Here is a 54,809-nt window from a genome sequence, read left to right on the forward strand (position 1 = left end):
GGACGGGGACGGGGACGGGGGCGGCGGCGGTGGCGGCGAAGCGGCGACGGCAGGTTCCGCTTCCTCCCGCGTCGGCTGGGCATATGCGGCAACCGGGGGCACCGGCGACGGAACCGGACGCGATGGTGGAGGTGGCGCGGGCGGTGTCGCTGCAGGAGCGGCAGACGCCGCCCTGTCGTCCGTCGCCTGTACCGGCGCCGCTTCGACCGGCTCCCTCGGCGTGATCGTGGCGCCTTCCTGGAACCAGCTATGTTTGCAGGATGCGCAGCGAACCTGGCGACCGTTCGCGCCGACGGCGCTGTCCGGGACAATATAGCGCGTGGCGCAATTGGGACACACCAGGATCATGACGCTTCATAGCCATGGCTTGGACTCAAGGGCAAGCGGCATCGACAGGGGGGTAGCGGCATGCCGCGACTCGCCGGTCCATGCGGCTTGGGGTTTACGGCTCCCTGCCCACTGTGCCATGGCTGCGACCTAAGGGGCAGCAGGGAGCGCGCAGGCGCATTCATTGAATCATGTCGGCAATCGTCCAGTTCGAAAATGTCGGCCTGCGCTATGGTCTGGACAGCGAAACCCTGTCCGATGTCAGCTTTTCTCTGCATGCTGGCGGATTTTATTTTCTGACCGGCGCATCCGGCGCGGGCAAGACGTCGCTGCTGAAACTGCTTTATCTGGCGCAACGGCCCAGCCGGGGCGTGATCCGCCTGTTTGGCGAAGATGTGGTGACCTTGCCCCGCAACCGCCTGCCCGGCTTTCGCCGCCGCATCGGCGTGGTCTTTCAGGATTTCCGGCTGGTCCCGCATTTGTCGGCCTATGACAATATCGCCCTTCCCCTGCGGGTCGCGGGCATGGCGGAGGCGGAAACCCACGCATCGGTGTCGGAAATGCTGAACTGGGTGGGCTTGGGCGACCGGGCGGATGCGCGTCCGGCGACCCTGTCGGGCGGTGAGCAACAGCGCGTCGCCATCGCCCGCGCGGTCATCGCCCGACCGGAAATATTGGTGGCTGACGAACCGACCGGCAACGTCGATGCTGACATGGCGCGACGCCTGCTGACCTTGTTCGAAGCGCTCAACGGCTTGGGCACCACCATCGTGGTCGCCACCCACGACCTGCCGCTGATCGGCCAGGTCGAAGGGGCGCAGATGATGCGGCTGGACAAGGGGCGGCTGTCCGACCCGACCGGATCGCTGCGTTATCCGCCGCGCAGCCCAGCGGCGGTCGCGCCATGACCGGGGCGGATCGCCGCGCCGCCGCCGCCGCGCGGCATCGGCTACTGCCCGAAGGCCGGGTCGCTGGCCCCATGCCATGGGTCATTGCGATCATGATGTTTCTGACCGTTTTGGCGGCGGCTGCCGGACTTGGGCTGGGAACGGCGGTTCGATCGGTCGGCTCTCAACTGGCGGGACGGGTGACTGTGCAGATCGTGGAAGCGAACGCCGACCGTCGTGAGGAATTTAGTGGCCGCGCCGTGCGCCTGCTCCGCAAAAGCCCGGACGTGCGCGCGCTTCATCCGGTCGATCCGGCTGCCCTTGCGGACCAGATCAGGCCCTGGCTGGGGGAAGAAGCGGTCAGTGGCGACCTGCCGATTCCCGCGCTGATCGACGTTGAACTGACAGCCGGATCGACGCAGGCCAAGGTCGCCCGCCTGCGCGCCACCATGGCGGCCCTTTCCCCCAGCATCAGGATAGAGCCGCACGCGACCTTTCTTCAGCCGCTTGGGCAATTGCTCGCCGCACTGGGCGGGCTGGCGGCGGGGATCGTCCTGCTGATGGCGGTCGCCACCGCCGCCATCGTCGTGCTGGCCGCGCGCGCCGCACATGACAGCCATCGCGGTACGATTGACGTCCTCCATCTGATGGGGGCTACCGATGTCCAGATTGCACGGCTGTTCCAGCGCCGTATCGGGCTGGACGCGTTATTTGGCGGTTTTCTGGGCTTCACCGTGGCCCTGTTGGTGATCCTTTTGCTCGGCGCGCGCCTGTCGGCGACGGGATCGGACCTCGTCGGCGCAATCAGCCTGTCCTGGGCCGGCTGGCTGGTGCTGGCCGCGCTGCCGCTGGGCGGCGTGCTGCTGGCGACACTGGCTGCGCGCTGGACGGTGCTGCGATCATTGGGGCGGTTGCTATGATCGTCCGGCTTTTCGCGCTGTCGGCGCTTGGATGGATGCTGGGTTTTGCCTGGTTCGCCATCTTCCTGCCGCAACCGCTGGACGGACGGGCGACCGATGCCATCGTCGTCCTGACCGGCGGCGCGGGGCGGATCGACCGGGGACTAGCCTTGCTTCAGGACGGCGCGTCGAAGCGGATGCTGATTTCCGGGGTCGACCGTTCGGTGCGCCCGGCTGAACTCGCCGCGCAATATGACGCGCCCGAACGGCTGTTCGCCTGCTGCATAACGCTGGGGCGGGAAGCGATTGACACCCGGTCAAACGCCATCGAAACCGCGCATTGGCTGGAACGGCGCGACTTCGAAACGGTGCGGCTGATCACGACCGATTGGCACATGCGCCGGTCCGCGCTGGAACTGCGACAGGCGCTGCCCAGCCGCGTGACGATCGTCTACGATGCAGTGCCCAGCCGCCCCAGCCTGACCATGCTGGCGCGTGAATATAATAAATATCTCCTGCGGCGCGCCGCCGCGCTGATCGGTATATGAAGGTGACGTCATGATCACGGGCCTGCGGTCGCTCGCCTATATGCTGGTCTTTTACAGCATGTCCCTGTTTCTGGTGCTGACGGCGCTGCTGGTCGCGTTCGTCGCGCCGGGGGCTGTTCAGCGGGTTGCGACCGTCTGGGCGCGGTTTCACCGCTTCTGCGCGCACTGGCTGTTGGGGCAGAAGGTGCGGGTCGAAGGCGACCTGCCGGACGGGGCCTATCTCTATATTCTGAAGCATGAATCGATGTTCGAAACCATCGACATCCTCTGCCTGTTTGACCGGCCCGCCATCGCTGCCAAGCGGGAATTGTTCGACATTCCGCTGTGGGGCCGTGTGGCGCGCCAATATGGCCTGATCCCGATAGAGCGCACCGCCGGGGCCAGCGCGATGCGTACGCTGCGAACCGCTGCCCGCGCCGTCGTGGCAAAAGGTCGCCCGCTCTGCCTTTTTCCCGAAGGCACGCGCGTGCCGCATGGGGAAGCGCCCGCGTTAAGGGCGGGCTTTGCCGGGCTTTACGTGCTGCTGGGCCTGCCCGTGGTGCCGATCGCGATCGACAGTGGCCGCGTCTCCCCGCGCGGCAGCTTCCTGAAGCGCCCAGGCTTCATCACCTACAAGGTGGGACAGGTCGTGCCCGCGGGCCTCGACCGTCACGAAGCCGAAGCGCGCGTCCACGCCGCCATCAACGCGCTGAACCACCCCGTCTGAAAATCAGTGACTCCGATCAGTGACTCCGGCCGAAATCCGGCTTGGGGTCGTCCTGTCCCTGTTCGATGATAGACCGCCGGATCGCCCGCGTCCGTGTGAACAGGTTGAACAATGCGTCGCCGTCATTCCATCGGATCGCGCGCTGTAGCGCCGACAGGTCTTCGGAAAAGCGCTGGAGCATTTCCAGCACCGCATCCTTGTTCGCCAGGAACACGTCGCGCCACATCGTCGGGTCGGACGCGGCGATGCGCGTGAAGTCCCGAAAACCGCCAGCGGAATATTTGATGACCTCCGACTGGGTCACATCCTCCAGATCGCTGGCCGTCCCCACGATCGTATAGGCGATCAGATGCGGCAGGTGGCTCGTCACCGCCAGCACCAGGTCATGATGCTGGGGGTCCATCATCTCGACCTCTGCGCCGACGCGCCGCCACAGTTCGGCGACCCGCTCGACCGCCGCCGGATCGGCATCGGCGGGCGGGGTGACAATGCACCAGCGCCCATGGAACAGCGACGCAAAGCCCGCTTCCGGGCCGCTATTTTCGGTTCCGGCGACGGGGTGGGCCGGGATGATGCACCGACCAGGCAGGGCAGCGCTCAACTGCGCCAGCACGTCCGCCTTGCACGATCCCACGTCGCTGACGATGGCGTCGGCAGGCAAATCCTGCGCGATTTCCGCCGCCGCCGCGCCCATCGCCCGCACAGGCACGCACAGGACGACCAGATCGGCGTCGGTCACTGAAGCACCGGCGGTATCGGTCACGTCGTCCGCCAGGTCGATGGCGCGCGCAATCTGCCGCACCTGCGGATCGGCGTCGTAGCCTGTGACCCTGACCGTTGGCATATGGTCACGGATCGCGCGGGCCAGCGATGACCCGATCAGCCCCAGGCCGATGATCGTGACGCGGGAAAATGGCAGCATGTCTACGCGCCCTCCGCCATGGCGCGCAGCTTGGCCGCGACGGCGCGGACCTGCTCTGCCGTGCCGATGGTGATGCGCAGGCCGTTGGGCAGCCCCTGACCAGGCAGCCAGCGCGTGGCATAGCCTTCGTCCCACAGCCCTTTCATCGCCCCCTCGGCGGTCAGCTTTCCTTCGAACAGGATCAGCAGGAAATTGGCCTTGCTGGGCACCGCGCGCAGGCCATGGTTGGATAGCGACGCTATCTCCCCGGCCAGCCATTCGCGCCACTGCCGGTTATGGGTCCGGCTTGCATCCACCCAGCCGCTGTCCCCGATCGCCGCGATGGCGGCGGCTTGCCCCGCCGTCGTGACGTTGAAGGGCGCGCGAATACGGTGCAGCGCGTCGATGATCTCCGCGCTGGCATAGCCCCAGCCGATGCGTTCGGCGGCCAGCCCATGGATCTTGGAAAAGGTGCGCGTCACCAGCACGTTGGGCGCGCTCTTCGCCAGTGCGATGCCGCCATCATCCTCATCCGCGTCCAGATATTCGGCATAGGCCTGGTCCAGCACGAACAATATGTCGGGCCGCAACGCCGCATGCAGCCGGGCGATGTCTTGCCGTGGCGTCATGGTGCCGGTCGGGTTGTTCGGATTGGCCAGGAACACGACCCTGGTCTTGTCCGTCACGCAGGCCAGCAGGGCGTCCACATCGGTGGCATAGTCCGTGTCCGGCGCGATGACCGGCGTCGCCCCGACGCGCCGGGCGGCGATGTCGTAGACCGAAAAGCCATATTTGACGTAGAGTATCTCATCCCCCGGCCCGGCATAGGCGCTGGCGGCGATGTGCAGCAGTTCGTCCGATCCGGTGCCGTAGATCACCCGCGCCGGGTCCAGCCCATGCGCGGCCGCAATCGCCTCGCGCATCTTTGCCGCGCCGGGATCGGGATAGGTCGCCAGATCCGCAGTCGCCGCGATCAAAGCCGCGCGCGCAGCCTGCCCGGTGCCCAGCGGGTTTTCATTGGCGCTCAGCTTGATCAGCGGGCGACCGTCATCCGCCGCCGCCTTGCCCGGCACATAGGGCGAAATGCCCAGAATCCATTCCTTGGGAGCAGGTTTCGTCATGGCCGGGCTTTAGCGCCATCGGCGGCAAAGGCAAAGCGCTGCTGGATGCTATGCCTTCAGCCTCGTTCCCAGCCGATTGACAGCACCGCGCCACGGTCCTAGCCCGCTTGGACCATGGCCAGCGCCCCGATAACCGATGATGCCCGTTTCGGCCTGCGCCGCCAGGCCCGCCTGCCCGGCCCGTTGCGGCTGGACGGTGGCGCCGCGCTGGCGCCCGTCGACATCGCCTATGAAACCTATGGCGCGATGAATGCGGACAAATCCAACGTCATCCTCATCTGCCATGCGCTGACCGGCGACCAATATGTCGCGTCCGACCATCCCGTCACCGGCAAGCCCGGCTGGTGGTGGCGCATGGTGGGGGAGGGCAAGCCCGTCGATCCGGCCCGTCACTTCATCATCTGCTCCAACGTCATCGGCAGCTGCATGGGGTCCAGCGGCCCGGCCAGTGTCGATCCCGCCGCCAACGCCCCTTACGCCATGCGCTTTCCGGTGCTGACCATCGCTGACATGGTGCGCGCCCAGGCGATGCTGCTCGATCATCTGGGCGTCGAACGCCTTGCCGCCGTTATCGGCGGGTCGATGGGGGGCATGCAGGCGTTAAGCTGGCCGACATTGTTCCCCGACCGCGTCGAAGCCTGCATCGTCATCGCGTCCACCGCGCGCCACAGCGCCCAGAATATCGCGTTCCACGAAGTAGGGCGGCAGGCGATCATGGCCGATCCCAACTGGCGCGGCGGCGACTATTATGCCGACGCGCAGGTGCCAAGCGCTGGTCTGGCCGTCGCGCGCATGGCCGCGCACATCACCTATCTGTCCGAAGCGGGCCTCACCGAAAAATTCGGCCGCCGCCTGCAGGGGCGCGATGCCAAGACGTTCGGCTTCGACGCCGATTTCCAGGTGGAAAGCTACCTGCGCCATCAGGGGCTTAGCTTCGTCGAACGGTTCGACGCCAACTCCTATCTCTACATTACCCGCGCCATGGATTATTACGACATTGCGGACGATCATGGCGGCAGCCTGGCCTCTGCCTTTACCGCGTCGCGCGCGCGCTTCTGCCTGGTCAGCTTCGATACCGATTGGCTGTATCCGACCGCCGAATCCCGCATCATCGTTCACGCGCTGAACGCCAGCGGCGCGCAGGCCAGTTTCGTGGAACTGTCCAGCCCCTTCGGCCACGACGCGTTTCTGCTGGAATGCCCGGAACTCAATCGCGTGGTCGATGGGTTCCTGAAGGGCGGGCGCGCATGATCGAAAGCCTGCGGCCGGACCTGGCCCTGATCGCGCGCATGGTAAAGCCCGGCGCGCGCGTTCTCGATGTGGGTTGTGGGGAGGGCGGCCTGATGGCGGCGCTCAGGGATACCAAGAAGGTCGACGCGCGCGGGCTGGAAATTGACGCGGGCAATGTCGCCGCTGCTGTCGGTCGGGGCCTGTCGGTGGTGCAGGGCGACGCCGACATCGACCTGGCCTATTATCCCGACGCCAGTTTCGACTATGCGATCCTCAGCCAGACGTTGCAGACGACGCGCCGCCCCGACCGGGTCGTTGACGAACTGCTGCGCATTGGTCGGCAGGCCTTCGTATCCTTCCCCAATTTCGCCCATTGGCGCGGCCGGTTGTCGCTGATGTGGGGGGGGCGCATGCCGGTGACGCGGCTATTGCCCGACACATGGTATGACACGCTCAACATCCATCATGTCACGGTCGATGATTTTCGGGCGCTGGTGAAGGAACGCGGCTGGACCATCGATGGCCAGTGGTTTTTGAAGGGCGACAAGGAAACGACCCACGCGAACGCCAACCTGTTCGCCGAACACGCCGTCTTCCTGCTGCGGCGTTAGAGCGATTTCCAGGCGATCGGAAACGATCGTCGCTCTAAGCCCCCCATGTTCATTTTCGTCACCCCGGATCAGGTCCGGGATGACGGCGTCATATTTGCGCGATTGCGGACTCAGCGTTCCTTGGTCGCGCTGAACTTCACCTTGGGGTGCCGTTCCTGCTGATAGCCGATATCCCAGGCGCTCTTCGCCATGAAGACCAAATTGCCGTCGCGGTCCTTGGCCATGTTCGCGCCGTTGAACGATACCAGATCCTTGATCGCTATGTCGTCGCCACTGATCCAGCGCGCAGTGTCGAACGGTGACTGCTCCAGTCCCGCCGCGACCTTATATTCCGCTTCCAACCGGGAAATCAGCACGTCCAGCTGTAGCTGCCCGACCACCCCGACGATCCAGTTCGACCCGATTTCGGGATAAAATACCTGGATCACGCCTTCTTCGGACAGATCGTCCAGCGCCTTGCGCAGCTGCTTCGTCTTGGTCGGGTCCTTCAGCACGACCCGCCGCAATATTTCCGGCGCAAAGTTCGGCAGGCCGGTAAAGCGCACCCCGGCCTTCTCGCTCAGCGTATCGCCGACCCGCAACGTGCCATGGTTGGGAATGCCGATGATGTCGCCGGGAAACGCTTCGTCGGCAATTTCGCGGTCCTGCGCAAAGAACAGGATGGGGGAATGCACCGCGATCGGCTTGCCCGACCCGCTCGGCGTCAGCTTCATGCCGCGCCGGAACTTGCCCGAACATAGGCGCATGAACGCGATGCGGTCGCGATGCTGCGGGTCCATATTTGCCTGAACCTTGAATATGAAGCCGGTGACTTCGCCATTTTCCGGTTCCACCGGCGCGGGTTCGGCGGGCTGCGCGCGCGGCGGCGGGGCGTGGGCGGCCAGCGCTTCGATCAGCTCGGTCACCCCGAACAGCTTGAGCGCCGATCCGAAATAGACCGGCGTCAGGTCGCCATGCCGATACGCGGCCAGATCGAAATCGGCATAGCCGCCGACGGCCAGCTCCGCCTCCTCGCGCAGCCGCGCCAGCGCCTGTTCGGACAGATGTTCCGTCAGCGCGTCGTCATCGATGCCCGATACATAGGTTTCCTTGCCCTCAAATTCCTTGCTGGGGCCGCTGGGCTGGCGCAGGCGATTCTTCGCGAAATCGTAAATGCCTTCAAACTCGCCGCCCATGCCAACAGGCCAGCTCATCGGGCACACGTCCAGCGCCAGCGCGTCCGCCACCTCGTCCAGCAGGGCAAAGGCGTCGCGCCCCTCCCGGTCCACCTTGTTGACGAAGGTGATGATCGGCACGTTGCGCAGGCGGCACACCTCGAACAGCTTGCGCGTCTGCGGCTCGATGCCCTTTGCGGCGTCGATCACCATGACCGCCGAATCCACCGCGGTCAGCGTGCGATAGGTATCTTCGGAAAAATCCTCGTGCCCCGGCGTATCCAGCAGGTTGAAGGTCACGACCGACCCGTCCGCGTTGGTCCGTTCGAATGTCATGACCGACGACGTCACCGAAATGCCGCGCTGCTGCTCGATCTTCATCCAGTCCGACCGCGCGCGCCGGTTCGCCCCGCGCGCCTTCACCTCTCCGGCCAGATGGATCGCGCCGCCTTCCAGCAGCAGCTTTTCGGTCAGCGTGGTCTTGCCCGCGTCAGGATGGGAAATGATCGCGAAGGTGCGGCGAGATGGGATGGTCATGGCGCGCCATATAGCGATCTTCCGGGGATTCGCCAGCTACGCTTCCCTAACCCCTTCAAACCTTCAATCCAATCCCGCGCGCCAGTTCGCCCACTGCGCCTGACCTTTGCGGCAAGCTGGATCGCACCCACCTCCAACGTGCTCCTGCGCAGGCAGGAGCCCAGTTCAGGGCGAGGAACTAGGCTCTGCCTACGTAGGAGTACGTCAACTAACCAACCCCTCAACCCTCAACCCCCTCAACCCTCAACCACGGTCACACTCATGCGGAACCGCCGCTCTGCGCCCGGCGCCAGCCGCATGACGCCCTGCTTGTCCCACACGTCGCCATCAAAGCCGACCAGGTCAGCCATTCCCGCCCATGGTTCGACGCACAGATAGCGCGCGCCCGGTTTCTGCCACAGCCCCAACCATGGCGTATCGGGGAAATCGATCCGCAAACGCGCGCGCCCCGGCACCCCCCAGTGCAGGCTGCGACTGTTCAGATCGTCCCAGATCAGCGCGTCGCCCTCGAACATCGCGTGGGTCGGGGCCAGCAACCTGCCTTCGACCGGGGATGGCACAGCATCCCGCGCGATCAGGCCCGGCTCGTCGCCGACCGCGCGCAGGGGCGCGGGTTCAGGCTTTTCGAACTCGATGCGATGGTCGTCCACGGAACCGCCAAAGGGCAGGGGCCAGGCAAAGGCCGGATGATAGCCAAAGGCGAAGGGCATGTCCGACGCGCCCCGGTTCGTCACCGTGGCCGTCATCATCAGCGTGGCGCCGACCAGGCCGAACCGCATGTCCAGCCGAAAATCGAAAGGATAGACGGCTCGCGTTTCCGCATCCGCTTCCAGCCGAAAGGTCGCCGCTTCGGGCAGATGCTCTATTTGGCTAAAGGCCATGCGGCGCGCAAAGCCATGCTGGGGCATCGGATAGTCGCGCCCGTCCAGTCGATAGGCGTCTCCCCGCGACCGGCCCACAAATGGGAACAGCAGCGGCGCATGCCCCGTCCACCATCGCGGATCGGCGTCGGTCATCAGCTCGCGTCCCTGCGCGTCCTTCAACGACCATAGCTCCGCGCCCATCGGATTGACGCTGGCGGTCAAGCCGTCCGACGCGATCGAAACCAGCTCCCCCACTCAAACCTCCGTCCGCTTTATAGCGCAGTTGAAAAACGTCGGGGCATGGACCGCCCCGACCGGCATCGTGACGCTTACCCTCGCAGCACGCCGCCCAGCTTTTCCGCCGCTTTCACTATGCTGGCGCTGATGGCGTCCAGCTCTTCTTGGGAAAAGCTCTTTTCCCCCGGCTGCAGGGTTACTTCGATGGCCAGGCTCTTTCTGCCTTCGTCGACCCCCGGCCCGGCAAACACGTCAAACACCCGCGCATCGACGATGCTCTTCTTGTCCGCGCCTTTGACGGCGCGCACCAGCGCATCCGCCTCCACCGCATCGTCCACGACAAAGGCGAAATCGCGCTTCACCGCCTGTAACGCGGGCGGCGCATAGGGTGGGCGCATGAACCCGGTCTTCCGTTTGGCAGGAATTGCGTCCAGGAATATCTCCCCAGCGACCACGGTGCCCGCCAAACCAAATTGCTTAGCTAACGAAGGATGCAAAACCCCGAACTCGGCCAGCACTGTCTTGGGACCCAGCCGCAACGTGCCCGACTGCCCCGGATGATACGCCGCGGACGCCCCGCCAAAGCTCTGCAGGTTCCCAACCGGCGCCCCCGCCGCACTCAATAAGTTCAATACTTCATTCTTGGCTTCAAACGCCGTGAACGCCTGCGCCTTGCCCGTCTGCCACCCGCGCGACAGCTTTTCCCCCGCCAGCACAAAGCCGACGGTGGCTCTTTCCCTGTCGGAAAAATACCGACGCCCCAACTCAAACAGCCGCACCGAAGAAGCGCCCCGATCCATATTCCGCCGCGCGGCCGACAACAGGCCGGGCAACAAGGACGGACGCATGACTTTCAGTTCTTCCGAAATCGGATTAGCCAGCGTCCAGTCGCCGCCGCCGACGCTTGCCGCTTCCTTTTCGGAAATGAACGACCAGTTGATCGCTTCGGAAAGCCCGCGCGCCGCCGCCGTCCGCCGCACCCGCCGTTCCACCAGCTGTTCGGCGGTCGCCGTCGCCCTGGCAACGCCCGGTGTGCGAGGCAGTGGCGTGGAAGGGACCTGGTCCAGCCCGACGATTCGCACGACTTCCTCGACCAGATCAGGCCAGCCATCGATGTCGCGCCGCCAGCTGGGCACGCTGACGGTCCAGTGCGCCGCCGACGTCACCGGCACGCCATCCTGATAGTCGAAGGTGGCGTCATGTTCCTCCACGCCAAAGCCCAGGCTTTCCAGGATGTGCTTCTGTTCCTGATCCCCCACATAAACGCCCGCCAATGACAGGCATTGCGACGGCTCGTAACGAACGACCTTCACCTCTGCAGGCGGCGTGCCCGCGCGTGTTGCATCGCTGGCGGTCCCGCCGCACAGCTTCACCACCAGATCGGTCGCAATCGACAGGCCGTCGTCCAGGAAGGCCGGATCGACCCCACGCTCGAACCGCCCGCGCGCGTCGGATGTAAGTGCCAACTTCTGCCCCGTCATCGCGATCCGTTCGGGCGTGAAATAGGCGCATTCGATCAGCACTCCCGTGGTGCTGTCCTGCGCGCCCGAATGTTCGCCGCCCATGATGCCGCCAATGTCGTGCACCGCTACATCGTCGGCGATGACGGTCATCGTTTCATCGACCGTGTAAGTCTTGCCGTTGAGCGCCAGCACCTCTTCGCCCGCGCGTCCCTTGCGCGCGACCAGAGGTCCCTTCAACATGTCCAGATCATAGACATGCAGCGGTCGCCCCAGGTCGATCATCAGATAGTTGGTGATATCGACCAGCGTGCTGATCGGCTTCTGCCCGACCGCTTTCAGCCGCCGCGCCATCCACTCTGGCGACTGCCCATTGGTGACGCCCTTCACCGTCCGCGCGAAGAAAGCGGGACAGCCGTCTGTGTCATCGGTCCGCACGTTGGGGCCTGGCTCGACGCCATCGATCACAGGCACGATGATAGCATTCAACGTGCCCAGACCCGCTGCCGCCAGGTCCCGCGCGATACCACGCACGCCCATGCAGTCCTGCCGGTTGGGGGTGATCGACACGTCGATGACGGGATCGTCCAGCCCTGCCCATTGTGCATAAACCTGCCCGACCGGGGCCTGAGGATCGAGATCGATGATGCCATCATGATCCTCGCCCAGTTCCAGTTCCCGGAACGAACACATCATGCCGTTGGATTCGACCCCGCGAATGGCGGTCTTTTTCAAAACCATGCCATTGACCGGCACCACCGCGCCTTCGGAGCCGAACACGCCGATCAAGCCCGCGCGGGCATTGGGCGCGCCGCACACGACCTGCAATGGGCCATCCCCCGCATCGACGGTCAGGACCTGCAGCTTGTCGGCCTGCGGATGGGGATCGGCGGTCAGAACGCGGGCAATGCGGAAGGCTCCCAGCTTTTCCGCCGGGCTTTCGACACCTTCGACTTCCAGCCCGATATTGGTCAGGCCCTTCAGGATGGCGCTCAGGTCGGCGTCGGTGTTGAGGTGCGTCTTGAGCCAGCTCAGGGTGAACTTCATGCGCCCACTCCTCCGCTCAGCGTGGGCACATCCAGCGCCGAAAAGCCATAATGTCGCAGCCAGCGCAGATCGCCGTCGAAGAAAGCGCGCAAGTCGTTCATCCCATATTTCAGCATCGCCAGCCGGTCGACACCCGTGCCGAAGGCAAAGCCTTGCCACTCATCCGGGTCGAGCCCGCAGGCCTCGATCACCCGGCGGTTCACCATGCCGCTGCCTAGCACTTCCAGCCAGCCGCCACCCGGTGCGTCGCCGTCGCCACCGATCACGCGCTGCCCGTTCGTCAGCGTATAGCCCACATCGACTTCCACTGACGGTTCGGTGAAGGGGAAGTAGCTCGGTCGCAGCCGCAGCACGATGTCATCCCGTTCAAAGAAAGCTTTGAGGAAAGTTTCCAGCGTCCACTTGAGGTGGCCCAGCGTGATGCCCTTGTCGATCACCAGACCTTCGATCTGGTGGAACATCGGCGTATGTGTCGCGTCACTGTCTGATCGATAGACCCGTCCTGGCGCGATGATGCGGATCGGCGGTTCCTGGTTCATCATCGTGCGGATTTGCACGGGCGAAGTGTGGGTGCGCAGCACTTTGGGCTCCTCGCCCTCGGCGGCGTTGAGGTAAAAAGTGTCATGCATTGCGCGCGCCGGATGCGTTTCGGGCATGTTGAGCGCTGTGAAATTATGCCACTGGTCCTCGATCTCCGGCCCGGTCGCCACCGAAAAGCCGAGGTCAGCGAAGATTTCCGCCAGTTCGTCCATGACCTGGGATACAGGATGCACCGATCCTTGTGGGCCCGTGTCGGCGGGCAGCGTCATGTCGATCTTTTCGGCGGCCAGTTGACCGTCCAGCGCCGCTTGCTCCAGCGCCGCCTTGCGGGAAGCAAGCGCAGCAGCGACGCTTTCACGCAAATCCTGGATTGGCGGACCCTTTTCCAGCCGCTCATCCGGGCTCATCGGCCCCAGCGTCTTGAGCAGTCCAGTGATCACGCCATTCTTGCCCATCGCGCCCACGCGCAGGGCTTCCAGCGCCTCCAACGTATCGGCGGCGGCAATGTCGGTGATCAAACCGGCTTTAAGATTGGCTATTTCACTCATAAGGCTTCGTCGTTCCCGATCGGCGGAAAATTTGGTTGGGCCTTAGCCGGACGCGCCGCCCAAGGAAAGGCTCGCGCATATACCCGTCTCGCGGGGATCCGGGCAAAGGGACAGCCTATATCCCGCTCCTCACCGCGAAGTCGGCGAGCGCAGCCCGGAAAAACAAAAAGGGCGCCGGAAGCATCTGCCCCGGCGCCCTTTTGTACGGTCCTGCGACCGTTCCGGCTCAAGCTGCGGGCAGCGCAGCCTTCGCCTGGGCGATGATGGCGCTGAACGCCTCGCCTTCGTGCATCGCAATGTCGGCCAGAACCTTGCGGTCCAGCTGCACACCGGCCAGCTTCAGGCCGTGCATGAACTGCGAATAGGTCAGACCTTCGGCGCGAACGCCAGCATTGATGCGCTGGATCCACAGGCCGCGGAAGGACCGCTTCTTAACCTTACGGTCGCGATAGGCATATTGCCCGGCCTTTTCGACGGCCTGACGAGCGATGCGGATCGTGTTCTTGCGACGGCCATAATAGCCCTTCGCCTGATCCAGAATCCTCTTATGCTTCGCCTTGGTGGTCGTACCACGTTTTACGCGTGCCATGTGCCTCTACTCCTTACTTCAGGCCGTAGGGCGCCCAGAGGCGCACGTGCGAAACATCGGCGTCGGACAATACCGACGTGCCGCGGTTCTGGCGGATATATTTTGCGTTATGGCTGATCAGGCGGTGACGCTTGCCAGCGACGCCGTGCTTGACCTTGCCGGAAGCGGTGAACTTGAAGCGCTTCTTCACACCGCTCTTGGTCTTGAGCTTGGGCATTTTCGTCTCCTTCTTCAGCGCGACGATTATGGACAGCCCCGGCAGCCCTAGTTAGCCGGGCGGTCCTTCCAAATATCGCGAAGGGCGGCGCATAGTCGGCTGAGCGCAGGAAAGCAAGCGATTCGGAGCCGAAAACCGCCGCCACCATTCTTCGTTGGAAGAACGGCCTGTTGCGCCGTCAATGGTGATGATGTCCTTCGGCCAGCGCTTCCAGCACGTCGTCCAGCCGGGCCGGATCGCCAATTGCGATGACCCGACCGTCACCCTCTGTTGTCACTGGTTCGCCCGTCCAGTCACACATGCGCCCGCCGGCACCCTCCACCACGGGGACCAGCGCGGCGATGTCGTGCAGTTTCAGGCCCGCTTCGATGACGATGTCGACATGCCCCGACGCCACCAATCCGTAATTATAACAGTCGCCGCCCCACACCGTATCGCGGCATTGACCTGCCAGCCGGGAAAAATGCTCACCCGTGCAGCCGGGGAAATATTGGGGGCCGGTGCTGGCGAGGATCGCGTCTTCCAGCGACCGGCAGGCGCGCGTCCTTACCGGCTGTCCGTTGAAGGTTGTCGGTTGCCCAACCATCCCGGCCCAGCGTTCCTTCGCGATGGGCTGGTCGATGATGCCGATCGTGGGCCAGCCTGCCTGGGTCAAGGCTATCAAGGTGCCAAAAATCGGTCGCCCCGCAATGAAACTGCGGGTGCCGTCAATCGGGTCGAGGACCCAGATCCGCTCCGCATCTTCGCGGGTGGCGCCATATTCCTCGCCGATGATGCCGTCCTGCGGTCGTTCCTTTTCCAATATCGCACGAATCGCCCCTTCGGCGGCCCGGTCGGCTTCGGTCACCGGGGATTGGTCGGACTTGAATTCCGTATCGTAACCTGCGCGGAAAAAAGGGCGGATCGCCGCCGCAGCGGCGTCGGCAAGGCGGTTGGCAAGGTTCAGGTCGTCGCGAGTGGTCATGCGGTTCGCCCTAGCGGCAAAGGGCTGCTCGCGCTAGGCTGGGGCCTGTTTGACGATGAAGAAGCGAACAATGCCCGGCTCACCCGTCATCCCCGGCCTGCGTTACGCCGACGCACCCGCCGCCATTGCCTTCCTCTGTTCGGCGTTCGGCTTTGAAGTGCACGCTTCTTATGAGGATCGGGATGATCCTACCATGGTCCATCATGCCGAACTGGTGCTGGGCGATGGCATGATCATGCTGGGCAGCGCGCGCGCCGGGCAGGGCGAATCCTTGTACAGCTGGACGGTCCCGCGAGAATTAGGGGGCGTTACCAGCTGCATCTATGTCGTGGTGCCCGACGCCGACGCCCATTGCCTTCATGCGCGGAACGAGGGCGCGGTTGTCGTTTCCGAACCTCATGACAATGTCGGCTACCCAGGGCGTGGCTATGAAGCGCTCGATCCAGAGGGCAATCTCTGGAGCTTTGGCACCTACGACCCTTGGGCAAAATCGGTTTAAGCCTTCGGCAACGTCACTGCGTTAGACCTTGGTCAGCAGGCAAGGAGTTGCGCGTGGCGTTGATCGGCTGGTCTTTGAGTTTCGCTGCCCTGCTGGGCGCGCTCGCGCTGCGGCAGGACATGCCGGTGGGCGGTTCTTTCAGCCTGTCGAACATGCTGTTCCTGCTGGCGCTGCTCGCCTGTCCGATGCTGTGGCAGAAAAAGCCGCTGGGAATTTCCCGCGCCCAGCGGATCGTTACCGCGCTGATCCTGCTTTTCAGCCTGCCGCTGGTGTTGATGCCCGCGGCCTGACAAGTCCCCCACTGCGCTGGCGCAAAGTCGCGCGGCGCAACTTCGATCAATCAAACAGGCTGGATACCGAGCTTTCGTCGGCGATGCGCTTGATCGCTTCACCCAGCAACGGGGCGATGGGCAGGTGACGGACGCTCTTGGAATGACACACCGCATCCACGCCCTGAATCGAATCGGTGATGATCAGTTCCTTCAGCTCGGACGCTTCAACCCGCGCTACCGCGCCACCCGACAGCACGCCATGGCTGACATAGGCAACGACATCCTCGGCTCCTGCCGCCTTCAGCGCCGCAGCGGCATTGCACAGCGTTCCCGCGGAATCGACGATGTCGTCGATCAGGATGCAGAAGCGGCCCTTAACATCGCCGATGATGTTCATGACTTCCGATTCGCCCGCCCGCTCGCGCCGCTTGTCGACGATGGCGAGGGGGGCGTTGTCCAGCCGCTTGGCCAATGCGCGGGCGCGCACGACGCCGCCGACGTCGGGCGACACGACCATCAGGTTGCGGTCGCCGAAACGTGCCTGAATGTCCGCCGACATGACGGGCGCACCGAACAGGTTATCGGTCGGAATGTCGAAAAAGCCCTGGATCTGTCCGGCATGCAGGTCGACTGACAGAACACGGTTCGCGCCTGCAGTGGTGATGAGGTTGGCGACCAGCTTGGCCGAAATCGGCGTGCGGGGTCCTGGCTTCCGATCCTGCCGGGCATAGCCGAAATAAGGGATGACCGCCGTGATTCGCTTGGCCGACGCGCGTTTCAACGCATCGATCATGATCAGCAATTCCATCAGATTGTCGTTGGTCGGATAGCTGGTCGACTGGATCACGAACACGTCTTCGCCGCGGACATTCTCATGAATTTCCACGAAAACCTCTTCATCGGCGAAGCGGCGGACGCTCGCGTCGGTCAGGGGAATTTCGATATAGTCCGCAATAGCGGCCGCTAGCGGCTTATTGGAATTGCCGGTCATGAGTTTCATGGCCTGGACCCCCGTGACGAATTGATGACGCTGAGAAACGCGGCCCCTTTAGCGGGCGTTGTCGCGACTGGAAAGGCGCTTTTGCGCCTTGCAGGAAAATGGATTAGGGCGCTGACCTATGACCGACAAACTTGTGATCGCCCTGGCCCAGATGACTCAGTCAGTGGGGGATCTTGCCGCCAATGCCGATGCGATGCTGCAATGGCGCGAGCGTGCGAGGGAAGCCGACCTCATCGTCTTCCCCGAACTTCAACTGATCGGCTATCCGCCGGAGGATTTGGTGTTAAAGCCTGCGCTGGTCGAACGGGCCAACCAGGAACTTGACCGCTTGGCGCAGGCGACCGCTGACGGCGGTCCCGCCATGCTGGTGGGCACGGTCGTGGCGTCCCAGGGCGTGCTGTTCAACGTTGTTGCGCTGCTGGAAAACGGCGCGGTGACCGCGATCCGGCAGAAGCGTGAACTTCCCAACTATGGCACCTTCGACGAAAAGCGCCTGTTTGCGCCCGGCCCTCTGCCAGCGCCCATCGATTTCAAGGGCGTAAAAATCGGCGTCCCGGTCTGCGAAGACATCTGGTTTCCCTTTGTGACCGCCCATCTGCGTGCCGAGGGAGCGGAACTGCTGATCAGCCCCAATGGCAGCCCGTTTGAGATCGATAAGGACGACCGCCGCATCAATGCAGTCGCCGGGACCCGCGTGCGCGAAACCGGCCTGCCGTTGATCTACGTCAACCGGGTTGGCGGACAGGACGAACTGGCCTTCGATGGCGCGTCCTTTGTCATGGGGGCGGACCTTTCCATCGCGCATCAACTGCCCGACTGGGAAGAGGCGCTGGTCCTGACGCAGTGGGAAAAATGGGATGGTCAGTGGCTGTGCATGCCTGGTGAGCGTCACGCGCTCGATGAACGCCCCGCCGATATTTACAATGCGATGGTCATTGCCTTGCGCGACTATGTCGACCGCAACCGCTTCCCCGGCGTGGTGCTGGGCCTGTCGGGCGGTATCGATTCCGCGCTGTCCGCCGCCGTTGCCGTCGATGCGCTGGGCGCGGACAGGGTATGGTGCGTGATGATGCCATCGCGCTTCACCAGCCAGGGCAGCCTGGACGATGCGGTGGAATGCTCCCGCTTGCTGGGGGTGCGCTATGACATCATCCCGATCGAAGCTGGCGCTACGGCGTTCGATGCGATGTTGGGCGACGTTTTCGCAGAACGGCAGCGTGACCTTACCGAAGAAAATATCCAGTCACGCATTCGTGGCGTCTTGCTCATGGCCCTTTCCAACAAGTTCGGCCACATGCTGCTGACTACTGGCAACAAGAGCGAAATGTCGGTTGGCTATGCCACCATTTATGGGGACATGGCGGGCGGCTATTCCGTGCTGAAGGACGCCTACAAGACGACCGTGTTCGACCTTAGCCGCTGGCGGAATGCCAATGTGCCATCCCTGGGCGAAGGCAGGGGCCCCGCTGGCCCCGTCATGCCCGAACGCGTCATCACCAAGCCGCCAAGCGCTGAACTGCGTGAGGATCAGAAGGATGAAGACAGCCTGCCGCCCTATGACATTCTCGATCCCATACTCTATGGATTGGTGGAAGAGGAATTGTCGGTCGAACAGCTGGTCGCGCGCGGTTTCGACCGGGATTTGGTGGCGCGGATCGAACGCCTGCTCTACGTCGCTGAATATAAGCGCCGCCAGTCGCCCCCCGGCGTGAAGCTGGGCATCCGCAATTTCGGGCGGGATCGCCGCTATCCGATCACCAACGCCTTTCGGACGCTGTAGCCCATGACGGTCATTACTCGCTTTGCCCCTTCGCCGACGGGGAATCTCCATGTCGGCAACATCCGCGCTGCGCTGCACAACTGGCTGTGGGCGCGCAAAAGCGGGGGCAAGTTCCTGTTGCGCCTGGACGATACCGATCAGGAACGGTCGCGCCCGGAATATGCCGACGCGATCCGCGCCGACCTTCGCTGGTTGGGCTTCGATTGGGATGATGAACAGCGCCAATCCGACCGGTTCGCCCTTTATGAAGAAAGGTTCGAAGCCCTGAAGGCGACGGGCCATGTCTATCCGGCTTACGAAACGCAGCAGGAACTGGAATTGCGCCGCAAGGTGTTGTTGGGACGTGGCCTGCCGCCGGTCTATGACCGTGCCGCGCTGACGCTGACCCCCGACCAGATCGCTGCTCATGAGGCTGACGGGCGCCAGCCGCACTGGCGCTTCCGGCTCGATCATGACCAGCCGATTGCCTGGACCGACCTGATCCGTGGGGATCAGCGCTTCGACCCCAGGCTGCTGTCAGACCCGGTCATCCGGCGCGCGGACGGAAGCTGGCTCTACATGCTGCCTTCCGTGATCGACGATATCGACATGGGCGTCACTCATGTTCTGCGCGGTGAAGATCATGTCACCAACACTGCGGCGCAAATACAGATGTTCGCTGCCCTTGGTGCGCCCATGCCGCAATTCGCGCATGAAGCGTTGCTGACCGGAAGCGAAGGAAAATTGTCCAAGCGGCTGGGGTCGCTGGGCGTAGCGCATTTCCGGGAAATCGGCCTTGAACCCATGGCCATCGTCGCGATGCTCGCCCGACTGGGCACCAGCATGGCGATAGAGCCAATGGCCCAGCCGCAGCCGTTGATCGACAGTTTCGACTTCGCCCGGTTCGGTCGCGCTCCGGCACGTTTCGATGAGGGCGAACTGGCCCACCTTAATCAAAAGATTGTGCATATGCTGCCCTATGCGGCGGTGGCGGACCGGCTTCCGTCCGGCATGGATGCCAAGGCGTGGGATGTGATCCGGCCCAATCTGGAAACCGTGGCGCAGGCAGACGATTGGTGGCGGATCGTCACCGGGCCGATCGAAGCACCCGCGCCCGCGCCGGAAGATGGCGAATTCCTGATGCTCGCAGCCAGCGCGCTGTCACAGGCAAATTTCGATGCGGACATCTGGCGGACGCTGACGGACAAGCTGAAGGAAGAAACGGGCCGCAAGGGCAAGTCCCTGTTCCTGCCGTTGCGGCGTGCGCTCACCGCGATGGATCATGGCCCGGACATTGGGCAGTTGCTGCCGCTGATCGGCAGGGATGAAGCCGTCCGACGGCTCAGCCGCGCATAGTTTCCAGCGCGTGACCCACCGCCAATATGCCTTCGGGCGCGACGGCAAAGCCCATATGGGTGCAATCGACCTCTATCGCATGATCCCGCTCGCCACTTCGGCCTCTGGCGCAATCGGGCATTATCACCCCGTCGCGCCTTGACCACAGGGCGGCGGTAGGCACGGATGGCTTTTCTTCCCTGCGGCAGGTGAAGGGAGGGCGGTCTACAGGAAAACCGGAAACCAGCTGGTAGATGCGCCACGCATGGTTGGCGCGCGGATCGCCGGAAAAGGGCGTGCCCATGGTCACGACGCCGCCGACCTTGGCGCGCGCAAATTTGGCATATTCCCGCGCGAACAGACCGCCCAGACTCCATCCGATCAGGGTCACGGCACCGCCGCTGCTGCGCCGGATTTCATCGACGCGCCGGTCGATCTGTTCCAGCGTGTCGGCGCGGGGGCCGAAATTACGTCCCATGCCCCAGCCATGTGCGCGATAGCCTGCCGCTTCGAGAATGGCGCGCATCGGCTCCATCCTGTGTTCTGACGCGAGCAGGCCGGGAAGCAGCAGCAACTGGCGGCCGTCGCCCCTTATCTGTGCGGCCAGCGATGCTGCCTGCGTCCGAGTGCGCCCTAGATCGAGAGGCATGGAGGCGTTACGAAGCAGATGCGAGATCGCAGGCCGTTCAACCGCGCCAGATCCACCGGCGAGACGCCCTTTCCAGAAGCTTGCAATGGCGTCGGCATAGGGCGGCACGAAAAGCTGATCCTCCGGCTCTCAGGCGAAAGATGACATATTCGTGACTAATGCGCCGCGCGTCCAGAGGTTTCACCGGCGCGGCTACACCGTTGGTCGATTGTGACACATGATCGGGGGCGGGTCAGGGGGGTGGCGGCGACGCCTGCGCTACTGGCGGGCCATCGGCTGCGCGCAGCTGGCGCGGCTCCAGGATGGCAGCCGTTTCGATCAGGTCGAGCGCGCGGTGCGCCTCCAGATAGCGGCGGGCAAGCTGCATCCAACGATCGGCGACAGCACGGCCGGGCATATGTTCGATTTCGGCCAGAGCTGGTCCTACCCGTCCTGCATCCATGAACCGGATCGCACGGTCCATGGCTGCCTGCGGACGTGGCGAAGGCGTCGATGCCCGGCGGATGGTGACCAGTTCGCGCACTTCATTTTCCAGTGCCTCCCACCAGCTGGTGTTCGGTCCAGCCATCGTCAGCCGATCCGTGATGCCCATCAGGCCTCCACGCAGGTCGGACAGGGTCACAGGTTCCCGCGCTGCATTGATGATCGTCGCCACCGCGCGCGGCTGGGCCTGGCCGAACCGAAGCCGCAACTGCCCTTCGACATAGCCCAGCGGCGTCCCGCTATCGAGAGCGCGCCGGGCAGCAAAGGCGATCAGCAGCCCTTCGGCGCGGGCCGCATTGCTGGACGCGGCCTGCGCTTCGACGGTGATGCGGTTAAGCCGCTGTTCCAACTGCACCACTCGCCCATCGAGCATCTGCGCTGCGTCATTCGACAGCGCGCGCGGGGCAATGCCGGGAGCCGTGGTCCCGCGAAGATAGGGGTCTGGCACAGAAGCGATCGGCTGCGCACCGCCCCAGCGCCCTTGCAGGTGGGGCATGGCCAGCAAAGTGAGGACGACACCGATTATGAAGGCCAGCAGCAGCGCCAGCATCAGCCACCTGGCGCGCGGGCGCGCAGGCGGCGGATTTGTCCGGGCGTTCGCCGCCCCGCCTTCATCGCTCATCGACAGAGTTTCTTCCATGGTGCGGGATCATTCGCACAATCGGGCGGCGAGGGCCAGCATCCTGTCGTCATCCGGGCGATCGGGGGCCAGCGCGCTTGCCCAACCATCGCCACATGCCGACAGGGCGGCTGGGCTGATCGCAACGATATGAATCTGATCACGCTGGTTTAGCGGGACCAGATCAGCGACTTTCTGCCCTGCGCGCGGCGAATGGATCATCAGCACCGCGCCCGGTTGCAGCCACTTACTCAAATCCGCGTTGGCGCGTCCAACCATCTCATAGATGACCATGCGCTGGATGGAGAGCGGCCCCTTAGCGATGGGAGCCACGGTTCGCCCCCCCAGATGCAGCACCCGGCGATGACCATCGGCGGCGATGCGGGCGGCGATGGCATTACCATCCTGATCGCCCGAAACGACCTGTTCAAATCCCTGCGCTGCCAACGCGCGCGCCGTCGCGTCGCCGACCGCATAGGCTGGAAGTCCGTGATAAGTTGCCAGTTGCGGCCCCGCGAGCCGTGCGGCCTGTGCGCTGGTCAGCAACAGCGCGTCGAACTGCGCTGCGGCAGGCGCGTCCCACGAGACCGCGCGGGCTTCGAACAGGGGGCAGAGACAGACGGCAAGCCCAAGCCTTTCGGCGCGGGCGGCGGTTTCTCCAGCGCCCGGTTCGGGCCGCAGGATGATGACCGGCGTCATGTTTCGAACAGGGCGCGAAGCTCCGGGCTGGCGCGTTGCAGCAGCGACCGGCCAAGATCTTCCGCATCGTCCAGCGCGCCGCGCGCCAGCACGCAGCCGTCGCTGACCACTTCGCGCCCGTCCGCGCTCAGTATCTCGGCGCGCAATGCGATTTCACTGCCTTGCATGTGCGCCAGCGCCGCAATTGGCGAATGACAGGTCCCGCCCAGTCCTTTCAGCACCGACCGTTCCGCCATCACGCAGTCGTAGGTGTCGGCATCATTGATCGCAGCCAGCAGCGCCAGCATTTGTTCGTTGTCGCTCAGCGTCTCAATGCCCACCGCGCCTTGGGATGGCGCGGGCAGCATGACGTCCAGCGATATGGTCGTGCCCACATCGGATCGTCCCAGACGGTCCAGCCCCGCCGCCGCCAATAGCGTCGCATGCACCTCCCCCGATGCCAGCTTGGCCAGACGCGTGGCGACATTGCCGCGAAACAGGATCACATTCGCATCGGGGCGCAGCCGCTTGACCTGCGCGGCGCGGCGGGGCGAACTGCTGCCCACCACCGGATTATTGGGCAGCGTCTCGAAACTCGCGGCACCCACCAGCCGGTCGCGCACGTCGGCGCGGGGCAGCATGGCGGCGATACGGATGGCTGGCGGACGCAGCGTCTCCACATCCTTCATCGAATGGACGGCAAAATCGATCTCGCCCGCCATCAGCGCTCGGTCCAGCTCCTTGGTCCACAGAGCCTTGCCGCCAATTTCGGCTAGCGCGCGGTCCTGAATGCGGTCGCCGCTGGTCTGCACCACGACCGTTTCGATCATGTCGGGCGCCAACCCGTGGCGAGCGCACAATGCTCCTGCGGTCATCCGCGCCTGAACCAGGGCAAGGGGCGATCCTCTGGTGCCAAGGCGCAGGGGGCGGTCGGAAAGGAAAGAAGGCAGCGTCATATCCTGCTTGCTCTAATGACCGTGGCCATTAGATGGAAGCTGCAATGACGATCATCCTGGGCCTGGAATCAAGCTGCGACGAAACGGCGGCGGCGTTGGTGACGGCGGATGGCAGGATATTGGCCCACCGCCTCGCGACGCAGGAAGAGGCGCATCGTCCCTATGGAGGGGTGGTTCCCGAAATAGCTGCACGCGCTCATGTGGAGGCGCTAAGCCCGCTGATCGCTGCCGTTCTGGCCGACGCGGATATGGCGCTGGCGGACGTCGATGTGATCGCCGCGACAGCCGGGCCGGGCCTGATCGGCGGGGTTATGGTCGGTCTGGTCACTGGCAAGGCGCTGGCTCATGCGGCGGGCAAGCCGCTGATTGCCGTCAATCATCTGGAAGGCCATGCGCTGTCGCCGCGGCTGGCCGATCCATCGCTGCAATTCCCCTATCTGCTGCTGCTGGTGTCGGGCGGCCATTGCCAGTTGCTTCACGTTCGTGGCCCCGGCGACTACGCCCGCCTTGCCACGACCATCGACGATGCGTCGGGGGAGGCTTTTGACAAGACCGCAAAGCTGCTGGGCCTTGGCTATCCCGGCGGACCGGCCGTTGAACAGGCCGCGGCCAAGGGCGACCCAAGGGCCGTGCCGCTGCCCCGTCCGTTGGTGGGGACGGCGGAACCGCATTTCTCCTTCGCAGGGTTGAAAAGCGCGGTGATGCGGGCAGCGCAATCGGGTCAATATTCCACCGAAGACATCGCGGCGAGCTTTCAGCAGGCGGTGATCGACTGCCTGGTCGACCGCACCGAAAAGCAACTGGGCTGTCATGGCGGCATCACGGCGCTGGTCGTGGCGGGCGGGGTCGCCGCCAACCAGTCGATTCGCAGCGCGCTGGAAACGCTGGCCAGTAAACATGGCCTGCCTTTCGTCGCGCCGCCGCTGTGGCTGTGTACCGACAATGCGGCGATGATCGCCTGGGCGGGGGCGGAACGCTATGCGGCGGGGCTGGTGGATGATCTGACGGTGCCCGCGCGACCGCGCTGGCCACTGGATCCAGGAGCGGAAAAGGCGCGTGGCGCGGGGGTGAAGGCATGAAGGCTGGCGTTATCGGCGCAGGGGCATGGGGAACGGCGCTTGCCCAGACATTGTCGGCGGACGGACAGGATGTCCGGCTCTGGGCATTCGAAACGGACGTGGTGGACGCGATCAATCGCGACCGGGTCAACCCGCTCTACCTTCCCGGCGTCACGCTCAACCCGTCTCTGCGCGCCAGCGGCGACATGGCGGACATGGCGGACAGGGACATGCTGCTGATTGTCTGCCCTGCCCAGCATCTGCGCGGCATCGTTAGCGGCGCTCCAGCCGGAGTGCCGCTGATCCTGTGTTCCAAGGGGATCGAGGCGGGCACCGGCCTGTTGATGTCGGAAGTGGCGGAACAGGCGCAGCCCGCATCCCCGATCGCGGTCCTGTCAGGCCCGACCTTCGCGCATGAGGTTGCCAAGGGCCTGCCCACCGCGATCACGCTGGCCTGCGCCGACGCCGGGCTTGCCGCACGGATCGCCACGCGCATCGCCCGCCCAGCCTTCCGTCCCTATATTTCTGACGATGTCGTCGGCGCGGAAATTGGCGGAGCGGTCAAGAATGTGCTCGCCATCGCATGCGGCGTGGCGGATGGCGCGGGGCTTGGCCTCAATGCGCGCGCCGCTCTTATCAGTCGTGGTTTTGCCGAAATGACGCGCTTTGGCCTCGCGCGGGGGGCGCGCGCTGAAACCTTGGGCGGGCTATCGGGCCTGGGCGACCTCGTCCTCACCTGCTCTTCAACCAACTCGCGCAATTTTTCGCTCGGCAAGGGGCTGGGTGAAGGACGCGCAGCGGCGGAACTCCTAAGCAATCGGCGGACCGTGGCGGAGGGCGCATTCACCGCGCCCGTGCTGCGCGATGCGGCGCGATCCGCCGGGGTCGACATGCCCGTGGTTGAAGCGGTATGCGCCCTGCTCGAAGATGCTGCGCCGCTCGCTCAGGTCATCGATGCACTGCTCACGCGTCCGTTGCGGCCCGAATAATCTCGTCGCCCCATATTCGATTATCGTTTACCATAACTGCAATAGACATGAAGCGACGAGGGGATCCTTATTCTTTGCCGGTAATGGATTCTCCTTCTGCGCAACAGGATGACATTGCAGCTCTGGCAAGGGGCGGCCGGACCAACCTATTCGGGTTCCTGCTGCGTTTGGCGGCGCGGCTGCCTTTCCTGTTCATCGCCGGACGCTGGTATGGCGCTGAATCGCTGGGCCGGTTCGCCTATGCGGTGCTGGTCGTCGAATTTGCGGCACAGCTTGCGACGCTGGGGCTGAAACGTGGGCTGGCGGGCGCATTGTCGCAAACGGAACGACCGCACAGCCATGTCGTGACCGACGCCATGGTCGTGACATTGGGCGCCTCGCTGATCGCCGCTTGCCTGCTGGTCGCCTTTCCCACCGCCATGTTCCCCAACAGTTCGATCAACGGGCTGGACCGGCTGTTGGCGCTGATCGTGATCGCGGTGGCCGGTTCGGATGTGGCCTTGGCGGCCTGCGCCTATCGTTTTGACGTCGGCGCGACGGTGCGCGCGCGGTCGATCATAGAACCCTGGGCGATCAGCATCGGTGCGTTCGCCTTCGCCTTTTATTCGACCCGCGACGGCCTCATTCTCTCCTACGTGCTGTCGATGTTCGCCGCGCTTGTCGCATCCATCATTCCCATGACCCGCCATTATGGCATCCCCTATGGCTGGCGTCCCGACTTTGGCCGTCTTTGGCGGCTTGCCCGGCGCAACCTGCCGCTGGCGGCGGCGGACGGGATTGAATGGGGATCGCGCCGACTGGATCTGGCGATATTGGGCCTCTTCGTCAGCCCCGCCGCGGTCGGCGTCTATTATGTCGCGCAGCAGGTCGCGTCCCTGCCGCAAAAGCTCAAGACCAGTTTCGACCCGATATTGGGTCCCGTGATCACCCGCAATCTGGCGGAAGGCAATCTGACGGCCATCGCCCGGCAGGTGAGCCAGGTCGGCTTCTGGATCATTGCTGCGCAAGCGGGGATTGCTTTGGCGCTGGGCATCCCCGGCGAAGCGGTGATGGGTCTGGTCGGTCCGCATTTTGTCGGCGGAACGGGCGCGCTCGCCTTCCTGCTGCTGGCCGAAGTCGTCGCCGCCACCGCCGTCGTCAGCGAATCCGCGCTGGTCTATATCGCGCGGCACCGCAACCTGATGATATCGCTGATAATGATCGGCCTGCAGGCTTTGCTCAGCTTCGCCCTGATCCTTGCGGCGCGGGACATGGGGCTGTCGCAGGTGGCGATCGCCGCCGCGCCTGCGCTGGCATTGTGCATCGCGCTCGGCGTCGGGGCCGTGGTGAAGGCGCGCTTGCTCGCCCGGCTCTTGGGCGCGCGGGTCAATGCCTGGCGCTGGCCGCTGCTGGGCGCATCGGCGGCTGCCTGTGCCGCTGGTGGGGCCTTCGTCGCGCTGCCCCCCAGATTCGAATGGATGGAGCTGGTCTTTGGCATCGCGACGATATTGGGCGTCTATGGCCTGGTCATCTGGCGCTGGGGCTTCGGCTCGGACGACCGCGCCCTGTTCCGCAGCCAGAAAGCGTAAACCAGGCCCCCCGACGCCGGTTTGGCGATTCCCAAGCGATCTGGCTCTGTCAGATCGAAAACCGCTCTAACCCAGTGTCTTCGCCCGGATCGCCTGCAAATCCTGTTCCGGGCGCGCGCCCCAGTGCGAAATGACCTCGGCTGCCGCCGCAGCGCCCAGCTTCAGGCATTTTTCGATGTCCAGCCCTTCCAGATGACCGGCCAGGAAACCGGCGGCGAACAGGTCTCCTGCGCCGGTCGTATCGACAACGGCGTCGACCGAAGCGGCCAGGGTTTCATAACGCATGCCATCGACCACCGCGATCGCGCCCTTTTCGCTGCGGGTGGATACCAGCACCGGCACGCGCGCCGCGATGGCTGCAACCGCGCCTTCGAAATCATCGATCTGCGCCAGCGACTGGATTTCGCCTTCATTGGAAAAGAGAATGTCGATCAGCCCCTGGTCGATCAGGTCGATGAAATCATCGCGATGGCGAGAGATCACGAAATTGTCCGACAGTGTGAAGGCGACTTTCCGACCTGCTCCACGCGCGGCGTCGATGGCGGCCCGCATGGCAGCGCGCGGCTGTTCGGGATCCCACAGATAGCCTTCCAGATACAGGATCGACGCCGACCGGATCAGGTCCATGTCAACCGCCGATTGCGGCAGGAATTGAGACGCACCCAGAAATGTGTTCATCGTCCGCTGGGCATCGGGCGTCACCAGGATCAGGCATCGGGCGGTCGGCACGTCGCCGCTCACCGCAGGCGTGTCGTAGCGGATACCCAGCGCGCGCACGTCATGGGCGAAAACCGCCCCCAGCTGGTCGTCGCATACCTGCCCGATGAAGGCACATTTTTTGCCCAGCGCCGCCAGCCCGGCCAGCGTGTTGGCGGCTGACCCGCCGCTGATTTCCTTGCCAGCGGCCATGTCCGCATACAGGCTTTCCGCCGTCGCAGCGTCGATCAGCTGCATGCCACCCTTGGTCAGGGCGTGTTCGGCCAGAAATGCGTCATCGCTCGGGGCGAGCACGTCGACAATGGCGTTGCCGATGGCGACAACATCAAGCGTGGGAGCAGCAGTCACGCGACATCCTTATGATCGAGAAAAGAGGAAATGATTTGGCCGCAGTCTCTATCGAGAGGCGCAGCCCCGCGCAACGGCGCTGATTGACGCGGTCGCGACGAAGCGGGATAGGTCGGCCATGGTTATCATTGCCGCATTGCGCGCCTTCCGGACGATCTTTCATCGCGCCGCCCTACGCCTGCTTGGCAAGACCCTGCTGATCACGCTGATGCTGTTCGCCATGGCGGCGCTGGGATTGTGGAGCGCGGTGCACGCGGTCCGCGTCTATTTCGGTTGGGGTGGCGGCGGTCTGGCAGAGGCAGCGGCGACGGCGCTGGGGGCGGTCGCGCTTGGCTGGCTGTTGTTCCGCACCGCCGCCATGGCGGTCATGGGCTTTTTCGCAGATGATATTGTCGTGACGGTGGAGCGGGAAAGCTACCCGACCGCCGCTGCCACGGCCAGGCCGGTGGGCTTCGCGCGCAGTCTGCGCTTCGCCCTCATGTCAGTTGCCCGGACGATCGGCTGGAACCTGCTTGCACTCCCGGCCTATATCGTCCTGCTTGCGACGGGCGTCGGCACGGTGGGATTGTTCCTGCTGCTCAACGCCTATCTGCTGGGCCGCGATCTGGCCGACATGGTAGAGCCGCGCCATCCCGATCTGCCACCCATTCCGTCCGTCAGCCGGTGGCTCATGGGCCTCGTTTCGGCGCTTCTCTTCCTCATTCCACTGGTCAACCTGCTTGCGCCGATCTGGAGTGCGGCTATGGCGGTGCACATGCTGCACGGCGTCAGAAGGAAAGCCGCATGACTCTCGCCCGGCTCGCCCTGGCCGCCACCATCTCGTTATCGCTTGCCGCCTGTAGCGGAGGACTCGTCCCGCCCGGACCCGCTCGTCCTTCACCCGCAGGCCCGCCCGCCAGCGCTTTCGCCAAGTCGGGGCCGTTGATGGGCATGGACGCGCGCCGTCTGACGCAGATGTTGGGAACGCCGCGTCTTGATATCCGGGAAAGTGCGATGCGCAAGTTGCAGTTTGCCAACGGTCGTTGCGTGCTAGACGCCTATCTCTACGCCCCGGCGCGAGGCAGGGAGCCGGTCGTCACCCATGTCGATGCGCGAACCCCGGTCGGGGCGGATGTCGACCCCGCTGGTTGCGCCGCCGCGCTGCAAAAGCGCTGACCCTTCAGGGCAGGATGGCGGCCAGCCGGTCGATCGCCCAGGCCGCTGCTTCGGCTACGACCGGATCGGCATCGTTCGTCAGCGGCTGGAGCTGGTTCAACAACGCCTTGTCCTGGCTGTTTCCTGCGGCGATGGCGGCATTGCGCACCATGCGGTCGCGTCCGATCCGCTTGATCGGGGAGCCTGAAAAAATCTCGCGAAATGCGGCATCGTCCAGGGTCAGCAGGTCTGCCAATGCCGGAGCCGCCAGTTCGGCGCGGCCAACAAATGCCTTGTTCGCGGCGGCAGTGTCGGCGAACTTGTTCCACGGGCAGACGGCCAGACAGTCATCGCAACCATAGATGCGGTTCCCGATTCCGCTGCGCAATTCGACCGGGATCGGCCCCTTATGTTCGATGGTCAGATAGGAAATGCACCGGCGCGCATCGACGATATAGGGCGCTGGGAAGGCGTCCGTCGGACATGCGGTCTGGCAGGCGGAACAACTGCCGCAATGATCCCCTTCTGCCTCGTCCGGTTGCAGCGCGATCTCGCTATAGATCGCGCCCAGGAACAGCCAGCTGCCATGGGCGCGGCTGACCAGATTGCTGTGCTTGCCCTGCCAGCCAAGGCCCGCCGCCTGCGCCAGCGGCTTTTCCATCACCGGCGCTGTATCGACGAAGACCTTGAGCGCGCCGCTCTGTTGTTCCACCAGCCAGCGGGCCAGCGCCTTCAGCCCTTTTTTGACGACGTCATGATAGTCGCGACCCTGCGCATAGACGGAAATACGCCCCCGATCGCCCATGTCGGCCAGCGCCAGCGGGTCGCGGCCAGGCGCATAGCTCATCCCCAGCATGATGACGCTGCGCACGTCGGGCCATAATCCGGCAGGCGATGCGCGTTGTTCGGCCCGATCCTCCATCCACAGCATGTCGCCATGCCGCCCTGCATCCAGCCATTCGCGCAACCTTTGCCCGGCTTGCGGCGCGGCGTCGGCGCGCGCGATGGCGCAGGCCGCAAAGCCCAGCTGCCGCGCTTGCGCTTTCAGGCGTTGTTCCAAGGTTTCCATTTGCGTTGGCATGGCGTGCGACTATCAGGATCGGATGATCGGCGACACCCCGGCTCCGTCCCTCACCTATGCTGTCGAAGGCCACGGTCTTGTCAAGGCATTCGGCGATTTCCGCGCGGTCGATGGCATCGACATAGCGGTGCCCGCTGGATCCATATACGGCGTTCTTGGCCCCAATGGCGCGGGCAAGACGACGTTATTGCGCACCCTGCTGGGCATCATCGACCCGGACGAAGGTCGCCGGACGTTGCTGGGCGATCCAATCCCGCTCCGTCAGGCGCGCGCCATCGGTTACCTGCCGGAAGAACGCGGCCTCTATCCTTCCATGAAGGCGGCCGAAGCGATCGCCTTCATGGGCGCGCTGCGCGGCCTGCCTTTGAAGGTCGGGCGGGAACGCGCCCGCGCCTTGCTGACGGATCATGGCATGGGTGCTTCGATCGACAAGCCGATCAGGCAATTGTCCAAGGGCATGGCCCAAACCGTCCAGCTGTTCGGCACCATCGTGCACGAACCGCGCCTTATCGTGCTGGACGAACCCTTTTCCGGTCTCGACGCCATCAACCAGGGCAAGCTGGAGGCGCTGATCCGCGAACAGGCGCGACGCGGCGTCACCGTGCTGTTTTCGACCCATGTCATCGCGCATGCCGAACGATTGTGCGAACGGATCGCGATTGTGGCTGGCGGGCGCATCCGGTTCGAAGGATCGGTCGCCGATGCGCGCGACCAGTTGCGTCCGCAAGTGCGGCTGCGCACGCGGGCAAGCGACGGCGCGTGGCGCCGCGCTCTTCCGTCCGAAGCCCTGGCGCATGACGGAGCCTGGCATTTCGACCTGCCGGACGAGGGCATAGAACCGCTGCTGCATGCCCTGCTCGACGGGCAGGCGGGTATTGAAAGCCTGTCGATCGAACGGCCCGGCCTGCACGATGCCTTCGTATCCATCGCCGGAGCCGCCGCCGCTCGCGAGATGGACGACGGCAAGGCGGAGGAGGTGGCGCCATGACCGAGATTCTTCGCGCAGCGCTGGTCATCGCCCGCCGCGATTTTTCGGCGGTCATCCTGTCGAAAACCTTCATCCTGTTCCTGCTGGGGCCACTATTTCCCGTCGTCATCGGCATGGCCTTTGGCGGTTTGGGGGAAAAGATCACGACAGAGGGCCTTCGCCCGACGGTCGGGGTGGCCATGCCCGCCGCCGATGCCGTGCGTCTGGAAAAGGCGCGCGGCCTGCTGGCCGACCGACTGGGCGACGACAATCTTCCCCGTTTGCGCCGCGCCCCCGCTGGCGATCCTGGCGCTTTGCTGGCGCAGCGGGACGCCCGCTTTATCGCCGTGGTTTCAGGCACGATCGAACGTCCGGTGCTGACCGGCAAGGCGAGCGACCTCGCCTGGCTGGAAGGCGACATCGGCCTGATCGCCAGCGTCGCGCTGGCGGGGGAGCAGCTTCCCCACGTCCGGGTCGAAAAACGGCCCGTTGCCGCCAGCGCCGGGGCGGATGCGCAATCCCGCCTCCTCACCGGGCGGGCGGCGCAGATATTGATATTCCTGCTCACCATGTTGCTGGCGGGCATGGTCCTGTCCAATCTGGTCGAGGAAAAAACCAACAAGATCATCGAAATCCTCGCCGCCGCCGTGCCGATCGATGCCGTTTTCCTTGGCAAGCTGATGGCGATGCTGGCGATGAGCTTTGTCGGCATCTGCTTTTGGGGATCGGGCGTATTCGTCGCGCTGATGGCATTTGCCGGGCCGAACATGATGCCGCCGACCCCCGCTGTGGGCTGGCCCGTCTTCCTGCTGTTGGGGGTCGTATATTTTTCCACTGCCTATACGCTGCTTGGTTCGCTGTTCCTGGGGATCGGCGCGCAGGCGGCGACCGTGCGCGAAGTGCAGACGCTGAACATGCCGGTGACCATGGCGCAGATGGTGATATTCTTCTTCGCGACCTATGCCGTCGACCATATGGGGTCGCCGTCTGAAATCGCTGCGGCGGTATTTCCCTTTTCCTCGCCCTTCGTAATGATCGCGCGGGCGGCGCAGGATGCGGCGATCTGGCCCCATCTGGTGGCGATAATATGGCAGGCCGTTTGGGTGGCGCTGATCATCCGCCTGGGGGTGTGGCTGTTCCGCCGCCATGTGTTGAAATCTGGTGGAGGGTCCCGTCGTGGCCTGTTCAGGCGGCGCTCAGCCCCAGCGGCTTAGATCAGGATGATGAACCGGCGGCAACTTCTGAACGGCGGCCTTTATGGCGTCGCGGCGATCACCCTGTGGCGGTCGGGGGCGGGGAACGCGGCGGCCTCCTATCCCTTTTCCCTGAGCGACGCTGAATGGCGCAAACGGCTTAGCCCGCTCGCCTATAATGTGTTGCGCAAACATGCGACCGAACGCCCCTTCACCAGCCCTTTGGACAAGGAGCATCGCGACGGCATCTTCTCCTGCGCGGGCTGCGGACAGCGGCTGTTCCGTTCCGCCACCAAATTCGACAGCGGCACCGGGTGGCCCAGCTTCTGGGCGCCCCTCCCCAAAGCCGTGGGCACGTCACGCGATTTCAAGCTGGGCTATCCACGGACAGAGGTCCATTGCGCGCGTTGCGGCGGTCATCTGGGTCATGTGTTCGACGACGGCCCCCGCCCGACGGGCAAGCGCTATTGCATGAATGGCGCGGCGCTCAGTTTCGCACCGGCATGACCTTGTAGATGCGCAGCGGCTCCGGCGCTGGCAGTTGATGCAGCCAGGACGGCGGCGCACCACGGGCCAGCGCGGCGGCCAGGCTGTGGCGATGATCCCGCGCATAATGTTCAAATTCGTTCAAAGCCTTGCACGCAATCACATAGCCGGGGCCTCGCCCGCCGTTCAGCCGGGCAAGAATGGCATGCGCGCGATCCGGCGTTGCGGTGAAGCCTTCGACTACAGCGGTAATTCCGGCGGCGTTGCGATGATGGGCAGTGCCGGTCACATTATGCGCCGTGCGGATCAATATGTCCGGCCCCATGTCCAGCGGCGCGAACAATGTCGATGCAGGCAACTGCCGCAAGGGTGCGATGGTCGCCCCGGCACGGCAGTCGGCCGCTTGAGCAGGCGGGCTGTCGTTGCCTTTCTTCTCCGGCGTGATGGCCACCCACAGGGCGCACAGGGCCGTCGGCGTGAGCACCGCGACCGCCGCCGACCCCAGCACCCGCACGATTGCGCTGCTGTGGCTTTGCGCTCGGCGGAAAAGCTGTGCGATTAGCCAGGCAGTGCCCGGCAGGGCCATGATATGCGCGACCGACATGGCGCGCATCACCATCACGGCGACACCGGTCGATCCGATCAGCAGCAACGCGATCACGATCCAGCGATCTCTTTCACCCTGATCCTTGGCGGCACGGCCCGCAGCGATCGTTCCGACCAGGCCCGCCAGCGGCGGTAACAGGATCAGGCCGACCATCGAAATCGCCTGCTCCCATATGGGCCGCCCCTCCATCACATGCAGATACCATAGCTTATAGGCCAGCGGGCCGAGCGCTTTGAAGGGATCGCCCGTAAGGCAGGGGCCACCGGTAAAGGCGAAAATAGCCGTTGCCGCCGCTGCGCCCGCTGCTGCTGCCGCGAAGCGCCCACTGGCGGATTTGGGCAGCACCCGGAACAGGATCGGCGTAGCGATGGCGAAGGCGACGAGCGGCCAGAGATAGGCAGCCGACAGCGAATCGCATTGCTGCTGCACCAGCGCCGCAGGGCCGCGCAGCAGCGCCAGCAGCGGCAGCGCAGCGCCCCCCAGCGTTACGGCGTAAGCGATGAAGCGGGGCGTCTGCCCCCGGTCGCGCCACTGCCACAGCGCGAATATCGCGGCGAACAGGGCGGCATAGGGCAGGCCTTCGCTCGAAATCTGCAACCATATGGCCATGGCGATGCCGGCGATGATGCCGCCCCGCGCAGCGCGATAATCCAGCGCGCCGCCTAGCGCGATTGTCGCCATCACGATCTGCCACCCATGGTGATCGATCCGCAACGGTCCGAACTGCACCAATATGGTTGGGGTGATCAGCAGCAGGGCGGCCGCCAGCAAACCGATCGACGGCCCGGCAACCCTACGGACTGCGGCAAACAGCGCAGCGGTAAGCGCACCCAGCAACAGCAGGGGTATCGCCGCGCATGCCACGGTTTCAGCCAGGGCGGTCCCCAGCAAGGGGCGCAATATCAGGATCAGCGCCGCGATCGGGGCATCGACGATTCGTGACCAGTGCATCGGGCCGCCCTGTGGCGGGAAAACGCGATGCTGGCTGACATCGAAAAACCCCTGCCCCGCCACCCAGTCGCGCACCTGCTGCAACCGCATCGAATCGTCAGGATCGCGAAAGGTCAGCGAAGCGAGCTCATGGCGCGACAGCCACAGCAGGACGGCGCAGCATAACAGCCAGCCCAACATCGCCCACCACATGCCGGGCGTGAAGTTCGGGCCGCTCTTTGCGGGAATGGCATGATTTTGGTCAGGCAGCGGAAAAGACGCCATATTTTCGGATCGCATAAACAGCCAGGAAACTGACGGGCACGGCGATCAGCTTTGCCAGCGCAGGGGCCAGCCCGGTTGCGCTGAGGCCGCTGATCAACCCGGTGGTGATCGCCAGCCCGATGATCGCGCTGGCTACAAAACCCAGACGCTGTCCATGGGTGGCGCGATCGGACGGCGTGAACACGAAACGGATGCTGATCATCCAGTGCAGCAGCAGCCCCCCGGCATAGCCGGCAAAGCCCGCTGCCGCTGGCGTCACATCCGCCTTCAGCAGGCCCAGGAACAGCAGCATGTCGCCGCACAGGGCGATGACGCTGGCCACCAGATAGCGGGTGAAGGTGAAACGAGCGATCACGCCCGCCGTCATTGACGCCACTGCAGACGTGCGTGCTCCCATGACGTCAGGCTGCCCTCAGGCGGCCCGGCACGCTGCGCAGGCTGGACAGGGCTGCCTGTTCTCCGGCGGCATCCTGACCTTCTTCGCCAGCTTCATGATATTCGGCGTCTTCGTTCACGGCCCAGATGTCGTAGATCGTCTCGCCAGCCTCGATGTTGCGGACGGTCAGCATCGCCGTCATCATGGCATGATCCTGATTATTGTAACGATGCATGCCATTGCGACCGACCAGGTGCAGTGTCGGGTAAAGCCGCTGCAATTCACTGCGCATCGCCAGGACGTTGGCGGCATAATCATCGTCATAGACCGGATAGGCCTTTTCCTGCCGAACCACTGCGCCGCCTACGACATCGGCGGGATCGCACAGGCCCAGCAATGCCATTTCCTTCTTGGCCAATTCGACCAGATCGGCGTCGCTCGAGGACCAAAGGCCATCGCCCTCAAAACAGAAATATTCCAGCCCCACGCAGGCCAGCGTCGGGTCGGGCACCATTTCCGGCGACCAACTGCGGAAATTCTGGATGCGGCCGACCTGAACCTTGCTGTCATGGATGTAGATCCAGTTGTCGGGAAACAGGTCCTCCGACCGGATCATCAGCGCGACGGTCAGAAAGTCGCGATATTTAAGCTCCATTGCGTTGCCCAGCGTTGCGGGCAGCGGATGGATGCGACCGGCCAGTTCGCGCATCGGCGCGGAACTGATCACATGGGTCGACGTCAGCAATATGTCGCCATCTGGCCCATTGGCCACCATCTGCCACTGGTCCGACGCGTCATTACGCGCCAGCCGTTGCAGGCCGTGCGCCATCAGCACCTGGTTGCCGCCCGCCACCACGAAATCGCGCGCGGCTTCCCACATCATGCCGGGGCCAAGGCGCGGATAGCGAAAGCTTTCCAGCAGCGTCTTGGTCTCCATCCCGTCATTGGGACGCTTGTTGAGGCCCAGCGAGCGTTTCAGCCCATCCTTGACCGCGCCCCATAGCGACAGCCCCTTGATGCGCTGCGCCGCCCAGTCCGCCGACATTTCGTCGCAGGGCATGCCCCATACTTTTTCGGTATAGGTCTTAAAGAAAATCGAAAAAAGCTTGTGGCCAAATGCGTTCACCGTCCAATCCTGGAAAGACCGGATGGTGCGGTTGGGGAACAGCTTTGCCTTGGCGAAACTCGCCATGCACAGGGCCGACCGCCAAAAGCCCAGATTCAGCAGGGCTTCGAACGCGCGCAGGGGATAGCTGTAGAATTTGCCCTCATAATAGATGCGGCTCATCCGCGGGCGCTGGATGAAATCGTTGGGCAATATTTCATTCCAGAGGTCGACCACCTCTTTCGACTTCGAAAAGAAGCGGTGACCGCCAATGTCGAAGCGGAAACCGTTCAGCTCGACCGTCCGGCTGATGCCGCCGACATAAATGGGGTCCTTTTCGATGACCGCGACCGAATAGCCTTTTTTCGTCAGCAGATAGGCTGCGGTAAGGCCGGCAGGACCCGCGCCGATGATGGCGACGTCCACATTCTGATCGATACCCGGCATTCAAGCCCCCCGATAAAATCCATCTACCATGCCGAGTGAAGGAAATCATCTAAGGATTGGTTAACGCCGCGTTAGGCAGACGGGGCCGCCGTGCAGGCTGCACCCCTTTCTGCCGTCATCTCCGCCGATCAGTGGCGGAAGTGACGCATGCCCGTGAACACCATCGCCAGACCGGCTTCATCCGCAGCCGCGATCACTTCATCGTCGCGGATCGAACCGCCCGGCTGGATCACTGCCGTAGCGCCTGCCTCGACCGCCGTCAGCAGCCCGTCGGCAAAGGGGAAGAAGGCATCGGACGCCACCGCCGACCCGATCGTGCGCGCCTTGTCCCAGCCTGCCTTGTCCGCGGCGTCCTTGGCCTTCCATGCCGCGATGCGGGCGGATTCCAACCGGTTCATCTGGCCAGCGCCAATACCGGCGGTGCTGTTGTCCTTGGCGTAGACGATTGCGTTGGACTTAACATGTTTGGCGACGGTCCAGGCGAACAGGCAGTCGGTGAGTTCCTGTTCGGTCGGCGCGCGCTTGGTAACGACCTTCAACTGGTCGCGGCTGATCCGGCCATTGTCGCGGCCCTGCACCAGCAGGCCACCGGCAATGCTCTTGATCTGAAGCCCGTTGCGGGTCGGATCGGGCAGGTCGCCGGTCAGCAGCAGGCGCAGGTTCTTTTTCTTCGCGAAAATGGCCTTGGCATCGTCGTCCGCGTCGGGAGCGGCGACGACTTCGGTGAAAATGCCGCTGATCGCTTCGGCGGTAGGCCCGTCGAGGGGGCGATTGACGGCGATGATACCGCCAAAAGCCGATACGCTGTCACAGGCAAGGGCGGCCCCATAGGCTTCGATCAGCGTATTGCCGGTGGCGACGCCGCAGGGATTGGCGTGCTTCACGATCACCACGGTCGGCGGCCCATCGCGAAACTCGCTGACCAGTTCCAGCGCGGCGTCGGCGTCATTATAATTATTGTAGGACAGTTCCTTGCCTTGGATTTGCCGGGCCTGGGCGATACCGTTCGCCCCCCCGCTGACGGGCAGATACAGCGCAGCGGATTGATGTGGATTTTCGCCATAGCGCAGGGTTGCGCCCAGCTTGCTCGCCACCGCCAGCGTTTCGGGAAGCTCGGTCCCCTGATCGGCAAAGGCAAACCAGCTGGCGATCATCGAATCATAGGCGGCGGTGGCGGCATAGGCCTTGGCCGCCAGCATCCGGCGGAAATCATAGCTGGTCGCGCCGCCCTTTTCCTGCATTTCCGCGATCAGGCGGGCATAGTCGGCTGGATCGGTGACAATCGCGACGCTTTCATGATTCTTGGCCGCCGACCGGACCATGGAAGGGCCGCCAATATCGATATTCTCGATAATCTCCTCGCGGTCCGAGCCTTTGGCGACGGTAGCGGCGAAGGGATAGAGGTTGACCACCACCAGGTCGATTGCGCCAATGTCATGATCCTGCATCGACGCGACATGACCGGGATTGTCGCGGACGGCGAGCAGGCCGCCATGCACCTTTGGATGCAGCGTCTTGACCCGGCCATCCATCATTTCGGGGAAGCCGGTCAGGTCGGAAATATCCTTGACCTCCAGCCCCGCCTCCCGCAGCGCCTTGGCCGTGCCGCCGGTGGAAACCAGTTCGACGCCATGCTTGCCAAGCGCCTGTCCCAGTTCGACCAGGCCGGACTTGTCTGAAACGGAAAGGAGGGCGCGTTTGATGGTGACGTCGGTCATGGCGAGAATCCTGCTGTTCGGTGGCCGTTTCGGGCTTGCGCCGCCCTCTAGTGCCGCTTGGCCGCTGCGGCAAGCGATAGGGGGCATGTAGCGCTGCGTAAGGCGATGTAACCTGATCGCCCCCCCCCCGGTGCCACGTGCTCCTGCGAAGGCAGGAGCCCAGTCTGGGCTTGGAACTGGCCTCCTGCCTTCGCAGCAGGCGCACGGTCACGCTTCAACCGACCTTCTTGAACAGCCAGCCTATGGTGGAACCACCCGGCAGCGCTTCGCCCGTGATGACCAGCTGCCGGGTCGGATGCGGTCGGCCTTCATGATCGGTCCACAGGCTGTCTTCGACCGCCAGCTTGCCCCCGTTCGCGCGAAACTGCCACATTGCCCCATCATCGATGCGCAACAATGCCCCCATGCCATCGGCGGTGGAGGTCGGCTCGACGCCGGGCGCCAGGTGAAAACGCAGCTGGACGGGCAGTTTCACCGGCTTGCGGCGCTTGACTGCGGGCGTCAGCAGGTCCTCGCCACGGATTTCCTTGCCATCCCCGCTCAACAGCAGCAGGCGGCGGTGGACATAGCCCATGCGCCGGACATAGCCGTCATGGCTGATTTCGATCCGGCTGCCATTGTCCGTTTCCTGCCGGTGCAGCTCCACCTCGGTCACGCCGCGTCCTAAAGTCCCGTCAGGCAGCAGCGCGGTCGAATTGCTGTCGTTCAGCACCATCGTGCTATGCGCGGCGGTGGTGCGCAGTCCCTGCGCCAGGTCGGCGGGCATCCATGCCCCGCCCAGCGCCGCGCCGCCGCAATTGACGATCAGCCGTTGCGGCCCGTCGCTGATCTCGATGGCGCCCGTCGATGCGCAGCCCGCCGCCGCCAGCCGCGCGACGGGCGGCGGCGCGGCGTCGACCTGGACGATCGTCGCGCCCGCGACCAAGCGCTGATAGCCCCAGTCGTTCGCCTGTCGCAGCGGTCGCGCCCGCACGCGGCTGGCGCGAACGATCGCCTCCATTGCCGCCGGATCGATCGCCGCCGCGCCCTGCCAGCTGCCAAGGCCCCCGTCGCCATGGGTCAGGCCCAGCAAGGCCGGAACGGCGCGCGCCAGCGCTTCGTTCAGGAATGGCGGTATCTGTTCGCGCCGCACATCATAAATCGACCGCACCATCGACAACAGCATGGCCGCCTTGAACTGGTCGAGCGGCGAGCGGGAGATGATGCCGCCGTCGCCATGAAAAGCGCTGTCGATCGCGCGCTTCAGGCCCGCTTCGCCAAAAATCTTGCGCGCCGCCCCGCCCGGCAACAGCATCGACACGCCGACGATCCCGCCCCAGGCGACCAGCCGCGGCAAGCCGACAGGGGCCTTGTCCGCGCCGCGATCCAGATGGCGGGCGGTGCGGGCGATGCAGTTCAGCACCAGGGACCGATAGACAAGGTCGCTCGACGACAGGATCAACGGAGCGTGCGCCGACCAGAACAGCAGCCGCCATCCGGCATTGTCCGCGCGCCAGGCCGGTTCGCTGGGCGTGTCGGAATGCACCGCAAGCCATTTGCGCATCACCCCTTCGGCAATCGAAGCGCCCTGTTCCCGCGTCCCCGCACTGGCCAGGTCACGCAGCCAGGCGAAGCTGTGCAGATAATCGGCAAAGGCGGGGGTCAGCGACAGTCGTTCGAAATCGACCGTATCGACAGGCTGCCGCGTTCCACGGAACAGGAAATATCCCGCGCGGATCGCCTGACCGGCCCGGTGGTCTCCGGGCATTTCATCGTCGGGAACCGCCAACAGCTTCAGCGGATATTTGCCCTTCAGCCGCCGCCCGTGAATGGGCGTCTTCCAGCTCATCAGGTAAAAACGGTTGGCGATCCGCTGGGCCAGCGACAGTCCCTTGTCATCCGCGATGCGAATGAGCCGCTTGCCCTGTTCGATCCCGTCATCCTCCTGACCGTCTCCGGCCAGGTCCGGCACCGATGGGGCAGGGGTGCGCCTGCGATCGCTCACCCGCCCTTCAGCTTCCTGATATTATCGGCATAGGCAGCCGGACCACCCCGGAAGGTGGCGGTGCCCGCGACCAGCACGTCCGCACCCGCCGCGATCGCGCGCGGCGCGGTGACGAAATCGATGCCGCCATCGACCTGCAATCGGATGTCGCGGCCGCTCTTGTCGATCATCTTGCGGATCGCTTCGATCTTGCGCAGCTGATTTTCGATGAAACTTTGTCCGCCAAAGCCCGGATTGACGCTCATCACCAGGATCAGGTCGACGTCATCGATCAGATAGTCGAGCATCTTGGCAGGCGTGCCGGGATTCAGAACGACTCCGGCCTTCACCCCCAGCGACTTGATATGCTGGACCGACCGGTGGATGTGCGGTCCGGCCTCCGGGTGGACGGTCAATATGTCCGCGCCCGCTTCGGCAAAGGCGTTGAGATATTGATCCACCGGAGAGATCATCAGATGCACGTCGAACGGCTTTTTCGTGTGCGGGCGCAATGCCTTCACGACGCCGGGACCGATGGTGATATTGGGCACGAAATGGCCGTCCATCACGTCGATGTGGATCCAGTCAGCGCCCGCTTCGTCAATGGCGCGAACCTCTTCACCCAGGCGGGCGAAGTCTGCGGACAGAATGGATGGTGAAATCAGGATTGGGCTGGTCATCAACAGCCCGCTCTAACGACGCCATGGGCCTAGGGCAACGCTCCATTTCCAGCTTATCCACAGCTTCCGCACGGGGACATCCCGCGCGCTCAGGATCGGCTGAAAATTGTGGGCTCCCGGCGCTCCAAAAACGCCGATCCCTGTGGCAAAAGCTGTTTTATCCCATGCAGCGCCACCACCCGGTCGTCGTGAAGGACCGGCGCGGCGACAAGCCGCATCGTGCGTTCGTCGCCACCGTTCAGCGGGCGAATGTCCACGTCCAGCGTAAAACCGCGACGGTAGCAGATGGCGTAGCTGCGCAACTGTTCCATCGCTTCGCGGGAATCGGGGGCGTAGAGTGACACCGCCAAAGGGCGCGGCACCGTCATATCCCGGTCCAGCCCGAACAGATCATAGACGCCGCTGGTCCAGCTTAGCCGATCATCCCTCAGATCGCAGTGCCACAGGCCGATCCCACGTTCCGCCAGCGCCTGGTCGCTCTTTGCCGAACGATTGTCGAGCGTGACCGGCGACAGATGGACGTGCAGGTCGTACAGCGGCCAGCTATGATAAAGGGGGAGGGGTTCGGTTGCGCGCAAACTGAGCCTTTCTGGCGGTCAGGCCGACTTATCCATTTACCGCCTAACCCGCGTCGCGCGCAAGCCGGGCGATGAAAAAGCCGTCCGTCCCTCCCTTGTCAGCCAGCGTGACAGGTAAGGTGCGCAACCATCCTTCCGCGGACGGCTCGATGCCTTCTGGCAATTCGGCTTGCACCGGGGGCGCCAGCCGGAAATCGGAATGGGCGCGCAGGAAGCTGCCGATCTGATCCTCCCCTTCCGCTTTTTCCAGCGAGCAGGTAGCATAGATTATCGTCCCGCCCGGCTTCAGCCATTGCGCGGCCCTGTCCAGCAGTTCCGTCTGCAATTCCGCCAGTTCGGCGATCTGGCGCGCGCCGATGCGATGCAGCACGTCGGGGTGGCGGCGGTAGATGCCGGTGGCGCTGCATGGCGCATCCAGCAGGATAGCGTCGACCGGCGCGGATGGCTCCCACTGGCGCAGGTCGGCCTGGACAATGGTGGCGGACAGGTTGGTGCGCGCCAGATTGCTGCTCAGCCGCTCCAGTCGCTTCTTCGATTGGTCGACCGCCGTCACGTCCCAGCCCGCAGCCGCCAGCTGCATCGTCTTGCCACCTGGAGCCGCACACAGGTCCAGCACCCCGCGTCCGTCACCCGCGCCCAGCAGTCGCGCAGGGCAGGATGCGGCCAGGTCCTGCACCCACCAGGCGCCTTCGTCAAAGCCCGGCAAATCGGTCACCGCGCCATGGCCGGGCAGGCGCACATGGCCGGGCGCAAGGCTTTCGCCCCCCAGTCGTTCCGCCCACATGCCGGTTTGGCCTGGATCGCGGATGCTGACATCGACGGGCGGTCGGTCGGCATAGACTTGTGCGGCTGCAATCGGCATCGCGTCGCCCCACAATGGGGTCCAGCGAGCGACGACCTCTGACGGCAGGGTCGGCGGAACGGGAAGGGTGGGGGTGGCACGGGTGATGGTGCCAAAAACGCCGTGAACCAGCTTGCGGGGGCCACCATCGACCAGCGGCAGAGCCGTCGCGATAGCGGCATGCGGGGCGGTCCCCAATGCCAGCACCTGGATAAGGGCGATGCGTAGCACCATGCGCGCCTTCGCATCGTCAGGCAGGCGCTGGCGCGTCGCGCCGTCGATCAGCGTATCTAGGTCAGGCAGGTGACGCAGTGTTTCGGCGGCAATGGCGTGGACCATCGCGCGGTCGGGCTGGCTTAACCCCTGCGCCGCACCGTGAAGGGCGTTTTCCAGCGGATCGCCCCGGCGCAACACGGCGTCGAGCAATCGCAGGGCGGCGCGGCGCGTAGCCAGGCCGGGGACATCATCGGGACGGGTAGAACGAGCCATCCGCCGCGCCTAGGCCATTTCATCGGCCTGCGCAAAGGCTGGTCAGTCGCGGCGCAGCGGATCAAGCGCGCTGGCGCGATTTCGGCGCGGGGCCGCGACCGGTGAAAGCGCGGAGGCGCGCGGGGTTGCCGCTGCGGGAACCGTCATGCCCCCATCGAATATGCCGCCGCCCATTTCGTGCAGGGCCGCGATGCGCTTTTCCGTGGCGGGATGGGTGGAAAATAATTCGCTGACATGGGACGGCACGATGTAAAGCTGCGCGGCTGCCGGATTACGCTGTGCCACCGGGTTGGGGATCGTCGCAGCCTTGCCTGAAATCTTTGCCAGCGCGGACGCCAGCGCGCGCGGGTTGCCGCTGATCTGCGCGCCGCCCGCATCGGCGGCATATTCGCGGGTGCGGCTGATCGCCATCTGTACGATCATCGCGGCAAAGGGCGCGACGATGACGGCCAACAGGCCCGCCACCAGATTGCCATGCCCATTTTCATTGCCGCCCCCGCGAAATAAGAGGCCGAAATTGGCAAGCATGGCGATCGCGCCTGCAATGGTCGCCACCATCGTCATGATCAACGTGTCGCGGTTCCTGACATGGGCCAGTTCATGCGCCATCACTCCGGCCACTTCATCGCGGGTCAGCATCGACAACAGCCCCGTGGTCGCCGCCACGGCCGCATGATTCGGATCGCGCCCGGTGGCGAATGCATTGGGATGCGGTTGGTCGATCAGATAGACGCGCGGCATGGGCAGGCCCGCCCGCTGTGCAAGATCGCGCACCAGTCCATAAAATTCCGGTGCGCTGCCTGCATCCACCTCACGCGCGTCGTGCATGGACAGGACAATCTTGTCCGCGTTCCAGAATGTGAACAGGTTCATGCCCGTCGCGACCAGCACCGCGATCAGCGCACCCGCGCCGCCGCCCAGCGTGTAGCCCAGCGCCATGAACAATGCCGTCAGCGCCGACAACAGCATCATCGTCTTCAAACCGCTCACTTGCGTCATTCTCCTTCGCGGCCCAGATAGCAGGCGCGGCATGAATATGGGATGGCCCAAGCGGCATCGCAATCGAAAGGCATCGGATCATGGGAATGTTCAACGGCAAGCGTCCCGCGCATGTGAAGCCCCCTGCGCACCTTTCCAAAAGCCCGCCCGTGCCGGAACCCGACCCCGTCGATCAGCCGCCACGCCATGATGAGGAACTTAGCCCCGTCCGCTATGGCGACTGGGAACGCAAGGGAATCGCTATCGATTTTTGATTCGACCCGGCCTTGACGCGGTTGCCAGTTATCGACTCATCGCTGATTTTGCACGTCTGCCGCTGGCCTGTGCTGTTGATGCGGGCGACGCTCTGGTTCGCCTCTAGCCTTGGCTGACCCATTGCGTGCAGTGTTTGTGTGGGCAAAGAAACAAAAGCGGGTCGGGGGTGGAATCGTGAACCACATATCGGAAATCAAGGTGAGGGCGGTGTCTGACTATGCGCCGGAAGATGCTGCGCTGCTATGTGGCGTAGGACGTCTGGTTTGTGCCTGGACGATGTTGGAACAAAGTCTGGAAGCGAAAATCGCCATGATGCGGGAGGCAATGGGTGACGTCAGAACCGTCGGCACCCGGACGCGCCCGGCCATGGCTAAATTGATGGCCGAATTGCGGACCATGGTGGCGATGCGCGACCGGCGCAACGCCGGAGCCTTGACCGAAATTTCGGATATCGAGCGGAACATGCAGAGGATCGATCGTTTTCGGTCTCTCATTGTCGGCGGCTTTCAGCAGCCTGCGCCTGGCGGCTTCACCTGTCGTGACGCGCGGAACAACTATATGCATGTCTCGCTTGAGCAACTCGACGCGGAGATCGCATCGCTCGAAACCACGGCGCAGCGCCTGCTGGCCGTCTGACCGGGCGGGGTAATCCTTTCGCTTCGCTTGACCTTTGAGCCACGGATGGCAAAGCCTGTCGTCCGCGATTAGCGAGAATGGAGTCTCATGCCTAACAAGCCAATTCGCAAAGCCGTGTTTCCTGTTGCAGGGCTTGGCACCCGTTTCCTTCCGGCGACCAAGTCGGTGCCCAAGGAATTGTTGCCTGTCGTCGACCGCCCGCTGATCCAATATGCCGTCGATGAAGCGCGCGAGGCGGGCATCGAACAGATGATTTTCGTCACCGGTCGCGGCAAGGGCGCGATCGAAGACTATTTCGACATGGCCTTCGAAGCCGAAGCGACCCAGCGTGAGCGGGGCAAGGACCTGTCCGCTCTGGAAGGCACGCGCCTTGCTCCCGGCAACGCCGTATTTCTGCGCCAGCAGGAACCGCTAGGCCTTGGTCACGCCATCTGGTGCGCCCGCGACATTGTCGGCGATGAACCCTTCGCCATCCTGCTGCCCGACGAACTGATGAAGGGCGCGCCGGGTCGCGGCTGCCTCAAGCAGATGGTCGACGCCTATGACAAGGTCGGCGGCAATCTCGTCTGCGCTCTGGAAGTGCCCATGGCCGAAACGCCTAGCTACGGCGTGATCGATCCCGGCGCGCGGGATGGCGCGCTGACGGAGGTCAAGGGCCTGGTGGAAAAACCTGCGCCGGGCGCTGCGCCGTCCAACCTCATCCTGCCGGGGCGCTACATTCTGCAGCCCGAAGTGATGAAGATATTGGAAACGCAGGAAAAGGGCGCGGGTGGAGAAATTCAGCTGACTGACGGCATGGCGTCGATGATCGGTCGCCAGCCTTTCCACGGCGTCACTTTCGACGGCCGTCGGTTCGATTGCGGTTCCAAGGCGGGCTATATCGAAGCCAACCTCGCCTTCGCGCTCGACCGTGAAGATCTGGGCGAACATATCCGCCGCTTCGCCATGGCGGAACTTGGGTTAAGTGAAGTGGCTGCGGCTGCTGCCTGAGCCGGTCCGGCATCTGATCCAATCGGCATCGACCGAAACGAAAAAGCGCTCCGGCCTGTTGGCGGGAGCGCTTTTTTCTTGGGGCAGGTCGCCGATTCAGAACGGCACTTCGTCATCCAGGTCATTGTCAAAGGTCGATCCGCCACGGCTTCCCCCGCCCGATGACCGTCCGCCGGTGTTCGGGCCGCCGAAATCATCATCGCCGCCGCCATAGCTGCTCGATCCGCCGCCCCAGTCGCCGCCGCCCTGGCTGCGACCGCCGCCACCCTGGCCCCCGCCCGGAGCGCCATCCAGCATGGTCAGCACCGCGCCTGGCCCCTGCAGCACGACTTCGGTCGTATAGCGGTCATTGCCCGATTGATCCTGCCATTTGCGGGTGCGCAGCTGGCCTTCCAGATAGACTTTCGACCCCTTGCGCAGGAATCGTTCGGCGACCCCGGCCAGCCCTTCGGAGAAGATGGCGACACTGTGCCATTCGGTGCGCTCCTTGCGCTCGCCCGAGTTGCGATCCTTCCAGTTTTCGGACGTAGCGATGCGCAGGTTGCACACCTTGCCGCCATTCTGGAAGCTCTTCACCTCCGGGTCCGCGCCCAGATTGCCGACCAGAATAACCTTGTTGACCGAACCCGCCATAATTCCTCCGATACTTTACGAGGTCCTTATAGCCCCGCCGCAACAGCGGTCCAGTAGGTGAGGCCCGCAGCGGCATAGGCGAGCGCAAAAAGATAGCCCACCATGAACAGCGGCCATCGCCACCCGTTGGTCTCGCGCTTCGTGACAGCGATGGTTGAAATACACTGCGGCGCGAACACGAACCACGCAAGGAAGGCAAGTGCGGTCGGCAGCGGCCAATTATCCTTCAACCTGTCGCCCAGGCTTTGCTCCAGTTTCGCCTCATCATCGCCCGCGTCGATGGAGTAGACCGTGGCCAGCGCCGACACCGCCACTTCGCGCGCGGCCATGGCGGGGATCAGCGCCAGTGAAATATCGCGGTTGAACCCGATCGGCTCCAGCACGACGTTCAGCCCGTTGGCGATGCGCCCGGCGATCGAATGATTAACCTGGCTTATCCCGCTGTCGTCAGGCGCGCGCGGAAAGGACAGCAGCAGCCACAGGATCACGGTGGACGCAAAGATGATCGTGCCCGCACGCTTCAGGAAGATGACGGCCCGCTGCCACAGGCCCAACAGCACGTCGCGCAGGCGCGGCCACTGATATTTGGGCATTTCCATCAGGAAGCTGCCGCTTGCGCCCTTCGTAACCGTCATGCGCAGCACCAGCGCGACCATCATCGCGCCGACAATCCCCGCGACATACAGGCAGAACAGCACCAGGCCCTGCAGCCCGATGCCCAGCCCGACATCACGCGCGGGAATGAAGGCGCCGATGATCACCGCATAGACCGGCAGTCGCGCGGAACAGGTCATCAGCGGCGCGATCAGGATGGTGGTCAACCGGTCCTTGGGATCGGCAATCGTGCGCGTGGCCATGATGCCCGGCACCGCGCAGGCAAAGGAAGACAAAAGCGGAATGAACGCTCGGCCCGACAGGCCCACCCGCGCCATCAATCCATCCATCAGGAATGCGGCGCGCACCATATATCCGGTCGCTTCCAGCATCAGGATGAAGAAGAAGAGGATCAGGATCTGCGGCAGGAAAACGATGACCGACCCGACGCCGTTGATGACGCCATCCACCAGGAAGGATCGCACCAGACCGTCGGGCAGCGTGGCGGTGACCGCCTCGCTCAGCAGTCCCGCCAATCCTTCGATCATGGCGATGGGTGCTTCGGACCAGGCATAAACCGCCTGGAACATGACGAACAACAGCCCCAGCAGCAGGATCAGCCCGAAAAAGGGGTGCAAGGCGACCCGGTCGACCGCCGCGGTCAGCCGCCGTGACGGGGCTTCGCTTATCACCGCGCTTTTCGCGATACGCCTGGCCTCTGCCCGCACGGCGTTGAAGTCGCCCGGCACGCCCCTTTCACGCGCGGGGGCGGCGTTCAGCAGGGTTTCAATCTGTCCGCGCAGGTCGTCCATGCCCCGCTTGCGCACCGCGACGGTCGGAACCACCGGCACGCCCAGTTCGCGCGACAGGATCGCCGGGTCAATTTCCAGCCCATCGCGTGAAGCAAGGTCGACCATGTTCAGCGCAACAACAGTCGGCAGCCCCAGCGACAGCAGTTCCAGCGCGAAACGCAGATGATTGTCCAGGTTGGACGCGTCGATGACGACCACCAGCGCATCGGGCAGTCGCTCACCCGTTTGCTTGCCCAGCACGACGTCGCGCGTGACCTGTTCGTCCGGGCTGGTGGGATCAAGGCTGTAGGTGCCCGGCAGGTCGACCAGTTCGACCGGCCGACCATCAGACAGGGAAAGGCGCCCCGATTTGCGCTCGACCGTGACGCCCGGATAATTGCCCAGCTTTTGCCGCGCCCCGGTCAATGCATTGAACAGCGCGCTCTTGCCGGCATTGGGGTTTCCAACCAGCGCGACCAGGGGAAATCCGCTCATGCGCGCGTGTCCCGATCGTCGATCCGCACCGAAATAGCGGCGGCATGGGCGCGGCGCATGGCAATCGTCATCCGCCCGATCTTGCACGCAATCGGACCGCGACCCAGCAGTCCGCCATGGTGAAGCGCTTCGACATCCGCCCCTTCGATCAGGCCGAACTCACGCAGGCGCTGACCATCGGTCGCCGAAATGGCGTTCCAATCGATCACGTCCACATAAGCGGGTTGGCGCAACGGCAGGTCGGTCAGGCGCAAGAAAAATCACTCATTCAAAACTTCTGCGAGTGACTATCAATACCGATAGGAAAAGGCCAGACCCAATCACGGACCCGCCCCCAATCACACAGCCGCGATCACACCGCCGGATAGCGCAGCCGTCCGATAAAACGCGCCAGGCTCAACCGTTCGCCGCCGCCCACGCCCTTCCAGCGCGCCTTTGCCCGTTCAAAGCGCATCACCCCTTCGATCCTGCGGGCCAGAAAGGCACGGCTTTCTTCATAATGATCGCTCTCGTCATCGATGAAGACCAGCAGCGTCGCGGCATAGACGCCTGCCAGCGTCGCACGTTTGCTATAATGGCTCAGATCGGTCGTATCGCCCCCCGCCGCGCGCCACATTGCGTCGGCAGCGCGCCAGCCCAGTCGCCCCGCGCGCACTGCATTTTGCGGCATCGCCATGATGGCAATCGCCCGGCGCAGCGCTTCCCGGTCCCGCGCCAGCAGCGCCAGCCGCGCCTCGACCAGTGACGTGATACGCCGCCGGATCGACAGGGTGGCAAGCTGTTCTGGCGCCACGGCGTCCGTCATACCGACGTCAACGCTGGCGAACCAGGCATCGATCATGTCCATCGCGCCTTCATGAAAGGCGAGCCGCGCGATGTCGGGATCGATTCCCGTCTCAGCCGCCGCCATGGTCACCGCCTCAGGCCGCCAGCCGTCAAAAGCGGCATGATGAGGCAGGATCGGCGCAATCCGCGCACGTACTTCGTCCAATGTCAGATCTTCAGGCGTCTGGGTCATCTTCCTATGGTAGGGCGGCGCTGGCCCCTGCACAAGCATCAGCCAGCTGGGGCGCGCGCTCAATATAATGTTGCAACATATCATCTGATATGATGTAACATCATGCATCTGCCCAAAGAGGCGGGATAGAGCGAAGGATGGAGGATGCGATGGGTTTCATGACCATGTCGGCGACCGGCGGGCCTGTGCAGTCGGGATATGGCGGCGCAAAACGTTCCCCTGTCGGCATCGGCGGCGCAATCGCCGTCCACGGGCTGCTGGCAGCTGCGTTTGTTCTAATGCCGCGTGAAACCTTTACCCCTTATGTGCCGCAGATACTGATCGGCAATCAAATCCCCCTGGATCAGCCGCCGCCTGAAACGGCCGAACCGCAGCCGGACAGCAAAGCCGCCATCGATCTCCGTCCGAAAACCCAGCCCGCTCGCGTCGATATGACGGCTGACCTTTTCGTGACCAAGGATGATTCGGTTTCCGATGGAATCCCCGGCGGGGCTTTCGACGACGCTGGCGTCCTTCCGCCGCTCGATCACCCACGCGACCCCATATTGGTGGAACCGCGAATCGACCCCGGTGCGCTGCGGACCTTCCAGCCGGATTATCCGGGCGCGATGGTCCGGCAGGGGCTTGAAGGATCAGTGACGGTTCGCGTCACGATCGGCCCGGATGGCCGGGTCACCGCGATCGAGCGGCTGTCGGCGACCGATGACGCCTTCTGGATCGCGACACAGCGTCACGCTCTGCGCAAATGGCGCTTCCGCCCGGCGACTCGCGACGGGGTGCCGACGGGCGGCGCCAAAATTCTGACGGTCCATTTTCGGCTCGCCGATCGCTAAAGGACCGCGCTGAAAGGGGGCGGGCGGAGCAAAAAGGGTGACTGGCCAAGCGTCCTTTTGCATCCGGCCCCGCCTTATCCTATATGTCCGCGATGACGATTTTCCCCCGTCCAGTATCCCCCAAAAGCGCGCTCAGCGACCTGTGGAGCTATTTTCTCGAAAACAGGGCGCATAAATGGCCGCTGCTTGGCCTTTCGGCGGCGATGACCTGGGTCATCGTCTGGGCGTTTATCGTCGATGCCAACACCAACACCATGCCGAGACAGAACAAGATCATCTATGTCCAAAGCTGGGACGCGAACCGGTCTGATGCGGCGGTGATCCTGCAGCAGAAAATCGACCTCGCCAAACGTGAAGCCGCGCTTCAGGGGCAGCAGCGAAAGATGCAGGGTGTCGCCGATGTTTTCGGCATCGACTGGCGCGCGGAAGAAGCGCGTAACAGCGTGCGCCGAAAGGAAGCGCTAAAGCAGATCAACGGGCAACTGGACGCCCGACTCGCAAAGGCGGAGGCGATGGAAAAAGACGCGCCCCCGGCGGGACAACCCTGATCTTTGTCCATGCGCGTTGACGCCGCCGACGATCGCCGCTTCATGCAGGCCGCCATCACGCTGTCGGAACGCGGTCGCGGCCTTTCCACGCCCAATCCCAACGTCGGCTGCCTGATCGTCAGGGACGGCATCGTCGCCGGGCGCGGCTGGACTCAAAAGGGCGGACGGCCCCATGCCGAAGCGCAGGCGCTGGACCAGGCGCTGGACCGCGCGAACGGGGCAACCGCCTATGTGACGCTGGAACCCTGTTTCCATCTGTCCGCGCGCGGACCGCGCTGCGCCGACCTGATGGCGCGCGCTGGAATATCCCGCGCCGTGATTGCCCTGCGCGATCCAGACCCCCGCACCGATGGCCAGGGTGCGGCGCATCTGCGTGCGCATGGCGTCGCAGTGGAAATGGGCCTGATGGCGCAGGAGGCTGCGGCGGCCATGCGAGGCTTTGTGCTTCGCCAGACGCTCGGTCGGCCCGCGGTCACGCTGAAACTGGGGCTGTCGCTTGACGGCTGCATTGCCCTTGCCGACGGGACCAGCCGCTGGATAACCGGGGACGCCGCGCGCGCCCATGCCCATATGGAACGATCCCGCCATGACGCGATATTGGTGGGCGGCGGCACCCTGCGGGCGGACGCCCCCCGTCTGGACGTGCGACTTGCGGGTCTTGAGGGTCGATCGCCCCGGCGTCTGCTGCTCAGCCGCCTTCCCGCGCCTGCAGGTTGGGATTGCATTGCCCGACCGGAAGACATTGCCGCGCTGTCCGGCGTCGATCATCTGATGGTCGAAGGCGGATCGGAAGCGGCGGCGGCTTTCCTGCGGGCGGATCTGGTCGACCGGCTGCTGCTGTACCGCGCGCCTATTGTCATCGGCGGGGGCCGGGCTGGCGTGGCAGACATTGGCCTTGCCGACCTCGCCCATGCCCATGGCCGCTGGCGCCTTGCCGATGAACGGCGGCTGGGCGAAGATCGGCTGGAGGTTTACGAAAGGTCGCGCAGCGCCTAGAGCAAGCGGCCCGATATCTGAATCGCGCAGCTTGCTCTAATTCTGTGTTGTCGCATCGCTTTTGACGGAAAACCGGTTCCCACTTTTCCGCGCGATGCTCTAGAGCGCGGCTGGACCCAGCAGGATTGCAGACCCATGTTCACTGGCATCATCACCGACATAGGCGAAATCCGCGCCGCCGATCAGCGGGGCGACCTGCGCCTTGTCATCGGCTGTGCCTACGACATGGACGGCGTCGCGATCGGCGCGTCGATCGCTTGTTCGGGGGCATGCCTCACCGTCGTGGAAAAGGGCGCGGACTGGTTCGCGGTCGATCTTTCGGCTGAAACGCTGGCGCGTACGGCGCCGGGATTATGGGAACAGGGCGGGCGGCTTAACCTGGAACGCGCGCTCAAGGTCGGCGATGAACTGGGCGGCCATATCGTCACCGGGCATGTCGACGGCATCGGCACATTGGTGTCCGCCACGCCTGAAGGCGATTCGACCCGGCTGGTCGTCGCGGCTCCGGCTGCGCTTGCTGCGGCGCTGGCGGCGAAAGGCTCGATCACGATCGACGGCATTTCCCTGACGGTCAACAGCGTGGACGACCAGGCCGACGGTTCGGTGCATTTCGGGCTGAACATCATCCCCCATACGGCGGCGGCGACCACGCTCGACACGCTCGTCCCCGGACGCGCCTTCAATCTGGAGATCGACGTGCTCGCCCGCTATCTGGACCGGATGCAGACTCTTCGCCAGCCTGCTGTGTGATTGGCGCTTGCCATTATCACATCACAATGTGATAAACGATGAGCAGGGCCGATTTGGTTCAGGAGTCTATACTATGTCTTCTTCGCTCATTGACACCGTCCGCACACTCGTCAACGACGGTCGCATGTCCCGCTCCGGCCTCGCCCGCGCCGCCGGGCTGCATGCCAATTCGCTGCGTCGACTGGGCGAAAGCGACTGGAACCCGACCGCTGAGACGCTGGGCAAGCTGGAAACCTATCTGCTCCGCCGCGAAGGCGGCACGGCGCTGGCGTCTCCAGAAGAGATTATCGACGAGGCCCGAAACGGACGCATGTTCATCCTGGTCGATGACGAAGACCGCGAAAATGAAGGCGACCTCGTCATCCCCGCACAGATGGCTACCCCGGACGCGATCAATTTCATGGCGACCCACGGCCGCGGCCTCATCTGTCTGGCGCTGACCAAGGACCGGGTCGAACATCTGGGCCTTGGCCTGATGAGCCGCAACAATGGCACCCGCCACGAAACCGCCTTCACCGTATCGGTCGAGGCGCGCGAAGGGGTGACGACGGGAATCAGCGCCGCTGATCGCGCGCGCACCATTTCCGTCGCGATTGACGGGTCGAAGGGACCGCAGGACATTGTGACGCCGGGCCACGTCTTTCCGCTGGTTGCGAAGGACGGCGGCGTCCTGGTGCGGACGGGCCATACCGAAGCGGCAGTCGACGTTGCGCGGCTCGCTGGCCTCAATCCGTCCGGCGTCATTTGCGAGGTGATGAAGGACGACGGCACCATGGCCCGGCTCGACGACCTCATCCCCTTCGCCCAGAAGCACAAGATGAAGATCGGCACCATCCGTGACCTCATCGCCTACCGTCGTCGTCACGACCATATGGTCGAACGACGTGCCGAGGCCAGTTTCCAGAGCAAATGGGGCGGCGACTGGAAGGCTATCAGCTTCTATAATCGGGCCACCCACAGTGAACAGCTGGTGCTGCAAAAGGGCCATGTTCTGCCCGATGAGCCCACCTTGGTTCGCATGCATCAGCTCTCCTTGCTGGACGATGTCTATGGCGCGACCGGCTCCCGTTCGGACCTGCTCGCCAAGTCGATGGAGATTATCGCGCAGGAAGGCGCCGGTGTTATCGTGGTGTTGACACCCAGCACACCTGGCGATTTCGTCAGCCGCATTCTGAGGCAGCGTTCGGGAAGCGAGATGGACGAACTGCGCGATTATGGCGTGGGTGCGCAAATCCTGGCGGAACTGGGCGTGCATGACATGGTGCTGCTTACGAACTCGCATCACAGCCTGATCGCGCTTGACGGCTATGACCTCGCCGTGGTTGGGCACCGGCCTGTCGAACTGTAGGAAGTAGGAAGGATAGGGCCATGGCCAAGTTTCTGATCGTCGAAGCCCGTTTCTACGACCATCTCAACGACCTGCTGATCGAAGGCGCGACTGCCGCGCTCGAGGACGCTGGGCATAAATATGAGGTGGTGACCGTTCCGGGCGCGCTGGAAATCCCCGGTGCCGTGGCGCTGGCCGCCGAAACCGGGCGATATGACGGCTTCGTTGCCATCGGTGTCGTGATCCGGGGTGAAACCTATCATTTCGAAGTGGTTTCCAATGAAAGCGCGCGGGGCCTGATGGCGCTCAGCATGGATGGGATCGCGATTGGCAACGCCATATTGACGGTCGAAGATGAGGCACAGGCATTGACCCGCGCCAAGAGCACCGAAAAGGACAAAGGCGGTGAGGCCGCCAGGGCGGCGATCGCCATGTTGGCGCTTCGCGAACGCTTCGGCGCTATCTGATCCTCCCGCAAAGGGCAGGATATAGCTGAGCAGGGGGAGATGCGGGAGCCGTCCTGAGCCGGGCGGCCCCGCTCCATGTCAGGCGGCCTGTTCCAACGGTGGATAGTCGATATAGCCTTCAGCGCCCTGCGTGTAGAAGGTATCGACCTGCGCTTCATTAAGCGGCGCATCAGTCGCCAGTCGGTCGGGCAGGTCGGGATTGGCCAGAAATGATCGACCAAAGCTGATTGCCTGAGCAAGGCCGTTGTCCAGATCAGCTTGAGCGCTCGCTGCGTCATAGT

58 protein-coding genes (1 of these 58 running past the window's edge) are annotated in these 54,809 nt (G+C 64.1%); 27 read left to right on the forward strand and 31 right to left on the reverse strand.

Annotated elements, in window-relative coordinates; all coding sequences use genetic code 11:
* A partial coding sequence (locus ACI3KQ_RS13230) for an MJ0042-type zinc finger domain-containing protein (protein ID WP_404958336.1) occupies positions 1-348 on the reverse strand: 348 nt, incomplete at its 3' end.
* Between the two features lie 170 nt (positions 349-518).
* On the opposite strand from ACI3KQ_RS13230, the gene ftsE reads away from it, so the two are divergent.
* From ftsE to ACI3KQ_RS13250, 4 genes are read left to right on the forward strand one after another with little or no spacing between them, the layout of a single operon-like run.
* Positions 519-1,235 carry a cell division ATP-binding protein FtsE gene (gene ftsE / locus ACI3KQ_RS13235; RefSeq protein WP_404958338.1) on the forward strand — a complete coding sequence of 239 codons (717 nt, stop codon included), beginning with the start codon at positions 519-521 and terminating at the stop codon, positions 1,233-1,235.
* A complete protein-coding gene (locus ACI3KQ_RS13240) occupies positions 1,232-2,134 on the forward strand; it encodes a cell division protein FtsX (RefSeq protein ID WP_404958340.1) in 903 nt (300 codons plus the stop codon). Before ftsE ends, ACI3KQ_RS13240 begins: the two co-directional genes overlap by 4 nt.
* A complete protein-coding gene (locus tag ACI3KQ_RS13245; RefSeq protein ID WP_404958342.1) occupies positions 2,131-2,661 on the forward strand; it encodes a YdcF family protein in 531 nt (176 codons plus the stop codon). Before ACI3KQ_RS13240 ends, ACI3KQ_RS13245 begins: the two co-directional genes overlap by 4 nt.
* Positions 2,662-2,671: 10 nt before the next feature.
* A complete protein-coding gene (locus tag ACI3KQ_RS13250) occupies positions 2,672-3,367 on the forward strand; it encodes a lysophospholipid acyltransferase family protein (protein ID WP_404958343.1) in 696 nt (231 codons plus the stop codon).
* A 16-nt stretch (positions 3,368-3,383) separates the two neighbouring features.
* On the opposite strand, the gene ACI3KQ_RS13255 is transcribed toward ACI3KQ_RS13250, so the two are convergent.
* Together ACI3KQ_RS13255 and hisC are read right to left on the reverse strand one after the other, a co-directional pair.
* A complete protein-coding gene (locus ACI3KQ_RS13255) occupies positions 3,384-4,289 on the reverse strand; it encodes a prephenate/arogenate dehydrogenase family protein (protein ID WP_404958345.1) in 906 nt (301 codons plus the stop codon).
* A gap of 2 nt (positions 4,290-4,291) precedes the next feature.
* Positions 4,292-5,389, reverse strand: a complete 1,098-nt coding sequence (hisC, locus tag ACI3KQ_RS13260; protein WP_404958347.1) for a histidinol-phosphate transaminase — start codon at positions 5,387-5,389, stop codon at positions 4,292-4,294.
* 114 nt (positions 5,390-5,503) lie between these two features.
* Here hisC and ACI3KQ_RS13265 point away from each other — a divergent pair, with 114 nt between their 5' ends.
* Together ACI3KQ_RS13265 and metW are read left to right on the forward strand one after the other, a co-directional pair.
* Positions 5,504-6,640, forward strand: coding sequence for a homoserine O-acetyltransferase (locus ACI3KQ_RS13265; RefSeq protein WP_404958349.1), 1,137 nt, complete (start codon positions 5,504-5,506; stop codon positions 6,638-6,640).
* The gene (gene metW, locus ACI3KQ_RS13270; RefSeq protein WP_404958351.1) at positions 6,637-7,230 is read left to right on the forward strand and encodes a methionine biosynthesis protein MetW; all 594 of its coding nucleotides are present in this window, start codon (positions 6,637-6,639) and stop codon (positions 7,228-7,230) included. Before ACI3KQ_RS13265 ends, metW begins: the two co-directional genes overlap by 4 nt.
* Positions 7,231-7,340: 110 nt before the next feature.
* On the opposite strand, the gene ACI3KQ_RS13275 is transcribed toward metW, so the two are convergent.
* From ACI3KQ_RS13275 to hisN, 7 genes are all read right to left on the reverse strand, one after another.
* Entirely contained in the window at positions 7,341-8,921 is a 1,581-nt protein-coding gene (locus ACI3KQ_RS13275; RefSeq protein WP_404958353.1) for a peptide chain release factor 3, read from the reverse strand.
* Between the two features lie 236 nt (positions 8,922-9,157).
* Positions 9,158-10,039, reverse strand: a complete 882-nt coding sequence (locus tag ACI3KQ_RS13280) for an aldose 1-epimerase family protein (protein WP_404958355.1) — start codon at positions 10,037-10,039, stop codon at positions 9,158-9,160.
* Between the two features lie 74 nt (positions 10,040-10,113).
* Positions 10,114-12,528 carry a phenylalanine--tRNA ligase subunit beta gene (gene pheT / locus ACI3KQ_RS13285; protein ID WP_404958357.1) on the reverse strand — a complete coding sequence of 805 codons (2,415 nt, stop codon included), beginning with the start codon at positions 12,526-12,528 and terminating at the stop codon, positions 10,114-10,116.
* Positions 12,525-13,616, reverse strand: a complete 1,092-nt coding sequence (gene pheS / locus ACI3KQ_RS13290; protein ID WP_404958359.1) for a phenylalanine--tRNA ligase subunit alpha — start codon at positions 13,614-13,616, stop codon at positions 12,525-12,527. The genes pheT and pheS overlap by 4 nt, the downstream gene beginning before the upstream one ends.
* Positions 13,617-13,842: 226 nt before the next feature.
* A complete protein-coding gene (gene rplT, locus ACI3KQ_RS13295; RefSeq protein WP_404958361.1) occupies positions 13,843-14,205 on the reverse strand; it encodes a 50S ribosomal protein L20 in 363 nt (120 codons plus the stop codon).
* A gap of 13 nt (positions 14,206-14,218) precedes the next feature.
* Positions 14,219-14,422 (reverse strand): 50S ribosomal protein L35, encoded by a 204-nt coding sequence (gene rpmI / locus ACI3KQ_RS13300; RefSeq protein ID WP_167304232.1) that lies wholly within the window; start codon positions 14,420-14,422, stop codon positions 14,219-14,221.
* Between the two features lie 178 nt (positions 14,423-14,600).
* On the reverse strand, positions 14,601-15,386 hold the full coding sequence (gene hisN, locus ACI3KQ_RS13305) for a histidinol-phosphatase (RefSeq protein ID WP_404958363.1): 786 nt from the start codon (positions 15,384-15,386) through the stop codon (positions 14,601-14,603).
* Between the two features lie 70 nt (positions 15,387-15,456).
* Here hisN and ACI3KQ_RS13310 point away from each other — a divergent pair, with 70 nt between their 5' ends.
* Positions 15,457-15,885, forward strand: a complete 429-nt coding sequence (locus ACI3KQ_RS13310; protein WP_404958508.1) for a VOC family protein — start codon at positions 15,457-15,459, stop codon at positions 15,883-15,885.
* A 53-nt stretch (positions 15,886-15,938) separates the two neighbouring features.
* Complete coding sequence (locus ACI3KQ_RS13315) at positions 15,939-16,175, forward strand: hypothetical protein (protein WP_404958365.1); 237 nt, start codon at positions 15,939-15,941, stop codon at positions 16,173-16,175.
* A 46-nt stretch (positions 16,176-16,221) separates the two neighbouring features.
* Here the strand turns inward: ACI3KQ_RS13315 and ACI3KQ_RS13320 are convergent, their stop codons facing one another.
* Positions 16,222-17,157 carry a ribose-phosphate pyrophosphokinase gene (locus ACI3KQ_RS13320; RefSeq protein ID WP_404958367.1) on the reverse strand — a complete coding sequence of 312 codons (936 nt, stop codon included), beginning with the start codon at positions 17,155-17,157 and terminating at the stop codon, positions 16,222-16,224.
* Between the two features lie 118 nt (positions 17,158-17,275).
* Here ACI3KQ_RS13320 and ACI3KQ_RS13325 point away from each other — a divergent pair, with 118 nt between their 5' ends.
* Positions 17,276-18,937: an NAD+ synthase gene (locus tag ACI3KQ_RS13325; RefSeq protein ID WP_404958368.1), complete on the forward strand. Its 1,662-nt coding sequence runs from the start codon at positions 17,276-17,278 to the stop codon at positions 18,935-18,937.
* A gap of 3 nt (positions 18,938-18,940) precedes the next feature.
* Entirely contained in the window at positions 18,941-20,272 is a 1,332-nt protein-coding gene (gene gltX, locus ACI3KQ_RS13330; RefSeq protein WP_404958369.1) for a glutamate--tRNA ligase, read from the forward strand.
* On the opposite strand, the gene ACI3KQ_RS13335 is transcribed toward gltX, so the two are convergent.
* The 4 genes from ACI3KQ_RS13335 to hemC all read right to left on the reverse strand — a co-directional run bounded on the left by ACI3KQ_RS13335 (position 20,259) and on the right by hemC (position 23,636).
* Positions 20,259-21,008, reverse strand: coding sequence for an esterase/lipase family protein (locus ACI3KQ_RS13335; protein ID WP_404958371.1), 750 nt, complete (start codon positions 21,006-21,008; stop codon positions 20,259-20,261). The genes gltX and ACI3KQ_RS13335 overlap by 14 nt on opposite strands.
* A gap of 124 nt (positions 21,009-21,132) precedes the next feature.
* Positions 21,133-22,023 carry a hypothetical protein gene (locus ACI3KQ_RS13340; RefSeq protein ID WP_404958373.1) on the reverse strand — a complete coding sequence of 297 codons (891 nt, stop codon included), beginning with the start codon at positions 22,021-22,023 and terminating at the stop codon, positions 21,133-21,135.
* A gap of 9 nt (positions 22,024-22,032) precedes the next feature.
* Positions 22,033-22,701, reverse strand: coding sequence for a uroporphyrinogen-III synthase (locus ACI3KQ_RS13345; RefSeq protein WP_404958375.1), 669 nt, complete (start codon positions 22,699-22,701; stop codon positions 22,033-22,035).
* Positions 22,698-23,636, reverse strand: a complete 939-nt coding sequence (gene hemC / locus ACI3KQ_RS13350) for a hydroxymethylbilane synthase (RefSeq protein WP_404958377.1) — start codon at positions 23,634-23,636, stop codon at positions 22,698-22,700. The genes ACI3KQ_RS13345 and hemC overlap by 4 nt, the downstream gene beginning before the upstream one ends.
* Before the next feature lie 44 nt (positions 23,637-23,680).
* Here hemC and tsaD point away from each other — a divergent pair, with 44 nt between their 5' ends.
* The 3 genes from tsaD to ACI3KQ_RS13365 all read left to right on the forward strand — a co-directional run bounded on the left by tsaD (position 23,681) and on the right by ACI3KQ_RS13365 (position 27,251).
* Positions 23,681-24,715, forward strand: coding sequence for a tRNA (adenosine(37)-N6)-threonylcarbamoyltransferase complex transferase subunit TsaD (gene tsaD, locus ACI3KQ_RS13355; protein ID WP_404958378.1), 1,035 nt, complete (start codon positions 23,681-23,683; stop codon positions 24,713-24,715).
* Positions 24,712-25,683 carry an NAD(P)H-dependent glycerol-3-phosphate dehydrogenase gene (locus tag ACI3KQ_RS13360; RefSeq protein WP_404958380.1) on the forward strand — a complete coding sequence of 324 codons (972 nt, stop codon included), beginning with the start codon at positions 24,712-24,714 and terminating at the stop codon, positions 25,681-25,683. Before tsaD ends, ACI3KQ_RS13360 begins: the two co-directional genes overlap by 4 nt.
* 83 nt (positions 25,684-25,766) lie before the next feature.
* Entirely contained in the window at positions 25,767-27,251 is a 1,485-nt protein-coding gene (locus tag ACI3KQ_RS13365; RefSeq protein ID WP_404958382.1) for a lipopolysaccharide biosynthesis protein, read from the forward strand.
* Positions 27,252-27,317: 66 nt separating this feature from the next.
* On the opposite strand, the gene ACI3KQ_RS13370 is transcribed toward ACI3KQ_RS13365, so the two are convergent.
* Positions 27,318-28,316, reverse strand: coding sequence for an adenosine kinase (locus ACI3KQ_RS13370; RefSeq protein ID WP_404958384.1), 999 nt, complete (start codon positions 28,314-28,316; stop codon positions 27,318-27,320).
* A gap of 118 nt (positions 28,317-28,434) precedes the next feature.
* Here ACI3KQ_RS13370 and ACI3KQ_RS13375 point away from each other — a divergent pair, with 118 nt between their 5' ends.
* Positions 28,435-29,103: an EI24 domain-containing protein gene (locus ACI3KQ_RS13375; protein WP_404958386.1), complete on the forward strand. Its 669-nt coding sequence runs from the start codon at positions 28,435-28,437 to the stop codon at positions 29,101-29,103.
* On the forward strand, positions 29,100-29,471 hold the full coding sequence (locus ACI3KQ_RS13380) for a hypothetical protein (protein WP_404958388.1): 372 nt from the start codon (positions 29,100-29,102) through the stop codon (positions 29,469-29,471). The genes ACI3KQ_RS13375 and ACI3KQ_RS13380 overlap by 4 nt, the downstream gene beginning before the upstream one ends.
* A 4-nt stretch (positions 29,472-29,475) precedes the next feature.
* Here the strand turns inward: ACI3KQ_RS13380 and queG are convergent, their stop codons facing one another.
* Positions 29,476-30,519, reverse strand: a complete 1,044-nt coding sequence (queG, locus tag ACI3KQ_RS13385; protein ID WP_404958389.1) for a tRNA epoxyqueuosine(34) reductase QueG — start codon at positions 30,517-30,519, stop codon at positions 29,476-29,478.
* 34 nt (positions 30,520-30,553) lie between these two features.
* On the opposite strand from queG, the gene ACI3KQ_RS13390 reads away from it, so the two are divergent.
* Genes ACI3KQ_RS13390 through msrB form a run of 3 tightly spaced genes read left to right on the forward strand, consistent with a single transcriptional unit; the run spans position 30,554 to position 33,198 of the window.
* Positions 30,554-31,519 (forward strand): ABC transporter ATP-binding protein, encoded by a 966-nt coding sequence (locus tag ACI3KQ_RS13390; RefSeq protein ID WP_404958510.1) that lies wholly within the window; start codon positions 30,554-30,556, stop codon positions 31,517-31,519.
* A complete protein-coding gene (locus tag ACI3KQ_RS13395; protein WP_404958391.1) occupies positions 31,516-32,712 on the forward strand; it encodes an ABC transporter permease in 1,197 nt (398 codons plus the stop codon). The genes ACI3KQ_RS13390 and ACI3KQ_RS13395 overlap by 4 nt, the downstream gene beginning before the upstream one ends.
* Before the next feature lie 9 nt (positions 32,713-32,721).
* A complete protein-coding gene (gene msrB, locus ACI3KQ_RS13400) occupies positions 32,722-33,198 on the forward strand; it encodes a peptide-methionine (R)-S-oxide reductase MsrB (RefSeq protein ID WP_404958393.1) in 477 nt (158 codons plus the stop codon).
* Here msrB and ACI3KQ_RS13405 read toward each other — a convergent pair.
* The 9 genes from ACI3KQ_RS13405 to htpX all read right to left on the reverse strand — a co-directional run bounded on the left by ACI3KQ_RS13405 (position 33,179) and on the right by htpX (position 44,186).
* Positions 33,179-34,999 (reverse strand): hypothetical protein, encoded by a 1,821-nt coding sequence (locus ACI3KQ_RS13405; RefSeq protein ID WP_404958395.1) that lies wholly within the window; start codon positions 34,997-34,999, stop codon positions 33,179-33,181. The genes msrB and ACI3KQ_RS13405 overlap by 20 nt on opposite strands.
* Entirely contained in the window at positions 34,977-35,396 is a 420-nt protein-coding gene (locus ACI3KQ_RS13410; RefSeq protein ID WP_404958397.1) for a GtrA family protein, read from the reverse strand. Before ACI3KQ_RS13410 ends, ACI3KQ_RS13405 begins: the two co-directional genes overlap by 23 nt.
* Positions 35,397-35,400: 4 nt before the next feature.
* Positions 35,401-36,927: an NAD(P)/FAD-dependent oxidoreductase gene (locus ACI3KQ_RS13415; protein WP_404958399.1), complete on the reverse strand. Its 1,527-nt coding sequence runs from the start codon at positions 36,925-36,927 to the stop codon at positions 35,401-35,403.
* Positions 36,928-37,055: 128 nt separating this feature from the next.
* Positions 37,056-38,645 carry a bifunctional phosphoribosylaminoimidazolecarboxamide formyltransferase/IMP cyclohydrolase gene (gene purH, locus ACI3KQ_RS13420; protein ID WP_404958401.1) on the reverse strand — a complete coding sequence of 530 codons (1,590 nt, stop codon included), beginning with the start codon at positions 38,643-38,645 and terminating at the stop codon, positions 37,056-37,058.
* Between the two features lie 214 nt (positions 38,646-38,859).
* On the reverse strand, positions 38,860-40,629 hold the full coding sequence (locus ACI3KQ_RS13425; RefSeq protein ID WP_404958403.1) for a heparinase II/III family protein: 1,770 nt from the start codon (positions 40,627-40,629) through the stop codon (positions 38,860-38,862).
* Positions 40,626-41,288, reverse strand: coding sequence for a ribulose-phosphate 3-epimerase (gene rpe / locus ACI3KQ_RS13430; RefSeq protein WP_404958405.1), 663 nt, complete (start codon positions 41,286-41,288; stop codon positions 40,626-40,628). The genes ACI3KQ_RS13425 and rpe overlap by 4 nt, the downstream gene beginning before the upstream one ends.
* 89 nt (positions 41,289-41,377) lie before the next feature.
* The gene (locus ACI3KQ_RS13435; protein ID WP_404958407.1) at positions 41,378-41,866 is read right to left on the reverse strand and encodes a diguanylate cyclase; all 489 of its coding nucleotides are present in this window, start codon (positions 41,864-41,866) and stop codon (positions 41,378-41,380) included.
* Positions 41,867-41,909: 43 nt separating this feature from the next.
* Positions 41,910-43,196 carry an RsmB/NOP family class I SAM-dependent RNA methyltransferase gene (locus ACI3KQ_RS13440; RefSeq protein ID WP_404958409.1) on the reverse strand — a complete coding sequence of 429 codons (1,287 nt, stop codon included), beginning with the start codon at positions 43,194-43,196 and terminating at the stop codon, positions 41,910-41,912.
* A gap of 42 nt (positions 43,197-43,238) precedes the next feature.
* The gene (htpX, locus tag ACI3KQ_RS13445; RefSeq protein WP_404958411.1) at positions 43,239-44,186 is read right to left on the reverse strand and encodes a zinc metalloprotease HtpX; all 948 of its coding nucleotides are present in this window, start codon (positions 44,184-44,186) and stop codon (positions 43,239-43,241) included.
* 89 nt (positions 44,187-44,275) lie between these two features.
* On the opposite strand from htpX, the gene ACI3KQ_RS13450 reads away from it, so the two are divergent.
* From ACI3KQ_RS13450 to ACI3KQ_RS13460, 3 genes are all read left to right on the forward strand, one after another.
* Positions 44,276-44,449, forward strand: coding sequence for a DUF1674 domain-containing protein (locus ACI3KQ_RS13450; RefSeq protein ID WP_404958413.1), 174 nt, complete (start codon positions 44,276-44,278; stop codon positions 44,447-44,449).
* Between the two features lie 208 nt (positions 44,450-44,657).
* On the forward strand, positions 44,658-45,086 hold the full coding sequence (locus ACI3KQ_RS13455; protein ID WP_404958512.1) for a hypothetical protein: 429 nt from the start codon (positions 44,658-44,660) through the stop codon (positions 45,084-45,086).
* Between the two features lie 87 nt (positions 45,087-45,173).
* Positions 45,174-46,076, forward strand: a complete 903-nt coding sequence (locus ACI3KQ_RS13460) for a UTP--glucose-1-phosphate uridylyltransferase (protein WP_404958414.1) — start codon at positions 45,174-45,176, stop codon at positions 46,074-46,076.
* Positions 46,077-46,172: 96 nt separating this feature from the next.
* Here ACI3KQ_RS13460 and ssb read toward each other — a convergent pair whose 3' ends face one another.
* The 4 genes from ssb to ACI3KQ_RS13480 form a co-directional block, all read right to left on the reverse strand.
* On the reverse strand, positions 46,173-46,709 hold the full coding sequence (gene ssb, locus ACI3KQ_RS13465; protein WP_404958416.1) for a single-stranded DNA-binding protein: 537 nt from the start codon (positions 46,707-46,709) through the stop codon (positions 46,173-46,175).
* Between the two features lie 26 nt (positions 46,710-46,735).
* Positions 46,736-48,589, reverse strand: coding sequence for a ferrous iron transporter B (locus ACI3KQ_RS13470; protein WP_404958418.1), 1,854 nt, complete (start codon positions 48,587-48,589; stop codon positions 46,736-46,738).
* A complete protein-coding gene (locus ACI3KQ_RS13475) occupies positions 48,586-48,843 on the reverse strand; it encodes a ferrous iron transport protein A (protein WP_404958420.1) in 258 nt (85 codons plus the stop codon). Before ACI3KQ_RS13475 ends, ACI3KQ_RS13470 begins: the two co-directional genes overlap by 4 nt.
* 98 nt (positions 48,844-48,941) lie before the next feature.
* Positions 48,942-49,607 carry a COQ9 family protein gene (locus ACI3KQ_RS13480; RefSeq protein WP_404958422.1) on the reverse strand — a complete coding sequence of 222 codons (666 nt, stop codon included), beginning with the start codon at positions 49,605-49,607 and terminating at the stop codon, positions 48,942-48,944.
* A gap of 149 nt (positions 49,608-49,756) precedes the next feature.
* Here ACI3KQ_RS13480 and ACI3KQ_RS13485 point away from each other — a divergent pair, with 149 nt between their 5' ends.
* The 6 genes from ACI3KQ_RS13485 to ribH all read left to right on the forward strand — a co-directional run bounded on the left by ACI3KQ_RS13485 (position 49,757) and on the right by ribH (position 54,528).
* Positions 49,757-50,440 carry a TonB family protein gene (locus ACI3KQ_RS13485; protein WP_404958424.1) on the forward strand — a complete coding sequence of 228 codons (684 nt, stop codon included), beginning with the start codon at positions 49,757-49,759 and terminating at the stop codon, positions 50,438-50,440.
* Positions 50,441-50,523: 83 nt separating this feature from the next.
* Positions 50,524-50,988, forward strand: coding sequence for a hypothetical protein (locus ACI3KQ_RS13490; protein WP_404958426.1), 465 nt, complete (start codon positions 50,524-50,526; stop codon positions 50,986-50,988).
* Between the two features lie 9 nt (positions 50,989-50,997).
* Positions 50,998-51,984, forward strand: coding sequence for a bifunctional diaminohydroxyphosphoribosylaminopyrimidine deaminase/5-amino-6-(5-phosphoribosylamino)uracil reductase RibD (gene ribD / locus ACI3KQ_RS13495; protein WP_404958428.1), 987 nt, complete (start codon positions 50,998-51,000; stop codon positions 51,982-51,984).
* Between the two features lie 135 nt (positions 51,985-52,119).
* Positions 52,120-52,734 (forward strand): riboflavin synthase, encoded by a 615-nt coding sequence (locus ACI3KQ_RS13500; RefSeq protein WP_404958430.1) that lies wholly within the window; start codon positions 52,120-52,122, stop codon positions 52,732-52,734.
* 73 nt (positions 52,735-52,807) lie between these two features.
* Entirely contained in the window at positions 52,808-54,082 is a 1,275-nt protein-coding gene (gene ribB / locus ACI3KQ_RS13505; RefSeq protein ID WP_404958432.1) for a 3,4-dihydroxy-2-butanone-4-phosphate synthase, read from the forward strand.
* Between the two features lie 20 nt (positions 54,083-54,102).
* Entirely contained in the window at positions 54,103-54,528 is a 426-nt protein-coding gene (gene ribH / locus ACI3KQ_RS13510; protein ID WP_404958434.1) for a 6,7-dimethyl-8-ribityllumazine synthase, read from the forward strand.
* A 78-nt stretch (positions 54,529-54,606) separates the two neighbouring features.
* On the opposite strand, the gene ACI3KQ_RS13515 is transcribed toward ribH, so the two are convergent.
* A protein-coding gene (locus tag ACI3KQ_RS13515) for an alkene reductase (RefSeq protein ID WP_404958436.1) crosses the window boundary here: on the reverse strand, positions 54,607-54,809 show its final stretch. The gene runs 880 nt beyond the window's last position; the window shows 203 of its 1,083 coding nt (coding positions 881-1,083); the start codon falls outside the window, past its right edge — the gene reads right to left on this strand; it ends in the stop codon at positions 54,607-54,609.

The sequence above is a fragment of the Sphingobium sp. ZW T5_29 genome (genome assembly GCF_044987515.1).
In the GTDB taxonomy this organism is placed as follows: Bacteria; Pseudomonadota; Alphaproteobacteria; order Sphingomonadales; family Sphingomonadaceae; genus Sphingobium.

Bases quoted from the DNA above. Each gene is read 5' to 3' on its own strand.
- ACI3KQ_RS13500 (WP_404958430.1), top strand. From the start codon at position 52,120: ATGTTCACTGGCATCATCACCGACATAGGCGAAATCCGCGCCGCCGAT.
- ftsE (WP_404958338.1), top strand. From the start codon at position 519: ATGTCGGCAATCGTCCAGTTCGAAAATGTCGGCCTGCGCTATGGTCTG.
- ACI3KQ_RS13390 (WP_404958510.1), top strand. From the start codon at position 30,554: ATGATCGGCGACACCCCGGCTCCGTCCCTCACCTATGCTGTCGAAGGC.
- hemC (WP_404958377.1), bottom strand. From the start codon at position 23,636: ATGACGCTGCCTTCTTTCCTTTCCGACCGCCCCCTGCGCCTTGGCACC.
- ribB (WP_404958432.1), top strand. From the start codon at position 52,808: ATGTCTTCTTCGCTCATTGACACCGTCCGCACACTCGTCAACGACGGT.
- ssb (WP_404958416.1), bottom strand. From the start codon at position 46,709: ATGGCGGGTTCGGTCAACAAGGTTATTCTGGTCGGCAATCTGGGCGCG.
- ACI3KQ_RS13395 (WP_404958391.1), top strand. From the start codon at position 31,516: ATGACCGAGATTCTTCGCGCAGCGCTGGTCATCGCCCGCCGCGATTTT.
- gltX (WP_404958369.1), top strand. From the start codon at position 18,941: ATGACGGTCATTACTCGCTTTGCCCCTTCGCCGACGGGGAATCTCCAT.
- ACI3KQ_RS13275 (WP_404958353.1), bottom strand. From the start codon at position 8,921: ATGACCATCCCATCTCGCCGCACCTTCGCGATCATTTCCCATCCTGAC.
- ACI3KQ_RS13360 (WP_404958380.1), top strand. From the start codon at position 24,712: ATGAAGGCTGGCGTTATCGGCGCAGGGGCATGGGGAACGGCGCTTGCC.
- ACI3KQ_RS13460 (WP_404958414.1), top strand. From the start codon at position 45,174: ATGCCTAACAAGCCAATTCGCAAAGCCGTGTTTCCTGTTGCAGGGCTT.
- rpmI (WP_167304232.1), bottom strand. From the start codon at position 14,422: ATGCCCAAGCTCAAGACCAAGAGCGGTGTGAAGAAGCGCTTCAAGTTC.
- ACI3KQ_RS13440 (WP_404958409.1), bottom strand. From the start codon at position 43,196: ATGGCTCGTTCTACCCGTCCCGATGATGTCCCCGGCCTGGCTACGCGC.
- ACI3KQ_RS13380 (WP_404958388.1), top strand. From the start codon at position 29,100: ATGACTCTCGCCCGGCTCGCCCTGGCCGCCACCATCTCGTTATCGCTT.
- ACI3KQ_RS13485 (WP_404958424.1), top strand. From the start codon at position 49,757: ATGGGTTTCATGACCATGTCGGCGACCGGCGGGCCTGTGCAGTCGGGA.
- ACI3KQ_RS13310 (WP_404958508.1), top strand. From the start codon at position 15,457: ATGCCCGGCTCACCCGTCATCCCCGGCCTGCGTTACGCCGACGCACCC.
- metW (WP_404958351.1), top strand. From the start codon at position 6,637: ATGATCGAAAGCCTGCGGCCGGACCTGGCCCTGATCGCGCGCATGGTA.
- ACI3KQ_RS13325 (WP_404958368.1), top strand. From the start codon at position 17,276: ATGACCGACAAACTTGTGATCGCCCTGGCCCAGATGACTCAGTCAGTG.
- ACI3KQ_RS13375 (WP_404958386.1), top strand. From the start codon at position 28,435: ATGGTTATCATTGCCGCATTGCGCGCCTTCCGGACGATCTTTCATCGC.
- ACI3KQ_RS13345 (WP_404958375.1), bottom strand. From the start codon at position 22,701: ATGACGCCGGTCATCATCCTGCGGCCCGAACCGGGCGCTGGAGAAACC.
- tsaD (WP_404958378.1), top strand. From the start codon at position 23,681: ATGACGATCATCCTGGGCCTGGAATCAAGCTGCGACGAAACGGCGGCG.
- purH (WP_404958401.1), bottom strand. From the start codon at position 38,645: ATGACCGACGTCACCATCAAACGCGCCCTCCTTTCCGTTTCAGACAAG.
- ACI3KQ_RS13365 (WP_404958382.1), top strand. From the start codon at position 25,767: ATGGATTCTCCTTCTGCGCAACAGGATGACATTGCAGCTCTGGCAAGG.
- ACI3KQ_RS13490 (WP_404958426.1), top strand. From the start codon at position 50,524: ATGTCCGCGATGACGATTTTCCCCCGTCCAGTATCCCCCAAAAGCGCG.
- msrB (WP_404958393.1), top strand. From the start codon at position 32,722: ATGAACCGGCGGCAACTTCTGAACGGCGGCCTTTATGGCGTCGCGGCG.
- ACI3KQ_RS13480 (WP_404958422.1), bottom strand. From the start codon at position 49,607: ATGACCCAGACGCCTGAAGATCTGACATTGGACGAAGTACGTGCGCGG.
- hisN (WP_404958363.1), bottom strand. From the start codon at position 15,386: ATGACCACTCGCGACGACCTGAACCTTGCCAACCGCCTTGCCGACGCC.
- ACI3KQ_RS13340 (WP_404958373.1), bottom strand. From the start codon at position 22,023: ATGGAAGAAACTCTGTCGATGAGCGATGAAGGCGGGGCGGCGAACGCC.
- ACI3KQ_RS13250 (WP_404958343.1), top strand. From the start codon at position 2,672: ATGATCACGGGCCTGCGGTCGCTCGCCTATATGCTGGTCTTTTACAGC.
- queG (WP_404958389.1), bottom strand. From the start codon at position 30,519: ATGGAAACCTTGGAACAACGCCTGAAAGCGCAAGCGCGGCAGCTGGGC.
- rplT (WP_404958361.1), bottom strand. From the start codon at position 14,205: ATGGCACGCGTAAAACGTGGTACGACCACCAAGGCGAAGCATAAGAGG.
- ACI3KQ_RS13255 (WP_404958345.1), bottom strand. From the start codon at position 4,289: ATGCTGCCATTTTCCCGCGTCACGATCATCGGCCTGGGGCTGATCGGG.
- ACI3KQ_RS13405 (WP_404958395.1), bottom strand. From the start codon at position 34,999: ATGGCGTCTTTTCCGCTGCCTGACCAAAATCATGCCATTCCCGCAAAG.
- pheT (WP_404958357.1), bottom strand. From the start codon at position 12,528: ATGAAGTTCACCCTGAGCTGGCTCAAGACGCACCTCAACACCGACGCC.
- ACI3KQ_RS13240 (WP_404958340.1), top strand. From the start codon at position 1,232: ATGACCGGGGCGGATCGCCGCGCCGCCGCCGCCGCGCGGCATCGGCTA.
- pheS (WP_404958359.1), bottom strand. From the start codon at position 13,616: ATGAGTGAAATAGCCAATCTTAAAGCCGGTTTGATCACCGACATTGCC.
- rpe (WP_404958405.1), bottom strand. From the start codon at position 41,288: ATGACCAGCCCAATCCTGATTTCACCATCCATTCTGTCCGCAGACTTC.
- ACI3KQ_RS13415 (WP_404958399.1), bottom strand. From the start codon at position 36,927: ATGCCGGGTATCGATCAGAATGTGGACGTCGCCATCATCGGCGCGGGT.
- ribD (WP_404958428.1), top strand. From the start codon at position 50,998: ATGCGCGTTGACGCCGCCGACGATCGCCGCTTCATGCAGGCCGCCATC.
- ACI3KQ_RS13410 (WP_404958397.1), bottom strand. From the start codon at position 35,396: ATGGGAGCACGCACGTCTGCAGTGGCGTCAATGACGGCGGGCGTGATC.
- ribH (WP_404958434.1), top strand. From the start codon at position 54,103: ATGGCCAAGTTTCTGATCGTCGAAGCCCGTTTCTACGACCATCTCAAC.
- ACI3KQ_RS13245 (WP_404958342.1), top strand. From the start codon at position 2,131: ATGATCGTCCGGCTTTTCGCGCTGTCGGCGCTTGGATGGATGCTGGGT.
- ACI3KQ_RS13320 (WP_404958367.1), bottom strand. From the start codon at position 17,157: ATGAAACTCATGACCGGCAATTCCAATAAGCCGCTAGCGGCCGCTATT.
- ACI3KQ_RS13265 (WP_404958349.1), top strand. From the start codon at position 5,504: ATGGCCAGCGCCCCGATAACCGATGATGCCCGTTTCGGCCTGCGCCGC.
- ACI3KQ_RS13450 (WP_404958413.1), top strand. From the start codon at position 44,276: ATGGGAATGTTCAACGGCAAGCGTCCCGCGCATGTGAAGCCCCCTGCG.
- hisC (WP_404958347.1), bottom strand. From the start codon at position 5,389: ATGACGAAACCTGCTCCCAAGGAATGGATTCTGGGCATTTCGCCCTAT.
- ACI3KQ_RS13470 (WP_404958418.1), bottom strand. From the start codon at position 48,589: ATGAGCGGATTTCCCCTGGTCGCGCTGGTTGGAAACCCCAATGCCGGC.